This is a genomic window from Streptococcus infantis (genome assembly GCF_047465525.1).
GTDB classification, from domain to species: domain Bacteria; phylum Bacillota; class Bacilli; order Lactobacillales; family Streptococcaceae; genus Streptococcus; species Streptococcus infantis_R.
In genome coordinates, this window is the sequence record NZ_JASGZS010000007.1 from 57,672 (window position 1) to 99,556 (window position 41,885).

The 41,885-nt window shown below is 39.3% G+C and carries 44 protein-coding genes (1 of these 44 only partly in view); 4 read left to right on the forward strand and 40 right to left on the reverse strand.

What is annotated here, in order from left to right; translation table 11 throughout:
• The 10 genes from pheA to QM374_RS03805 all read right to left on the reverse strand — a co-directional run.
• Positions 1 to 155, reverse strand: the 5' end (the start) of a protein-coding gene (gene pheA, locus QM374_RS03760) for a prephenate dehydratase (protein ID WP_414310913.1). The gene continues 694 nt to the left of window position 1, outside the view; the window shows 155 of its 849 coding nt (coding positions 1-155); it begins with the start codon at positions 153 to 155; its stop codon lies beyond the left edge, outside the window.
• Complete coding sequence (locus tag QM374_RS03765) at positions 152 to 628, reverse strand: shikimate kinase (protein ID WP_414310914.1); 477 nt, start codon at positions 626 to 628, stop codon at positions 152 to 154. The genes pheA and QM374_RS03765 overlap by 4 nt, the downstream gene beginning before the upstream one ends.
• Positions 621 to 1,904 carry a 3-phosphoshikimate 1-carboxyvinyltransferase gene (gene aroA, locus QM374_RS03770; RefSeq protein WP_414310915.1) on the reverse strand — a complete coding sequence of 428 codons (1,284 nt, stop codon included), beginning with the start codon at positions 1,902 to 1,904 and terminating at the stop codon, positions 621 to 623. Before aroA ends, QM374_RS03765 begins: the two co-directional genes overlap by 8 nt.
• An 89-nt stretch (positions 1,905 to 1,993) precedes the next feature.
• Complete coding sequence (locus QM374_RS03775) at positions 1,994 to 2,332, reverse strand: YlbF/YmcA family competence regulator (RefSeq protein WP_371559788.1); 339 nt, start codon at positions 2,330 to 2,332, stop codon at positions 1,994 to 1,996.
• A gap of 11 nt (positions 2,333 to 2,343) precedes the next feature.
• Entirely contained in the window at positions 2,344 to 3,447 is a 1,104-nt protein-coding gene (locus tag QM374_RS03780; protein ID WP_414310916.1) for a prephenate dehydrogenase, read from the reverse strand.
• Positions 3,448 to 3,456: 9 nt separating this feature from the next.
• Positions 3,457 to 4,623, reverse strand: coding sequence for a chorismate synthase (gene aroC / locus QM374_RS03785; protein WP_414310917.1), 1,167 nt, complete (start codon positions 4,621 to 4,623; stop codon positions 3,457 to 3,459).
• 9 nt (positions 4,624 to 4,632) lie between these two features.
• Positions 4,633 to 5,700, reverse strand: coding sequence for a 3-dehydroquinate synthase (aroB, locus tag QM374_RS03790; RefSeq protein ID WP_414310918.1), 1,068 nt, complete (start codon positions 5,698 to 5,700; stop codon positions 4,633 to 4,635).
• Positions 5,701 to 5,716: 16 nt separating this feature from the next.
• Complete coding sequence (locus tag QM374_RS03795; protein WP_414310919.1) at positions 5,717 to 6,574, reverse strand: shikimate dehydrogenase; 858 nt, start codon at positions 6,572 to 6,574, stop codon at positions 5,717 to 5,719.
• Entirely contained in the window at positions 6,564 to 7,241 is a 678-nt protein-coding gene (gene aroD / locus QM374_RS03800; protein ID WP_301559084.1) for a type I 3-dehydroquinate dehydratase, read from the reverse strand. The genes QM374_RS03795 and aroD overlap by 11 nt, the downstream gene beginning before the upstream one ends.
• A complete protein-coding gene (locus QM374_RS03805) occupies positions 7,238 to 8,401 on the reverse strand; it encodes a class I SAM-dependent rRNA methyltransferase (protein ID WP_414310920.1) in 1,164 nt (387 codons plus the stop codon). Before QM374_RS03805 ends, aroD begins: the two co-directional genes overlap by 4 nt.
• Positions 8,402 to 8,647: 246 nt before the next feature.
• On the opposite strand from QM374_RS03805, the gene QM374_RS03810 reads away from it, so the two are divergent.
• Positions 8,648 to 10,099 (forward strand): alpha-amylase, encoded by a 1,452-nt coding sequence (locus QM374_RS03810; protein WP_414310921.1) that lies wholly within the window; start codon positions 8,648 to 8,650, stop codon positions 10,097 to 10,099.
• Between the two features lie 235 nt (positions 10,100 to 10,334).
• Here the strand turns inward: QM374_RS03810 and QM374_RS03815 are convergent, their stop codons facing one another.
• From QM374_RS03815 to cdaA, 12 genes are all read right to left on the reverse strand, one after another.
• A complete protein-coding gene (locus QM374_RS03815) occupies positions 10,335 to 11,009 on the reverse strand; it encodes a DnaD domain-containing protein (protein WP_414310922.1) in 675 nt (224 codons plus the stop codon).
• 8 nt (positions 11,010 to 11,017) lie between these two features.
• Positions 11,018 to 11,962 (reverse strand): homoserine O-acetyltransferase MetA, encoded by a 945-nt coding sequence (gene metA / locus QM374_RS03820; RefSeq protein WP_001122704.1) that lies wholly within the window; start codon positions 11,960 to 11,962, stop codon positions 11,018 to 11,020.
• A 192-nt stretch (positions 11,963 to 12,154) separates the two neighbouring features.
• Complete coding sequence (locus QM374_RS03825; RefSeq protein WP_006145170.1) at positions 12,155 to 12,667, reverse strand: adenine phosphoribosyltransferase; 513 nt, start codon at positions 12,665 to 12,667, stop codon at positions 12,155 to 12,157.
• Positions 12,668 to 12,789: 122 nt separating this feature from the next.
• Positions 12,790 to 13,074: a hypothetical protein gene (locus QM374_RS03830; RefSeq protein WP_414310923.1), complete on the reverse strand. Its 285-nt coding sequence runs from the start codon at positions 13,072 to 13,074 to the stop codon at positions 12,790 to 12,792.
• Positions 13,075 to 13,394: 320 nt separating this feature from the next.
• The gene (locus tag QM374_RS03835; RefSeq protein ID WP_414310924.1) at positions 13,395 to 15,263 is read right to left on the reverse strand and encodes an ABC-F family ATP-binding cassette domain-containing protein; all 1,869 of its coding nucleotides are present in this window, start codon (positions 15,261 to 15,263) and stop codon (positions 13,395 to 13,397) included.
• Complete coding sequence (locus QM374_RS03840; protein WP_414310925.1) at positions 15,260 to 16,459, reverse strand: CCA tRNA nucleotidyltransferase; 1,200 nt, start codon at positions 16,457 to 16,459, stop codon at positions 15,260 to 15,262. The genes QM374_RS03835 and QM374_RS03840 overlap by 4 nt, the downstream gene beginning before the upstream one ends.
• Positions 16,456 to 17,223: a 4-hydroxy-tetrahydrodipicolinate reductase gene (gene dapB / locus QM374_RS03845; RefSeq protein ID WP_414310926.1), complete on the reverse strand. Its 768-nt coding sequence runs from the start codon at positions 17,221 to 17,223 to the stop codon at positions 16,456 to 16,458. Before dapB ends, QM374_RS03840 begins: the two co-directional genes overlap by 4 nt.
• Positions 17,224 to 17,392: 169 nt before the next feature.
• Complete coding sequence (locus tag QM374_RS03850; protein WP_414310927.1) at positions 17,393 to 18,241, reverse strand: DegV family protein; 849 nt, start codon at positions 18,239 to 18,241, stop codon at positions 17,393 to 17,395.
• A 3-nt stretch (positions 18,242 to 18,244) separates the two neighbouring features.
• A complete protein-coding gene (locus tag QM374_RS03855; RefSeq protein WP_153224934.1) occupies positions 18,245 to 18,619 on the reverse strand; it encodes a DUF1149 family protein in 375 nt (124 codons plus the stop codon).
• Positions 18,620 to 18,684: 65 nt separating this feature from the next.
• Positions 18,685 to 20,034, reverse strand: coding sequence for a phosphoglucosamine mutase (gene glmM / locus QM374_RS03860; protein ID WP_414310928.1), 1,350 nt, complete (start codon positions 20,032 to 20,034; stop codon positions 18,685 to 18,687).
• Between the two features lie 25 nt (positions 20,035 to 20,059).
• Entirely contained in the window at positions 20,060 to 20,851 is a 792-nt protein-coding gene (locus tag QM374_RS03865; RefSeq protein WP_414310929.1) for a YbbR-like domain-containing protein, read from the reverse strand.
• On the reverse strand, positions 20,838 to 21,695 hold the full coding sequence (gene cdaA, locus QM374_RS03870; protein WP_414310930.1) for a diadenylate cyclase CdaA: 858 nt from the start codon (positions 21,693 to 21,695) through the stop codon (positions 20,838 to 20,840). Before cdaA ends, QM374_RS03865 begins: the two co-directional genes overlap by 14 nt.
• A 134-nt stretch (positions 21,696 to 21,829) precedes the next feature.
• On the opposite strand from cdaA, the gene QM374_RS03875 reads away from it, so the two are divergent.
• Positions 21,830 to 22,798 (forward strand): NAD(P)/FAD-dependent oxidoreductase, encoded by a 969-nt coding sequence (locus QM374_RS03875; protein ID WP_414310931.1) that lies wholly within the window; start codon positions 21,830 to 21,832, stop codon positions 22,796 to 22,798.
• A 381-nt stretch (positions 22,799 to 23,179) separates the two neighbouring features.
• Here the strand turns inward: QM374_RS03875 and QM374_RS03880 are convergent, their stop codons facing one another.
• The 18 genes from QM374_RS03880 to rlmD all read right to left on the reverse strand — a co-directional run bounded on the left by QM374_RS03880 (position 23,180) and on the right by rlmD (position 40,149).
• Positions 23,180 to 24,559 (reverse strand): sensor histidine kinase, encoded by a 1,380-nt coding sequence (locus QM374_RS03880; RefSeq protein ID WP_414310932.1) that lies wholly within the window; start codon positions 24,557 to 24,559, stop codon positions 23,180 to 23,182.
• A complete protein-coding gene (locus tag QM374_RS03885; protein WP_414310933.1) occupies positions 24,550 to 25,209 on the reverse strand; it encodes a response regulator transcription factor in 660 nt (219 codons plus the stop codon). The genes QM374_RS03880 and QM374_RS03885 overlap by 10 nt, the downstream gene beginning before the upstream one ends.
• Positions 25,210 to 25,228: 19 nt before the next feature.
• The gene (locus tag QM374_RS03890) at positions 25,229 to 25,966 is read right to left on the reverse strand and encodes a lantibiotic immunity ABC transporter MutG family permease subunit (RefSeq protein ID WP_075229882.1); all 738 of its coding nucleotides are present in this window, start codon (positions 25,964 to 25,966) and stop codon (positions 25,229 to 25,231) included.
• A complete protein-coding gene (locus QM374_RS03895; RefSeq protein ID WP_075229883.1) occupies positions 25,966 to 26,703 on the reverse strand; it encodes a lantibiotic immunity ABC transporter MutE/EpiE family permease subunit in 738 nt (245 codons plus the stop codon). The genes QM374_RS03890 and QM374_RS03895 overlap by 1 nt, the downstream gene beginning before the upstream one ends.
• A gap of 2 nt (positions 26,704 to 26,705) precedes the next feature.
• Complete coding sequence (locus QM374_RS03900) at positions 26,706 to 27,401, reverse strand: lantibiotic protection ABC transporter ATP-binding protein (RefSeq protein WP_075229884.1); 696 nt, start codon at positions 27,399 to 27,401, stop codon at positions 26,706 to 26,708.
• Between the two features lie 306 nt (positions 27,402 to 27,707).
• The gene (gene whiA, locus QM374_RS03905) at positions 27,708 to 28,619 is read right to left on the reverse strand and encodes a DNA-binding protein WhiA (RefSeq protein ID WP_075229885.1); all 912 of its coding nucleotides are present in this window, start codon (positions 28,617 to 28,619) and stop codon (positions 27,708 to 27,710) included.
• Positions 28,616 to 29,593 carry a YvcK family protein gene (locus QM374_RS03910; RefSeq protein ID WP_414310934.1) on the reverse strand — a complete coding sequence of 326 codons (978 nt, stop codon included), beginning with the start codon at positions 29,591 to 29,593 and terminating at the stop codon, positions 28,616 to 28,618. Before QM374_RS03910 ends, whiA begins: the two co-directional genes overlap by 4 nt.
• On the reverse strand, positions 29,590 to 30,480 hold the full coding sequence (gene rapZ, locus QM374_RS03915; RefSeq protein ID WP_414310935.1) for an RNase adapter RapZ: 891 nt from the start codon (positions 30,478 to 30,480) through the stop codon (positions 29,590 to 29,592). Before rapZ ends, QM374_RS03910 begins: the two co-directional genes overlap by 4 nt.
• A 51-nt stretch (positions 30,481 to 30,531) precedes the next feature.
• The gene (locus QM374_RS03920; RefSeq protein WP_049548567.1) at positions 30,532 to 30,912 is read right to left on the reverse strand and encodes a RidA family protein; all 381 of its coding nucleotides are present in this window, start codon (positions 30,910 to 30,912) and stop codon (positions 30,532 to 30,534) included.
• A gap of 9 nt (positions 30,913 to 30,921) precedes the next feature.
• Entirely contained in the window at positions 30,922 to 31,509 is a 588-nt protein-coding gene (gene yihA / locus QM374_RS03925) for a ribosome biogenesis GTP-binding protein YihA/YsxC (protein WP_049494688.1), read from the reverse strand.
• A gap of 8 nt (positions 31,510 to 31,517) precedes the next feature.
• A complete protein-coding gene (clpX, locus tag QM374_RS03930; RefSeq protein WP_223333495.1) occupies positions 31,518 to 32,750 on the reverse strand; it encodes an ATP-dependent Clp protease ATP-binding subunit ClpX in 1,233 nt (410 codons plus the stop codon).
• Positions 32,751 to 32,781: 31 nt separating this feature from the next.
• Positions 32,782 to 32,952, reverse strand: coding sequence for a hypothetical protein (locus tag QM374_RS03935; RefSeq protein WP_000442255.1), 171 nt, complete (start codon positions 32,950 to 32,952; stop codon positions 32,782 to 32,784).
• A complete protein-coding gene (locus QM374_RS03940) occupies positions 32,952 to 33,458 on the reverse strand; it encodes a dihydrofolate reductase (protein ID WP_049527536.1) in 507 nt (168 codons plus the stop codon). The genes QM374_RS03935 and QM374_RS03940 overlap by 1 nt, the downstream gene beginning before the upstream one ends.
• 127 nt (positions 33,459 to 33,585) lie before the next feature.
• The gene (locus QM374_RS03945) at positions 33,586 to 34,104 is read right to left on the reverse strand and encodes a Dps family protein (protein WP_214262271.1); all 519 of its coding nucleotides are present in this window, start codon (positions 34,102 to 34,104) and stop codon (positions 33,586 to 33,588) included.
• A gap of 149 nt (positions 34,105 to 34,253) precedes the next feature.
• Entirely contained in the window at positions 34,254 to 36,035 is a 1,782-nt protein-coding gene (locus QM374_RS03950) for an ABC transporter ATP-binding protein (RefSeq protein ID WP_414310936.1), read from the reverse strand.
• 10 nt (positions 36,036 to 36,045) lie between these two features.
• The gene (locus QM374_RS03955) at positions 36,046 to 37,782 is read right to left on the reverse strand and encodes an ABC transporter ATP-binding protein (RefSeq protein ID WP_414310937.1); all 1,737 of its coding nucleotides are present in this window, start codon (positions 37,780 to 37,782) and stop codon (positions 36,046 to 36,048) included.
• Between the two features lie 124 nt (positions 37,783 to 37,906).
• The gene (gene tpiA, locus QM374_RS03960; protein ID WP_414310938.1) at positions 37,907 to 38,665 is read right to left on the reverse strand and encodes a triose-phosphate isomerase; all 759 of its coding nucleotides are present in this window, start codon (positions 38,663 to 38,665) and stop codon (positions 37,907 to 37,909) included.
• 116 nt (positions 38,666 to 38,781) lie between these two features.
• Positions 38,782 to 40,149, reverse strand: a complete 1,368-nt coding sequence (rlmD, locus tag QM374_RS03965; protein WP_414310939.1) for a 23S rRNA (uracil(1939)-C(5))-methyltransferase RlmD — start codon at positions 40,147 to 40,149, stop codon at positions 38,782 to 38,784.
• Between the two features lie 55 nt (positions 40,150 to 40,204).
• Here rlmD and QM374_RS03970 point away from each other — a divergent pair, with 55 nt between their 5' ends.
• Both QM374_RS03970 and recX read left to right on the forward strand, forming a co-directional pair.
• Positions 40,205 to 40,978 (forward strand): aminoglycoside 3'-phosphotransferase, encoded by a 774-nt coding sequence (locus QM374_RS03970; protein WP_414310940.1) that lies wholly within the window; start codon positions 40,205 to 40,207, stop codon positions 40,976 to 40,978.
• A gap of 10 nt (positions 40,979 to 40,988) precedes the next feature.
• Positions 40,989 to 41,765 carry a recombination regulator RecX gene (recX, locus tag QM374_RS03975; protein WP_414310941.1) on the forward strand — a complete coding sequence of 259 codons (777 nt, stop codon included), beginning with the start codon at positions 40,989 to 40,991 and terminating at the stop codon, positions 41,763 to 41,765.
• Positions 41,766 to 41,885 lie beyond the last annotated feature (120 nt).

Genomic DNA, 41,885 nt, shown 5'->3' on the forward strand with positions numbered 1-41,885 from the left:
TCAACTGGCACTACTGAATAGTCTACCAGTCCCTGTTCATAGGCCTTGATAACGTCTGTAATATTTGAAAATGGCTCCAGTTCCTCATGAGGAAAAGCCGTTTGCACCACATGGTGCGAAAAAGATCCTTTGGGACCTAGATAGGCAATTTTCATATCAATTCCTCTATAATTTCTTCTGGGCTTAAGCTTGACACGTCTACAATCTGGCTAGCTACTTCTTCATACCAAGCCTGTCTTTCATCAAAAATCGCAGCTAAATCTTCCTTGCTATTGTTTAGAAATAGCGGGCGTTGATTGTCTTTATCAGCTGAAATTCGCTGGTAAAGGGTCTCAAAATCTGCTTTAAGATAGATGTTGTCTGGATTTTGCTTGAGCAAGTCACGATTTTTCTGAGAAATGACCACTCCACCACCAGTAGACACGACTTGGTCCGTTTTTAGTAGGTCAGCTAAAACTTCTGATTCCACCTGACGGAAGGCTGCTTCTCCTTTTTCTTCAAAGAATTGAGCAATCGACATCCCTAGTCGTTCTTCCAACAAGGCATCCATGTCTACGAAATCAGGATTTAATCCTCTAGCAATAGTAGATTTTCCTGCACCCATAAATCCAAGTAAAACCTTAGCCATGAATCAAAGTCTCCAAATCATCAAAGAAGCTTGGGTAACTAGTATTAATAGCTTCGGCACGATCCAATTCGACCTCTCCATCTGCCACTAAAAGAGCTGCAATGGCTGTCATCATGCCGATACGGTGGTCACCAAAGGTATTGATCCTGGCTCCATGGAGAGCAGATTTCCCTTTGATAATCATGCCGTCTGCTGTAGGAGTAATAGCTGCTCCCATGCTATTTAAAGCGTCTGCGACAACTTGAATACGGTCAGTTTCTTTAACCTTGAGTTCTTCTGCATCTTTGATGACCGTTTGCCCTTGAGCTTGGGTAGCTAGGAGAGCGATAATTGGTAATTCATCAATTAAGCGCGGAATCAAGGCTCCACCAATCTCTGTTCCCTTCAAATCTGAAGTTTCAACAGTCAAGGTTGCAGACTTAGCAATTGGATCAATATCAGTAATCTCTAATTTGCCACCCATAGCACGGATAACATCAATAATCCCTGTACGAGTTTCATTAATACCTACATTCTTAAGTACCACACGAGAATTAGGAACAATCAAACCTGCCACCAACCAAAAGGCTGCACTAGAAATATCTCCAGGTACGACAACCGTTTGTCCATTTAGTTTCTGTGGTCCCTGGACAGTGATTTTCTTACCATCGACACTCAAGTCTCCGCCAAATTGACGCAACATATCTTCTGTATGGTTACGAGTGCACTCCTTCTCAATGATGACAGACTGGCCTTGAGCCTGCAAGGCTGCAAAAATCAAGGCTGATTTAACTTGAGCAGAGGCAATGGGCAATTCATAATGAATAGGTGTTAAATTTTTTGTACCTTTTAAGTGCAATGGTGGCAAGTCTCGCTCTGTTTGACCAGAAATGCTAACTCCCATTTTTTTCAAAGGAAGGGTCACACGGTCCATAGGACGTTTGGAAAGACTATCATCTCCAAACATCTCTACTTCAAAGTCTACACCAGCAAGCACGCCCGAAATTAAACGAATTGAGGTCCCAGAATTCCCCATATCGAGAGCGTTCTTAGGGACTTTCAAACCATCCATCCCAACACCTTGAATGGTAACGACGCCGTCTTTGTCCTCTATCTCAACGCCTAGGTCACGAAAAACTTGCATAGTTGATAGGACATCTTCACCACGCAAGATATCATAAACTTTAGTCTCACCCTCAGCCAAGCTCCCAAAAATAATAGAGCGATGACTGATAGACTTATCCCCTGGTACTCGAATACTACCATTCAAATGGTTAATGTTTGTTTTTAACTTCATACTAGACCTCATACTGACAATACTTTTTCTTATTTTATCATAAAAAGTCAGAAATTTCTTAAAAATTCCTGACTTTATGAGGTAAATTCTTATTTTAAAAGTTCTGAAATTGGTTCAAAAACAATTTTTTCAATATCAGATAGATAAATAGAAAGTTGTTGCTGTTTGGCAAAGAAAGCTGATAAAAGAGAGTTGCCCTGAATCAACTTGCCAAAAGATTCCATTTTTTCTTGGAAAGAAGCGTCTGGCATTTGACCAGTTTGGGCCATGACTTGGATTTCATGCTGAAAAGCAATATAATCCGCAAAGATTTTACTAGCTTCTGCATCTGCTTGGATAGCATCTCTAGCTTCTTTAACTGCCTTATATTCTGGCAGCTCTCGTAGTCCGCGACTTAGTTCGTTTGCACTATCATAAATATTTGACATAATTGTCCTCCTTATTTAATAACGACTGTGTAATTCGTATTTTCTGTAATGACTTGCTCAGCACGTTTTAAATCCTGAGCATTCTTAAAGGAAATTTGCAGAATCCCGTGAATATCTTCACGGTTTTCCTCATTGATATGGATATTGACCAAGGAAGTTCCTCTTAGCAATTCCAAGATGCGCAAGATAACATCTTCCTCATCGGGAACGTCTACATAGAGGTCAAATGAGCTATCTACTCCTCCACGTTTATGGATTTCCATAGCTTGGCGTTGCTCCCGCGCTTGATTGAAAAAGTTCCAGATTTGGTTTTCGTCACCCTTACTAATAGCTTGTCCAACCTCGTCTAAACGTCGCTTAAAATCTTCGATACGTTCAATAATGGTCTCTCGATTGGATAAGAGGATAGAAGTCCACATGCCTGGCTCACTTTCGGAAATCCGAGTCATATCACGGAAACCACCTGCCGCAAAACGTCGTGCCATCTCATGTTCTTCAGCATAACTGGCAGTTTGTTCCATCAATCCTGATGCTAAGATATGCGGAAAATGACTGATCTGAGAAGTCACTCGGTCATGCTCTTCAGCATCGATTTCAATGAAACGAGCGTGAAGACCTGACAGTAAGTCCTTCATTTCTTCAAGCGTGTCTGGAGTCGTTAGGCTCGAAGGTGTGAAGATATAGTAGGCATTTTCAAAAAGATTAACATCGGCAGAAGCCGCTCCTGTCTTATGACTACCTGCCATAGGATGAGCCCCTACAAAGCGAACAGGCTTATCTGTAAAACAGTTCTCAGCTGTAGCCACGATAGCTGACTTGGTCGATCCAGCATCGGAAATAATGACGCCTTCTTTCAAATCCAAAGTTGCCAAATCTTGTAAAAAAGTAATGGTTTGCTTAATTGGCAGGGTAAGAATGATGACGTCTGCAAGTGGAGCAAAACTGGCAAAATCATCCGTCGCACGATCAATCATTCCTCGCTCCAAGGCAATATCTCTAGATGCCTGACTGCGATTGTATCCTAAAATTTCATAATCAGGATGATCCCGCTTGATTCCAAGTGCCATGGAAGCACCAATCAAACCCAATCCTGCGATATAGATGGTTTTCGCCATAAGAACTCCTTAATAATTCTTTGTATACTCCCGATGTTTAGCAACAGCTTCTTTTAATTCCTCCAGATTATCAGAAGAGAATTTCTCTAGAATTTCCTGGGCCAAAACTGTTGCTACAACTGCTTCCATAACAACACCTGCTGCTGGAAGAGCGGTTGGATCACTTCTCTCCACCGTTGCCTTATAAGGCTCATGGGTTTCAATATCGACACTCATTAATGGCTTATAGAGAGTCGGAATTGGTTTCATGACCCCACGAACAATAATCGGTTGACCATTGGTCATACCACCTTCGAAACCTCCAAGGTTATTTGTTCGACGAGTATAGCCATCTTCTGGTGACCAGAGGATTTCATCCATAACTTGGCTACCCTTGAGATAACCTGCTTTAAAACCAAGTCCAAACTCCACACCCTTAAAGGCATTGATGGAGACAACCGCTTGAGCTAGTCTTGCATCTAGTTTGCGATCCCATTGGACGTAGGAACCAAGACCAACCGGAACACCACCGACAACTGTTTCGACAACACCACCGATGGTATCTCCATCACGTTTGATCTGATCAATATAGTCCTTGATTTCCTGCTCACGTTCTTGATTGACGATAAAAACTTCAGACTGGGCAGCTAGTTTCTTAATCTCTGCGACTGTCAAGTTTTCTGGAACATCGATTTCCTTGCCACCAAAGACAACAACATGGTTGGCAATTTCTATATCAAGCTCAGCCAATAGACGCTTGGCAACAGCCCCAACTGCAACTCGCATAGTCGTTTCACGGGCAGATGAACGTTCCAGGGAATTTCTCAAATCATCAAAGCGGTATTTGATACCTCCTACCAAGTCAGCGTGACCTGGGCGAGGATGCGTGATTTTTCGTTTACTTTTAAGTTTGTCTTCAATATCCTCTGCAGACATGATATCAAGCCACTTTTGATGGTCTTTGTTAATGACATCCATGGTAATGGGAGCCCCTGTCGTCTTCCCGTGGCGAACACCAGAAGTAAAGACAACTTGGTCACTTTCAATCTTCATACGACCACCACGGCCGTAACCACCTTGGCGACGTTTGAGATCCTCATTAATATCTTCTGCAGTTAAAGGAAGACCTGCTGGGATTCCTTCAATAATTGCTGTCAGACGAGGACCATGTGATTCCCCTGCTGTTAAATATCTCATACATTCTCCTTATTTTACCAAGTAATCTTTCATTTCTTCAAGAAAAACTGGGTGAATGGTGGCTGAACCAAGTTCTGGCACCAAAACTAATTTCATGGTATTCCCACGCGCTTTTTTATCGTGAGTCAAAGCCTGATACAGCTTATCAACATCCCAGTTTTCATAATCCACAGGAAGTCCAAATTTCTGACACATTTCTCGGATAGACTGAGTGATTCCAGCTGGCATAAGGCCTTTTTGTTCGGCTACCTTAGAAACCTGAACCATTCCCATCGCTACTGCCTCACCATGCATAACACGTCCATAACCAGCAGTCGCTTCGATAGCATGACCAATTGTATGACCAAAATTGAGATACAGACGAATACCATTGTCCAATTCATCTTCGACTACCATCTTGCGCTTGACCTGGCAAGAATGCTCAATCAAACTCTCGGAATGTTCCAATATGCTTTCCACAGAACCATCCATTTTAGATAATAAGTCCCAGAGTTCTGGATCTTCAATTAAGCCATACTTGATGACTTCACCCATTCCTTCAATCAACTCTCTCTTACCTAAGGTTTCAAGAACGGTTGGATCAATCAAAACGCCGTCTGGTTGGGCAAAAGTTCCCACCATATTCTTGGCAAAAGGAGTATTTACTCCTGTCTTACCACCGATTGAAGAGTCCACTTGAGCAGTCAAACTGGTCGGAATTTGAACAAAGTGAATACCTCGCATATAGGTTGAGGCTACAAAGCCAGCCAAATCACCAACGACACCACCACCTAAAGCTACGATGCCGTCACTGCGAGTCAAGTCTTGCTTAACTAGAAATTCATAAGCCTTTTGAACTGTGGTTAGATTTTTTCGCTCTTCACCCTCTAGAAAGTCAAAAACTGCCACTTGAAAACCAGCATCCTCTAGGCTCAATTTAACTTTTTCTGCATAGAGAGAAGCCACATGGTTATCGGTAATGATAACGACTTTTTGCGGTTGCCAAAGTTCCCGCAACCATTTTCCTGCTTGAGACAGGCATCCTTTTTCAATCTGAATATCATAGGGATGGTGGGGAAGGTCTATTCTGATTTTCATAGCAGTTCTCCTTTTTTCATTTTTGATACTTTTGTTTTAGTAATTCCCAGATTTGAGCGGTTGGCATTTCCTTGCCTGTCCATAACTGAAAAGCTTCCGCTGCTTGGTAAAGCAACATGCCTAGGCCATTTACAGCGTGATTGCCCTGGTTTCTTGCCCACTTTAGAAATGGTGTTTCAAAGGGTTGATAAATCACATCTGCTACCAATATTTTCTCTGGTAAAACAATACTTGTTGGGATTGGCTGAGATACTCCATCCATACCCACACTGGTCGCATTTACCAGTAAATCCGAATCAGTTATCCTTGCTTGCAGTTCAGAAACATCTTCTAAAGCAAATAAATCTGCTTTAAACCCTGTTTCATTTTGCAGTTTTTCTAAGTAAGGTCTTGTTTTTTCTATTGAAGCCGAACGTACAAAGACAGAAACCTGACTGACTTCATCCAAGATTGCCTGTGCCAAAATTGCCTTGGCTGCACCGCCTGCTCCTAACAATACCATTCTTTTCCCAGATATTTTAAAAGAAGGCAAGCTCTTAAAGAATCCCTTGCCATCTGTGTTATATCCGATTAAAGTTCCTTCTCGATTCACCACTGTATTGACAGCACCAATCAAACGAGCTTCTTCACTCAATTGATCCAAATAAGGAATCACCTGCTCCTTGTAGGGCATAGAAAGATTGATTCCAAACATCTGGTAACGACGAATGTTGGCAACTGTTTCTGCCAAGTCAGTCGCTTCTACTTCCCAAGCAAGATAAACCCCATTGGTATGAGTTGTCTCAAAAGCTCTGTTGTGAATGAAAGGTGAAATGGAGTGTTTGATAGGATTGGCGACTACAGCTGCTAAACATGTGTAGCCATCAATCTTCATTTAGTATCTCCCGAATTTTTTTCATGCTAGAAAGTGAAATCTGTCCTGGAGCACTGGCTTCGTCCAGACTCGCAAAAGACCAGCTAGAACCCGTCACATCTGAAGTGATACGAGAAACCTTACCCATTTTCCCCATAGAAATCGTCACATATTCTTGTTCTGGGTTCAATGTTTTAAAGCCACGTGTAAAGTTCATAAGGTCCAATACATCCTGTTCTGTATGAGCCATAACCGATACTTTAACCACTTTGGGCGTTAGGCTGGTTAGCTCGGATAAGATTTCCATCATATTCTCTGGAGTTTCTTGGAAATTATGATAACTCAAGACTAGATTTGGAAAATCAAGCATCTCTTCAAAAACATCCTTATGGGAGAAATACTCAAAATCAATGTATTCTGGTTGGTAGAGTTGAGCTACATCTTTGATAATTTGTACATACTCCGCCGAATCCAAATCGATCTCGCCTCCCTCAGCACGAGTTCGTAGGGTAAAGAGGAGTTCGCGACCTGCAAATTTTTCAAAAATAGCTGGAGCTACCTGTAAAATAGCTTCCTTAGGTAGGAAGTCGGCACGCCACTCAATGATATCAGCATCGATATACCGCATGGCATCGATTCCTTGCGCCTCTTCTAAACTCTTTGGCATTACTGAAACGACTAATTTCATTTAGTTACCTTCATGCTAATCACCTTAAGGTAATTACTACTTTCATCTTTTTCATTGTAGACAAAGTCTGCTGGAAGTCCATATTTATTAAGAACCTGGTACTTTCTTCCTGCAAATCCTTTGTCGATTTGTTCTATAAATTTTTGACGGGAAACATTGGCAGCATTGGTGCTAGCAATGATAATACCTCCCGGATTTAAAATCTCCAAACTCTGGGAAATCAACTTGTGATAGTCCTTAGCTACAGAGAAAGTTTGCTTTTTATTACGGGCAAAGCTAGGTGGATCAAGAACGATCACATCATAAGACAAGCCCTTACGTTTAGCGTATTTAAAGTATTCAAAGACATCCATAACAATGAAACGATGACTGTCAAGACTGAGTCCATTGGCATGAAAATGAGCTTCTGACAGTTCTCTGGAACGTTTGGCTAGATCTACAGAGGTTGTTTCACTAGCGCCTCCCATTGCTGCAGCAACTGAAAAAGCTGCTGTGTAGGAAAACATATTAAGCAAGGATTTTCCCATAGCTAAACCATCAACCAAGCTACCACGCACTTCATGTTGGTCCAAGAAGATGCCTGTCATAAGACCGTCATTCATAAAGACTTGATAGAGAACTCCATTCTCAAGAACTGTAAAATTTTCTGGTGCTTCTTGACCATAGATATGGGCAGACTCATAGTCTAGACCTTTAAAACGAATCTTTTCATAGGCACCTAAGACTTCAGGGAAAACCTGAACAAAGGCCGCTAAGATCTCTTGGCGAAGTCCATAGATATAGGAGTTATACCATGAAAAAACAACATAATCTCCATAGAGATCCAAAGTCATTCCACCAAAGCCATCGCCTTCTTGATTAAACAAACGAAAGGCAGTTGTCAACTCATCTTGATAGTAAGAAGAACGTTTTTGTTTGGCTTTTTCAAACAAACTTTCAAAGAATTTTTGGTTAAAAGAAAGCTTCTGGTTCGTTACAAACCAACCAATCCCCTTATTTTGACGAGATAAATAAGCCATGCCCAAAAACTGCTTGTTTTGACTAAATAACTCAACTTCTTGATCAGTTTCAGATAGTTCTGGAAAATCAATTTCCTCCAAAAGTACTAGACCTTGGTTTAGTTTTTTTTCAACACGTCTACTGACGAATACTTTATTCATAAATACTATTATAACAAATTTTGTGACAATTCACAAAATAGAAACTATTGATTCATCCATCATCTTGCCCTATCTGAGAGAATTTTTCCTCCCATTAGTCCTATTATTTTTCTTTTATAGTATTTCAACACTTCCAGTTGAAAAATAGACATAAAATTCAAAGAGTTTAATTATCACGCAAACGTTTGCATATTCTTTAGCTTTATGCTACAATAATTCTCATCACTGTAAGTAAGAGGATCAACTATGAAAAATCAAACCCTAATGCAATATTTTGAGTGGTATCTCCCCCACGATGGAAATCACTGGACACGCCTAGCTGACGACGCTGAACACCTAACCAACTTAGGTATTAGTCACATTTGGATGCCCCCTGCTTTTAAAGCAACAAATGAAAAGGATGTTGGTTATGGCGTCTATGACTTGTTTGACCTTGGAGAATTTAATCAGAAGGGTACTGTACGTACCAAGTATGGCTTTAAAGAAGACTATCTTCATGCCATCCAAACTTTAAAATCTCATGGGATTCAACCAATGGCTGATATCGTCTTAAATCATAAGGCAGCCGCTGACCATTTAGAATCTTTCCAAGTAATAGAAGTGGATCCAGAAGATCGAACTGTGGAACTAGGAGAACCTTTTACCATCAATGGCTGGACTGGTTTTACCTTTGACGGACGACAAAACACCTACAATGACTTCCACTGGCACTGGTACCACTTTACTGGAACTGACTATGATGCTAAACGCCATAAATCTGGGATCTATCTGATACAGGGAGACAACAAAGGCTGGGCTAACGAGGAATTAGTTGATAACGAAAATGGTAACTATGACTATCTCATGTATGCAGACCTAGATTTCAAGCATCCAGAAGTCATACAAAATATCTACGATTGGGCAAATTGGTTTATCGAAACGACTGGTGTAGCTGGTTTCCGTTTGGATGCAGTTAAACACATAGACTCTTTCTTTATGCGCAACTTCATTCGCGATATCAAAGAAAAATATGGCCAAGATTTCTATGTCTTTGGAGAATTCTGGAATCCAGACAAGGAAGCAAATCTGGACTACCTTGAAAAGATTGAAGAGCGCTTTGATCTTGTCGATGTTCGCCTTCACCAAAATCTCTTTGAAGCAAGCAAATCTGGAGAAGACTATGATTTAACAAGCATCTTTGAGGATAGTCTAGTACAACTCAATCCAGACCGAGCTGTAACCTTTGTCGATAACCATGATACTCAACGTGGCCAAGCTCTTGAATCCACTGTTGAAGAATGGTTTAAACCAGCAGCCTACGCCCTCATTCTTTTGCGAGAGCAGGGACTCCCATGTGTCTTTTATGGAGACTACTACGGTATCTCTGGTCAATATGCTCAGCAAGATTTCAAAGATGTTCTTGACCGTTTGCTAGCTATTCGAAAAGAGTTGGCTTACGGAGAGCAGACTGACTACTTTGACGACCCTAATTGTATCGGTTGGGTTCGTTCAGGAGCTGGAAATCAATCACCACTTGCCATCGTAATTTCTAATGGCCAAGCAAACTCCAAAACTATGTTCGTCGGTCAAGAATGGGCTGACCAAACATTTGTTGATTTGCTTGGTAACCATCCTGACCAAGTAACCATCAATGCTGAAGGTTATGGAGATTTCCCAGTTACAGAACGCTCTCTTAGTGTATGGGGACTGGCTAACTAATCAATTAATACTCTTCGAAAATCTCTTCAAACCACGTCAGCTTCTCCTTGCCGTATATGTGTTACTGACTTCGTCAGTTCTATCCACAACCTCAAAACTGTGTTTTGAGCAACCTGCGGCTCGCTTCCTAGTTTGCTCTTTGATTTTCATTGAGTATAAAACACACAAAAAATGCCCACAAGCTAGATTTTCTTTCTAGCCTGTAGGCATTTTTTTCTATTATCAATACTTAAAATTAGTCTTTCCAAAGATCCATAGCATTTTGAAAATCTGCAGAAACTTGAACATTTTGAGGATTAGTCGCTTCTCTCTCCTGACGCTTAGCCTCTACCTGGACTACACTCTTAATGCCTTCATGATGCCAGTTTCTTAGGATAGCTTGGATATACTTCCAATTTGGTTTTCCATTCAAAACGGCCTCACGTAGGGCCTCTTTGATCAGGTCCGCACTGGTTCCGTCTTCTTTCAAACTCTTTTCTAAATCTTCGATTTCAAAAGGACTTAAGAGACGACCTAGCTCTTGTTGGAAGGTTTCCACCAAGTCTTTCAAATCATTTTTAGCGGGTAGCGCTTGGCTAGGTTCTTGCTTTTCAAAAAGTTGGTCTAAGCGCTCTAAAGCTAAAGTCGCATCAAAAATCACTTCTATCTCACCATTGAGTTCAATGGTTCGGTATTGAAGTAAGCCTTTTTCTGTCAAGCGCGAAATAGCTTGATTGACTTCAAATACTTGCTTTCCAATTTTCTCTGCGATCTGACTTGGGGACAATTCCCCTAAGGCTGTTGTATTTTGTAGATAAAAGAATTGCCAAACTAAGAAATCATCGCTTGATGAAAACAGTTGATTGTAGTTTAAGAGCAGAGCACTTGGTAGCACCAAGTTCCCTGATTTGAAAGCATCTAAATATGTCATAATTCCTCTTATAAATATCCAAAATGAGAAACATCTTCTTCTGCACTCTTCCACTCAAAAGGCGTTTCTTGGTAAACTGCATAATTTACCCAGTTACTGAAAAAGAGAGCTGCTGAGGAACTCCAACGCATACAAGGAAGTTCATGGATGTCATCATTTTTGAAATAATTTTCTGGTATATGGGGATCTAAACCAGCATCTAGATCTCTAAAATATTCCTTGGCTAACGTATCACGATCATACTCCAAATGCCCAAAGCTATAAACTTCTCTTAAATCTCGGCTTGCAAGGATAGAGATTCCCACCTCTTTTCCAGATGCTAAAATCTCTAGATTGGTTTTATTTACAATGTCTTCTTTGAGAATTTCTGTATGACGAGAATGAGGAGACACATACAAGTCATCAAAACCTCTCAGCAAAAGATGACCTTCTTTTAAAACATCCTGAGGATAAATTCCCGAAAGCTTTTGAGCCATCTGGTGTTTATCAACGCCGTAACGATAGTAGAGGCCAGCCTGTGCTCCCCAGCAAATATGCAGGGTTGAAAAGACATGTGTCTTTGACCAATCGATGACCTGAGTAAATTCCTCCCAATAGTCCACTTCTTCAAAAGGAAGATGCTCAACCGGCGCTCCTGTGATAATCAAGCCATCAAAATACTGGTCTTGAACTTCCGAGAAGGTCTTATAAAAAGTCTCCATATGCTCAGAACGAGTTGTTTTCGACTGATGACTTTCCATATATAAGAAATCAATATCTAACTGCAAAGGAGTATTAGCTAAATGTCGTAAAAGCTGAGTCTCCGTAACCATCTTCTGTGGCATCAAGTTTAAAATCAGGATTTTCAGTGGTCGAATATCCTGATGAGCCGCCCGCTGGTCATCCATGACGAAAATATTTTCCGTTCGTAAAATCTCAACTGCTGGTAATTTTTTATCAATTCGAATCGGCATGGAAATCTCCTTACTGTATCAATTCTAGGCTCAAACGAACATACAGTCGTCAAATGAAAAATCAGCTGACGAAAGTCCTTCCCTTTATTATACTGTAAGAAGATATAGTTTTCAATTATAGTTTTTCTCTAACTAGATATAGCCTTTTTTTATATCAGATGAAGAGAAAACAGCCCTAGGGACTGTTTTTCACTAATAATGCATAAGCACTTTATAATCGTAATCTCCGATAGCTTCGCGACCTTTAAGCTCATCAAGCTCAATCAAGAAGGCACAACCAGCTACGATACCACCAAGTTTTTCAATCATTTCGATAGTTGCTTTAACAGTACCACCCGTTGCCAAAAGGTCATCTACGATCAGAACACGTTGACCTGGTTTGATAGCATCTGCGTGCATAGTCAAAGTATCAACTCCATATTCTTTTTCGTAGTCAGCTGAAATAACTTCGCGCGGCAATTTCCCAGGTTTACGCACAGGAGCAAAACCAATTCCCAACTCAAAAGCAACTGGACATCCAACGATAAATCCACGCGCTTCTGGTCCTACGATCATATCGATCTTTTTGTCAGTAGCATATTGAACAATTTCACGAACAGCATAGCTGTAGGCATTGCCGTTGGCCATCAAGGGGCTAATGTCACGGAATGTAATTCCTTCTTGTGGATAATTTTCAATACTTGCAATGTAATCTTTTAAGTTCATAGCATTTCTTTCTTTTTAAGTTTTTACTCCCTATTATACCATAAATCTTAGAAAAGAGAAATAGAAAGAAACCCTGGAAACTGAGTCCAAGGCTTTTAATCTGATCTGTAACTATTGCTCGTTTAATGAACTCTTGCCTTCTTTTTGCTTTTAGAGTTTTGATTGCGTTGACGATTTTGTTCGATGCGCCACTCTCGCTCAAAGTAGGACATGGTTTCAAATACTCTGCGTGGTAAACCAACATCCAGCAAATAGATTGGGATTTTCAAAACATTTGATTGCTTTGCAGTCAAAAATTTACTTCTTAGACGATTCCATAAAGAGTTGGGTTTTATAAAATCCTTGTCATAAAAATGAACTTCAATAGTATAAAAATCCCTTGAACTTCTACCACCCTTGATTCTCATTAGAGAAAATGTTTCTACTTGCCCCCAGGAATAAAACTGCCAATCTTTTTGAGGATATGGCTTATAGGAAAAACCTTGGGCCGTACATTTCAAATACTCTTTATCTGAAAAAAGAAGTCGCAAACGTTGATACAAAATCTATCCAACAATGATGATTAAGAATAAGACAAAGAGTCTTAATGCCACTAATCCTACAGGTGCCTCCTTGGGATAGGTCATCATAAAAGATAGGATCCAAAGAAGAAAAGCTAATTCAACTAAGCAGAGAACAATAGTCCAAATGATTTTCTTACTGCTCCATTTGATAATTTTTTCTTCCATTAAGCTAACTCACTTAAATATTCATAGCGTTCATATTTTTCAAGCAAAGCTTCATTCTTCTCATCTAACTCTTTTTGAAGAGTAGCTAACTTCCCAAAGTCCGAGCCATTGGCCTGCATTTCCTCTTCAATGACAGAGATACGGTTTTCCAAGGCTTCGATGTCACTTTCAATGCTTGCCCACTCTTGCTTTTCTTGGTAGGTCATGCGTTTCTTTTCTTCACGGACTTTGACGACTTTTTCCTTCTCAGCCTTTTGAACTTGACTTGTCGCTTCTGCTTCGAAGGCTTTTTCATCTAGGTAGTCGGTGTAATGCCCAAAGAAAGGACGAATGCTACCATTCTCAAAAGCAAGAATCTTAGTCGCAACCTTATCAAGGAAATAGCGATCGTGACTAACTGTCAAAACTGGACCTGCAAAACCTTGTAAGAAATTTTCTAAAACAGTTAAGGTAGCAATGTCTAAATCATTTGTTGGCTCGTCCAATAGTAGCACATTGGGTTTTTCAAGGAGGAGTTTGAGAAGGTACAGACGTTTCTTCTCTCCACCTGACAGCTTTTCAATCAAGGTCCCATGTGTTGAACGAGGGAAAAGGAACTGTTCTAATAACTCCGCGATAGATGTCGTAGAGCCTCCGCTAGTTTTAACCTCTTCTGCCACTTCCTGCAAGTAATTGATAACCCGCTTACTTTCATCTAAACCTTCGATTTGTTGAGAGAAATAAGCGATACGAACTGTTTCACCGATGATAACTTGTCCTTCAGTTGGCTCGAGACTTCCTGCAATCAGGTTAAGAAGGGTTGACTTCCCAACACCATTATCCCCAACGATTCCGATACGGTCTTTGGCTTGAACCAAGAGATTAAAATGTTTCAGAATCGGTTTATTGTCATAGGCAAAGGAAACATCCTTAAACTCGATAACCTTTTTTCCGATACGGCTAGTTTCAAAATTCATGCTTAAGTCTGTCTCAACACTATTATCTGAAACTTCCTTCTTCAAGTCATGGAAACGATTGATACGCGCCTGTTGCTTGGTCGCACGAGCTTGAGGTTGCCGTCTCATCCAAGCTAATTCTTGCTTGTAAAGTTGTTCCTTTTTGTGAAGAAGCGCTGCATCGCGCTCATCCTGTTCAGCCTTGAGACGAACATAGTCTTGGTAATTTCCTTGATATTCTGTCAAACCAGCTCGGTCCAACTCGAAAATTCTCGTTGAAAGCGCATCTAGGAAGTAACGGTCGTGGGTGATAAAGAGAACCGTTTTCTTGGAATTTTTCAAGAAGAGGGTCAGCCACTCAATGGTGGCAATATCCAAGTGGTTGGTAGGCTCATCAAGAAGCAAAAGATCATGGTTGCCCAGAAGGACTTGCGCCAACTGAACCCGTCTTCGCAAACCACCTGATAGGGCTCCAACGGGAGTTGATAAATCCTGAATTCCCAACTTGCTGAGAACGGTCTTGACCTGACTCTCAATTTCCCAAGCTTGGAGGGAATCCATCTCTGCCATAACCCTTTCCAAACGTGCCTGCTTATCCTCACTGTAGTTGAGCATGAGCAATTCATACTCACGGATCAACTGGATTTCTTTCAAATCACTCGATAGAACAGTATCTAAGACAGTCTTGCTATCATCAAAATCTGGGTCCTGAGTCAAATAGCCAATCTTGTAATCATTTTTTGCCGAAAAAGGGCTTACGTCACCATCAAAACCAGAAACTCCTGAAAGGACATCCAAAAGAGTTGTCTTCCCTGTCCCATTGACACCGATAAGACCGATGCGATCCAAGTCATGGATAATAAAGGAAATATCCTTAAAGACAGTCTTGTCTCCAACGGATTTACTTAGTTTTTCAACAATAAAATCACTCATTTTTTCTCCCTCAAGTAAGCATGGATGGCTTCCAAGTTATTTTCCAAATCCCCATCCACGATAGCATACTCAATCTCTGCTAAAATTTCTCCCATTTCTGGTCCTGGTTGATAGCTGTATTCCTTGATCAAAATCCCACCATTGATTTGAATTTCTTTCTTATCATGGATGGTTAGGCTGTGGTAAGTCTCAGTAATGGTCTGTGGATTGACTTCTTTTCCTTGAGCCTGACGAAGATTTTCAGCCTGTATAAGCAAATCTAGATCAAAGCGGTAACAATCGCGCTTGCTTAGTTCTCCTTCTTCACGAAGTTCTAAGATTGTTAGCAAATCTTGAACTTGCTTGGCAAATTGACGCGAAGTTTTCCAATGTTTCAGAAATTGTTGAGCATCTTCCACTTCTAAAACCCATAAAAGTGCTGCCCAGGCTTGCTCAGAAGATTCAAAGGTAAAATCAGCCTCTAAGTCAAACAAAGATTGGAGTTTGTCCTGACTACCAGCCATATCTGGAAGATAATCATAAGCTTTACTTGCAATCATAGAAGACAGACCTACTCGCCAATGAGGAGCTAGTAGAAGTTTATCAAATTCAACAAAAGTACGTTCCACAGAAATTTTCTCTAAGAGTGGTGTTAAGGTCTTCATCGCTTCAAAGGTTTCTTGCTCGAGTTCAAAACCAAGACTGGCTTGAAAACGAAATCCGCGCATAATGCGTAGGGCATCTTCGTTGAAACGCTCACTAGCTACACCAACTGCTCGTAAAACTTGATTTTCTAGATCTCTCAAACCATCAAACAAATCAATGATTTCCCCTGTCTCATCTAAAGCAAAGGCATTAACTGTGAAATCACGTCGTTTGAGGTCCTCTTCTAGCGAACGAACAAAAGAAACTGAACTTGGTCTACGGTAGTCTACATAGACATCTTCTGTTCGAAAAGTAGTTACTTCGTATTCTTCATCTCCGTCTAAAACCAAAACGGTTCCATGCTCAATGCCAATGTCAGCTGTCCGTGGAAAAATCTGCTTGGTCTCTTCTGGATAAGATGACGTCGCAATATCCACATCATGGATGGGACGATTAAGTAGGGCATCCCTAACAGAGCCTCCAACAAAATAGGCTTCAAAGCCATCTTCTTTAATTTTTTCTAATACTGGTAAAGCCTTCTGAAATTCAGAAGGCATTTGTGTTAATCTCATAATAAGTGTTCTAATCCATAGACAAGCTCATGACGCTTGACAACTTCTTTGATTCCCAAATTCACCCCTGTCATGAAGGAGCTACGATCATAGGAGTCATGACGTAGGGTCAATCCTTCTCCCTGATTTCCAAATATAACTTCCTGATGAGCTACCAAACCTGGTAAACGGACTGAGTGGATTCGCATACCATCAAAATTAGCTCCACGTGCACCTGCAATGAGTTCTTCCTCATCGCTAGCACCTTGTTGGATAGACTCACGAACCTCTGCCATCAACTCAGCTGTTTTGATAGCTGTTCCACTAGGGGCATCTTTTTTCTTATCATGGTGAAGCTCAATAATCTCTACATTTGGGAAGTATTTTGCAGCTTGTGCCGCAAATTGCATGAGCAAGACAGCACCCAAGGCAAAGTTAGGAGCAATCAAGCCACCCAAGTTTTTAGAACGAGAAAATTCTTTTAGTTCTTCAATCTCTTGACTAGTGAAACCTGTTGTTCCAACGACAGGTGCAAAGCCATTTTCAAGCGCAAAACGGGTATTCTCATAGGCAACAGCTGGTGTTGTAAAGTCCACCCATACATCTGCTTCAAAGCCTTCTAAGGCAGCCTTATCATTAAATACAGGAATTCCCTGCCATTCTGTTGCAGTTTCGAAAGGATCCAATACTGCTACTAGTTCAAGTTCAGGATCAGACAAAACCATCTGACAAGCAGATTGTCCCATTCTCCCCTTAAAACCGGCAATAATTACTCGAATACTCATCTCAATCTCTACTCCTGTTTAAGATACAAAGGACCTTAGCTGCCCATGAAAAATAAGGAATGGCGCTGACTATACACGAAAGGCAAGACAGGAATCTTTTTTCAAGAGGTAGGTAGTCCGTGTTCAATTTCTAAGATACAAAGGACCTTAGCTGTCCATGAAAAATAGTCTAGATTATTGGTGTATAGCCCAGAGCAATACTTCCTTCTCCCAGGTGAGTCCCAATAACACTACCGAAGGTTGCAATTGAAACATCTGTAGCCACTCCACCATCGATTAAAAGCTGGCGCAAATCTGCTGCTTTTTGAGAAGCATTCCCGTGAATGACAGTAATCTGGTAATTCCCATTAGCTGTTGCTTCTTTAACAATTTCAACCAAGCGTTTGGTAGCCTTTTTCTCTGTACGAACTTTTTCGTAAACTTCAATCACACCTTGGTCATTGAAATAAAGGATAGGTTTAATGCTTAACAGATTACCCAAAATCGCAGCCCCATTTGAAAGGCGCCCACCTTTCACCAAGTGGTCCAAGTCATCCACCATGATAAAAGCTGAAGTTTTCTGGATTTGATTTTCCAACTGATCTAAAATGGTAGTAAACTCTTCGCCTTGCTCAACCCATCTAAAGACACTCTCAACCATATAGCCTAGGGGAGCGCTTGTAATACGGGTATCAGGAAAGGCAATGGTTAATCCTTCATATTCATCCTTCATATACTGGATATTTTGGTAAAATCCTGAAATTCCAGAAGATAGGAAAAGCCCCAAGGCATGTGTATAGCCTTTATCTTTTAATGATGATAAAATTTCATCCAACTTGGCAATACTTGGTTGGCTCGTTTTGGGCAATTCGCTTGCTGAAGCCATTTTTTCATAAAATTCTTGAGCGGTTAGATTTACACCTTCAACATACTCCTGTCCATCGATATTCACAGGAATGTCTAGCACAAATAAATCTTCTTTCCGCAAGGTTTCCGCTTGTAGAAAAGCAGATGAGTCTGTTATGACCGCTAATTTCATTTCTTAAAACTCCAAATTAATTCCCGGTATATCAAGGGCAATTTCTGTTACTTCATAAGTCAAACGATTAAGCATATCCAAACATGGACGAGCTAGTGTCTCAACTTCTTCTTGGCTGAAATCACTTGGTTGGTCGATAATACGACCTTCAACATGATTGACTTGAGAAATCGTTCCACTAATGACAAATCTATCAAAGACAATCATAAAGCTCAAAACAACTACTAAAGAGGTAACTTGATTTTCTTGATCATGCTGAAGCAACTGAAAGTTTACATCAACCTTAGTTTCAGGTGCTCCATTTTCATTTTCCCATTCAAAGTTACGCGCATCGAAGTGATACTGACTAACAAATTCTTGTTCACGTTTTAAATTCATTTTCATCTCCATTGGTACAATATAGTTGCCATTGTACCATATTTTTTTATTTTCTGCTAGATTTACTAAATACCAATCTCAGTTTTAACAACTTCAGCAATAGTGTCTACATAGTAGTCTACTTCCTCAGTGGTTGGGGCTTCAGCCATGACACGCAAGAGTGGCTCCGTTCCACTTGGGCGAACGAGGATGCGACCATTGCCTGCCATTTCTGCTTCCATCTTCTCGATAATAGCCTTGATAACTGGCACTTCCATAGCTTTTTCTTTCATGGCATTTTCCACACGGATATTGACCAATTTTTGTGGGTAAATGGTCACTTCTGAGGCCAATTGAGACAAGCTCTTACCTGTTTCTTGCATGATCTTGGTCAATTGAACTGCTGAAAGTTGACCATCACCAGTAGTATTATAGTCCATCAAGATAACGTGACCTGACTGCTCACCACCGAGATTGTAGCCAGATTTTCTCATTTCTTCAACAACATAGCGGTCTCCAACAGCAGTAACTGCCTTATTGATCCCTTCACGATCCAAGGCCTTATGGAAACCAAGGTTGGACATAACTGTTGTCACAATCGTGTTTTGAGCCAATTGACCTTTTTCAGAGAGGTATTTACCAATAATGTACATAATCTTGTCACCATCGACAATTTCGCCATTTTCATCTACAGCAATCAAACGGTCGCTATCACCATCAAAGGCTAAACCAATGGCAGACTGGCTTTCTTTCACAAGTTCTTGTAAGGCTTCTGGATGAGTTGAACCAACGTTCAAGTTGATGTTAAGGCCATCTGGAGTTTCTCCGATAACTGTTAATTGAGCACCTAGGTCTGCAAAAATTTGACGAGCACTTGTTGCAGCTGCTCCGTTAGCAGTGTCCAAGGCAACCTTCATCCCATCAAGAGGAGTTCCAGTTGAAACAAGATAGGCTTCATATTTACGCAAGCCTTCTGGATAGTCAACAACAGTACCTAATCCTTCTGCACTTGGACGTGGAAGAGTATCTTCACTGGCATCAAGCAAGGCTTCGATTTCTGCTTCTTTGTCATCGTCTAGTTTAAAGCCGTCACCACCAAAGAATTTAATTCCGTTATCAAGGGCTGGGTTATGACTTGCTGAAATCATAACACCTGCGCTTGCACCTTCAGTTTTAACAAGATAAGCTACTGCTGGTGTTGCAAGAACGCCTAGTTTATAAACGTGAATTCCGACTGAAAGGAGACCAGCAATCAAAGCAGCTTCTAGCATTTGACCTGAGATACGAGTGTCACGTCCTACAAAAACTTTTGGTGCTTCAGTCGTATGTTGACTGAGAACATAACCTCCAAAACGTCCCAATTTAAAAGCTAATTCTGGCGTAAGTTCTACGTTTGCTTCTCCACGGACTCCGTCCGTTCCAAAATATTTACCCATTTTTTTATCCTTTTCTATTGTTTTATTAATCTTTTTTTGAAGAGTCTGGCTTGGTTTCAGAACCAGTTGAAGACGAACTGCCCGAAGATGAGCTTGTCGTTGATGAGCTAGAACTACTTGCTGATCGAACTTGTTTCGTTGTTATCTTCATGGTTGTTTCATACGGTTTAATCACCGTTGGTAAAACTGTTCCATTCTTATCAATAGCTTGTAGAGGAACTGAACCCGTATAATTTCCAGTAATTTTTTCACTCGTTGGTAAGACAGCTACAATCTTATCAATCTTAGATAAGGTATCGACATCACTTGTAACTGAAACGCGTTCATCTGAAACAGTCACACTGTCAATGAGAATCCGTTCATCAACCTTACCAGAGTCAATCTGTGGAGTGACTGGTAAATTATCCCGTGTTGCCTTCTTCCCAATTTTAACGGTGATTTTCTGCGGTGTTGCTAGGGCTGTTAAACCGCTCGGAAGATTCTCAATGGTCAAGGGTACTTCAACCGTTCCTTCTGTCGCCTGTGTTAAATCTGCAGTAACCTTAAATTTACGAGTGCTTTCTTGCATCTCACTAGCCAAGGTCACTCGATTGGATCCAGTTAAAAATACCGTTACTTCTGAACTAAAACCGCTAATAAAATACTGCTCACTATCGTACTGAATATCAATCGGTACATTTACGACCGTATTGGTATAGGTTTCTGTTCGAGCCGATCTTGCATTATTATTATTTTGGTAATTAATAGAGGTAGCGTAGATAAATAAAACGCAAGCAAAGAGGAGTGAGGAGATGATATATAAACTATTTTTTTTCATTCTTCCAGCCTCCTAATATACGCTCTGTTAAGCTTGGCTCTTGTGAATTTTCCGGAATCAGTATACAACGTAGTTCTTCCTCAAATTCTTCCATCGTTAAATCATGCTTAAAGACACCATTATAGGTAATGGAAATGCCTCCAGTTTCTTCTGACACAACAAATGTTAAGGCGTCTGATACTTCAGATAAACCAATGGCTGCACGGTGTCGCGTTCCAAACTCCTTAGAAATACCAGTGTTTTCAGTAAGTGGAAGATAAGCAGATGTTACAGCTATTCGATCACCTTTTATAATGACTGCACCATCATGTAAAGGTGTGTTTGGAATGAAGATATTGATTAAGAGTTCTGCAGAAATCTTTGCATCTAAAGGAATCCCCGTGGAAATATATTCCTGCAAGGTTCTAACACGCTGAACTGATACAAGTGCTCCAATTTTCCGCGGGCTCATATATTCTACCGCTTTAACAAAGGCCTGAATCATCTGTTCTTCTGAACTCATTGGTGTACTTGAAAAGAAATCAGTCGCACGTCCCAAACGCTCTAAACCTGTCCGAATTTCTGGAGAGAAAATAACTACCGCTGCGATAACCCCGTAAGTAATCAATTGATTGATCAACCAGGAAATAGTTGTCAGGCCTAGGGTATTTGCTGCTATCTGAGCTAAGATAAAAACTAAAACACCTCGAACCAGGATCATAATCTTGGTTCCTGCAATTGATTTTGTAAATTGGTATAAGATATAGGCAACGATAAGAATATCAATCACATTTATCAGAATACTCCAAGGACTGGAAAATAAACTAGACCAGTATTGAAGATTAGATAATTGTTGAAAATTCATTCTAGGCCTCCTCTCCATAAAAAAGCTACTCTTCATTATATCATTTTATATGAAAATTTTCTTCATCCTACTTCATTTTACATTAGCAGAAAATATGATAGAATAAAATGATAGAAATGAATTAAGGAGAAACCATGTCTGAACTATATGATATTACCATTGTAGGAGGGGGACCTGTCGGTCTTTTCGCAGCCTTTTATGCTCACCTTCGTCAAGCCAAAGTACAAATCATCGATTCTCTTCCTCAACTAGGTGGTCAACCTGCCATCCTATATCCTGAAAAACAAATTCTCGATGTTCCAGGTTTTCCAAACCTCACAGGGGAAGAATTGACTAACCGCCTTTTGGAACAACTTGAAGGGTTTGAGACACCTGTTCACCTCAATGAAACTGTTCTTGAGATTGAAAAAGAGGATGGTGTTTTTAAGATTACAACTAATAAGGGAAATCATACTTCTAAAACCGTTATTATTGCTATGGGTGGTGGTGCCTTTAAACCACGTCCACTTGAATTGGAAGGTGTAGAAGGCTATGACAATATCCACTACCACGTTTCTAATATTCAACAATACGCTGGTCAGAAGGTAACCATCCTGGGTGGTGGTGACTCAGCCGTTGACTGGGCACTAGCTTTTGAAAAGATTGCTCCAACTACACTTGTGCATCGTCGCGATAACTTCCGTGCTCTTGAGCATAGCGTCCAAGCCTTGCAAGAGTCTTCTGTGACTATCAAAACACCTTTTGTGCCGAGTCAGCTTCTTGGAGATGGAAAAACTTTAGACAAGCTTGAAATCACAAAAGTTAAATCCGATGAGACTGAAAGCATTGAACTCGATCATCTCTTTGTCAACTATGGCTTCAAATCTTCTGTAGGTAATCTTAAAAAATGGGGACTTGACCTTAACCGTCACAAGATTATCGTCAATAGTAAGCAGGAGTCAAGCCAAGCTGGAATTTACGCTATCGGTGACTGCTGCTACTACGAAGGTAAGATTGACTTGATTGCGACCGGTCTAGGTGAAGCACCAACTGCCGTTAATAATGCCATCAACTATATCGACCCTCAACAAAAAGTACAACCAAAACACTCTACAAGTCTATAATGTCAAAATTACAATTTTATTAAAAAATCAAGTAAAATTTCACGATAAAACGCATAATAACAAGTATCTAAAGATCTTGCGATTATGCGTTTTTGTGATTTTAAAGACTTTTCCACTAACCTCATTTATTTGCGTTTTATAGAAAGTTTAATACTTATTGATTAATTTTTTAATATTTCCCTTATTCCGATATATTAAGACTAACAAACTCTGTGCACCGTATGAGTAATACTAGATAATATTCTATCTTAGTGTAATTTGTAGTGAAACTTCGAAGTTAACATTTACAAATTGACGTTAAATACAGTTATGAACATGTTATAAAGTTTGATGTTAGTGGCTGTTAGATTAATTATTACATAAGTTAAGTGTTAAACTGGCTCATTTATTATTCTGTATCGGTAATCTAAATTTAACTTCAGCACCACAACAATCTTCTCTATTTTTCAAGATTACTGATCCACCATGTAATTTAATTATTTGTTCAGTAATAAATAGTCCAATACCATAATTGGTTGCAGAATGCCTGCTATAATCTCCACGATAAAACTGTTCTTTTGCGTGAATTAAATCGATATCAGAAAAACCTTTTCCGTTATCTAATACTGATATTTCTAAAAATTTATCTACAGTTTTTATATTCAATTCCAATGTAACTATTCCATTATTATTTTCAATTGAATTCGCTAAGACATTTTGTAATGCTCTCTCTAAGAGTTTCAAGTCTACACTCATTATACCATCTTCAACTACTACATTAGTTTTTAGATTGTTAGAATTAATTGACATTAGTTCTTTAGAAACTGTTACCAATTGTTCTGATACAGTTTTTACTGCCAACGATTGTGGCTGGTATTCAGTAGCATTAGAATTCTTATTCATGATTAGAAGTGTTTTTATATATTCAGATATTCTATTGCTATTCCTCAGTATATAATCTATATAAATACTCTGGTCCTCTGTCATAGATGTCTTTTTAAGCAACTCAGCATTTCCTTGAACAATAGATACTGGGGTTTTCAAGTCATGTATCAAAGCAGAAATCTGTTTTTGCTTATTTTCTTCCTGTATCCACTCTTTGATTAATGACTCTTGCAAAGCATCTCTCATTTTCTCCAAACTAAATAGAACTTCATTAAATTCTTTGACTCTTGAATAATGCAGTTCAAAATCTAAAGTTTGTTCTGATATTTTTTCGGAAACAGCAAATATAGGTGAGAGCTGTTTTACAAGATACTTAGCCCATACTATTGTAACAACCAATGTATTTAGTAAACTAACTAAAATAAGAATACTGACATACACTGTATTGACATTAGGAAAATATTTTGCCATAAATTTATTTGTAAAATAGGGTTTTACTGAATATTGAATAATACAATAACCGTCATTTCGTAAAATTTCTATATAGCTATAAGATGGGGTATTATATACTTTCTCATTATTATAGTATCGAATTGCTCTATCTTCTTCATCTTTACTCATTGAACTAGAAATGATATTCCCATCCTTTGAAATTAATAGATATGAAGCATTATCTGGTATAAGATTTTTATCAAAAGTCTCTGTATTGGCTATCGCATTCTTCCTCTCATAAATCTGATTTTCTGTGTAATCGGCAGGTAAAATAAATCCTAATGAATACATGGTGGTGAACATCAGAATTACTAAACCAACTGAAAGAAACAGTACAATTCCTACACTTATTAGATATTCTAAAAATATTATTCTTAGCGATTGCCCTTTTAATTTTATTCCCATTTATATCCAATCCCCCATACAGTTACAACTGGAGATACACCGTCCTTCTGTAGTTTTGCGCGAATATTCTTAATATGTTCTGAAATAGCTGAAGAATTACCTATCCCATCATATCCAAATATCATCTCATAAATCTGTTCTCTTGAAAATACTTGCCCGCGCCTACGTGCCAGAAGTTCACAAATTCGATACTCAGATTTTGTAAAAGGAATTTTCTTATCATTTACATAAATTATATTCGCTGATAAATCAAATCTAATTTCTCCAAGATTTAAACTTAAATGTCTCTCTCGGTTTTCTCGACGTAAATGGGCATCAACTCTCGCAATTAATTCATTTACTCCAAAAGGTTTTAGAATGTAATCATCAGCTCCTGTTGATAAACCCGAAACAATGTCACTTTCCAAAGATTTTGCAGTTAAAAATAAGATGGGACAGTCTACTCTATCTCTAATAGATTTACAATAAGATATACCATCGATTTTTGGCATCATTATATCTAACAAGATTAAATCATACTCTGTTAATTTAGAAATAGGTACTTCTGTTGGATTTTGAAAAATATCTACATGGTATAATTTTTGCGTTAAAATATTTTTGATTAAGATCAAAAGATCCATTTCATCATCTATAGCCAATATTTTCACCATCTTATTACCACCTTCATTTCTATTCCATATTAGTTCTGCCGTTCCATTTATTAAACCAAATCAAACTTACAAATAAAATTACAACTATCATTGGTGTTGCAACTAAAGACCATTTAAAAAATTCATAATAAAATAAGTTTTCACCAGATATTTTATCTACAAAGTAAAGACCACAAAGTCTTGAAGACCAAGAACTTGGTATGTAATACCAAATCTTATCCCCCATACTTGTAACAGCAAGCAGAGCTATCAATGTTTCAAAGAAACCAAGACCAATAGAGGCACCACTCCCAAATCTGAGGCTAATAACCAGATGTATTAAATATAACGGAACAACTCCGATAATCATTAAGACTAATTCCAATATCAAATCATAAAATTCTTGATAATTAAAAAACATCAAAAAACTACTTTGGAGTAAAACAAGTGATAGAGATGCACACAACAATAAGGATAATAACTTACCAATATATAGACTCGTTCTTGATTGCGAACCCATTAACATTATCTGAAAGCAACCTGCTTCTGCTTCCATTTCTATTACCTTTGCAGTAATAAAACCAATAATAATCGGGAACAATGCACCTAACGTAATCAAATAATTTAATGTGACATCCTCAATTGAATACCTACTTAGGCTCGTAAATTTAAAACCAGCATATATCATAATCACAAATAGTATTGGGAGAAACAGATATAACCAGGGTAACCAAGTATGTTTTATCTTATATAGTTCAGACTTTAAAATATTTATCACTATCCCACCTCCTGTTTTGTAAACCAAATAGATGATAAGTAAGATAATAGAAGAAATAACAGAATTGAGAAGATACATGGAAGCAAAATTGATGTGTTTAACATCATATTTCCTGCATCTGCTGGTAGTCCATTTGGCATAATTTTCAGCATTGGAACCATAGCTCTTATACTCCAACTATATGGGGAAAACAACCAATAATCTCCAGCAGAAAACATAATTCCAAGTACAATACCTAGTAAACCATTTATCATAAGACTAATAGAAAAACCAAACTTTTTAGCTAATAGTAGGCAAAATGGAATTTGCCATATGCTTGATACCACTAATACTATACTCGAAACTAATAAAGTACTAAAGCTATAGCTTAAAAATATTTGTTTTCCAAAAATAAATTGCACAATTAAAACTGCTATCAAATGAACCAAACTTGTCATCAGAATCAAACAGCTTGCTACAATAATTTTTGATATCCAAATCTTTCTTAAATCAATACTTAGAGGATAAACTGCCCTATATTTTATTTTTTTATCTTCGTATCGATTCATTAAAGCAGGAATCAGTGCATAAGTAATTGGCATAATTATAGTATACCACCAATTATATGAATCTACTGTAAAATATGGTGGTGCCAGTATATAAGAAAGAATTATCAAAGATATAGGTATTATATAGATTATTTTTTTTAAAAAAGTTCTTTTATATTTTAAATAATCACTAAGGATATAATTTATCATTTTTAATTCTCCTTCTTTACTACTTCCAAAAATAAATTTTCTAAACTTTCTTGAGAGTTTTTTATATCTTGGTATTTTAATTCGCCTTCACATATTATTCCGATATAATCTGCAACTTGCTCAACTTCGGAAATATTATGGCTGGATAGAATTACTGTAATGCCTTGTTTTGGAAAGCCAAGAATCATCTCCCTTAATTCTTGAATTCCCAATGGATCTAAGCCATTGGTTGGTTCATCTAAAATTAATAATTTAGGATTATTTAACAGTGCTATTGCAATTCCTAATCGTTGTTTCATTCCCAAAGAAAATTTTCCACTTCTTTTTTTACCTGTATTTGATAGACCAACGATTTGTAGAACTTCATCAATTCTTGATTCGGGTAATCCAAGTAACATTGTTCTTACTTTTAAATTTTCTCTTGCACTTAAGTTCTCATACAATGGAGGTAACTCTATCAAGGCACCAATTTGTTCGAGATCCTTTCTACTCCATATATGATCATTAAATATAATATCTCCGGACGATTTATGGAGCATTCCTGTTATCATCTTTAGTGTAGTTGATTTCCCAGCACCATTTGGACCAAGTAATCCGTAGATACAATTCTCTTTCACTTGTAATGAAATATTATTCACTACAAGTTGATTCCCAAATTTCTTTGACAAATTCCGTGTCTCTAAAATATTTTTTTCCATTTTGATCCTCCTTAAATTTACACATCAATAATAAAATATAAATTTAAAGATTTTATAAAGAAAATACATAACTATCTATTAATTTTTTAAAAAACTATAACTACGCAATTTAATGAAGATTAAAAATAAAAATTTGAAATTTTTAGAATTCTATCTAGAACCTTAATCTCTTAAAACAACGAATCCTCTGAAAATGAAAATTCTACTGAATGAAACTTCAGTAGAATTTTTTAAATTTGAGGTTATTTTAAAAATTTTTAAACATCAATCTCGATATATCTTTTTTGAATATCAATATCTTATATTTTACAATTCCTCTGCAATTTTATTTATCTTTCTCAGTCTGTGGTTGACACCACTCTTGGTCATGGGATTACTGAGACTATCTGCTAATCGTTGGATAGAGTAATCAGGGTGCTGGATCCGCAGACGGGCGACTTCCTGCAAATCTGCTGGAAGATTATCCAAGCCAATTCTATCTTTGATTTTACTGATATTGTTGATGGTTTTCATGCTTGCTGAAACCGTCCGAGCAATATTAGCCGTCTCTGCATTATTAGCACGATTGAGATCATTACGGGTTTCACGTAAAATTTTGATGCCTTCGAAAGTATCACGCGCCTGCATGGCTCCAATAACTATGAGAAAGTCCATGATATCCTCAGCACGCTGAAGATAGGTCACTGCACCTTTTTTTCGTTCAATCACCTTGGCATCCAACAAGAAATGCTGAAGAAGCGCCGCAATCCCTTGGGCATGGTCCAGATAGACTGAGCTGATCTCAAGCTGATATTTACCAGAGTCTGGATCCCGAATACTTCCGTTTGCCAAAAAGGCTCCACAGAGATAGGCACGACCTGCTTCCTCATCTGCTAGAATTTCAGGTGCAATACCTGTCTCTATTCCAAAGAAGGAGTCTGCCAAGTGCAAATCACTCAGTAGTTCTTGAACTCGCTCATCCGTAAAAACAGTATAGACGCGATTTTTACGAAGATTACTCCTCTGATGGTGACGAATTTCTGATTTAATCTCATAGAAGTGCAAAAAAGATTCATAGAGATGACGAGCCAACTTAGCATTTTCTGTAATGACGGACAAGGTCAACCCAGAATTCGATAAACCAATACTACCAGACATCTTAATAATGGCAGATAGTTCGTGGCGACTCAGATGGTGTTGACCTAGGATTTCTTCTTTTACTGCTACTGTGAAGCTCATTTTCTCACCTGTATAATGCGCATCAATTCATCAACAATTAAATCTCCATCGTGGAAGGCACCACCATTTTCCAAACGAAGGAAATTAGACGAAATCACACGGGGAACTTGTTGATGCAGTCCCTCAAAATCATGCTCAACCTGAACTAGATACTCATCGAAACGATTGGTGTCCATATAGTCTCTTGGAACCTTTTCGATATTAACAAGTACGGTATCAATAAAGGGGCGACCAAGATGACGATGCAAGACTTCCACATGATCACTATCTGTAAAATGCTCAGTCTCACCACGTTGGGTCATGATATTGCAAACATAAGCCACCTCTGCTTTGGTTTCAAGAAGGGCTTGTCCAATCTCTTCAATGACAATATTCGGCAAAATGGAGGTAAAGAGTGAGCCAGGCCCTAAGACAATCATATCACTCTCAAGAATTGTATTGACAACTCGACGGCTAGCCTGCGGTTTCTCATCGTCTAGAGTGTTTGTCACATAGACATGGTCAATCATTCCTGGATGGTCTGCGATGTAACTTTCCCCAGCTACTTCTGAACCATCTTTAAAGACAGCATGGAGTGTCAAAGGATGGTCACTTGATGGGAAAATCTTCCCTGTAGTATGGAAGAATTTACTCAGCAATTGCATGGCATTATAGGTCGAACCCTGCATTTCAGATAATCCAGCTATGATAATGTTTCCTAATGGATGACCAGCAAAGGCACCTGCATCCTCTGAAAAACGGTATTGAAAGACCTTTTCATAGAATTTTGGCATATCTGACATGGCGACAAGGACATTACGTAAATCCCCTGGGGGTGTTAACTGTTGAATATTTTTACGAAGTTCACCTGAAGAACCCCCATCATCAGCAACAGTTACAATCGCTGCAATCTCGACATCCTTTTCCCTTAAACTTTTTAAGATAACAGGGATTCCAGTTCCCCCACCAATCACCGTAATTTTTGGTTTTCTCATGAACGGTTTACCGTTTCCTTTCTTCGATCTTTATCACGATGACTTTCATTTACTGGCCAATTTTTAGACAAATCATTTGCTAAACGCTTGGCAAAGGCAACGCTTCGGTGTTGACCACCAGTACAACCAACTGCAATGGTTAAGACAGATTTGCCCTCTTTTTTATAGCCTGGGAGAATTGGTTCAACCAAGGCTAGCAAATGGCGGTAAAAGTCTTCGGATTCCTCGTGTTTCATGACATAGTCGTAAACAGCTTGATCTTCACCTGTCTGATTTCGAAGTTCTGGTAGATAGTAGGGATTTGGGAGGAAACGGACATCAAAAACTAAGTCGGCATCAATGGGAATACCGTATTTAAAGCCAAAAGACATGACCTCAATACGGAAAGACTGAGCCTGTTCTTGATCTGAAAATTGTTCAGCAATGGTCTTACGAAGTTCACGAGGTGTTAACTCTGTCGTGTCAACTACGTTTTGACTCATGTTTTTCAAAGGAGCCAAGAGTTCGCGTTCCAACTTAATCCCATCTAAAATACGACCATCTGCTGCCAGAGGGTGACTTCTTCTGGTTTCCTTATAGCGTGCCACTAATTCCTTATCCGCCGCATCCAAAAAGAGGATTTTGAAGTCTAAATCATCTTGATTTTCCAATTCATCCAAGACAGCCTGAATCTCTGAAAAGAAGGAACGGCTACGCATATCCACTACCAAAGCTAATTTGTGGTCATCATCCTTAGTCTCAACCAACTGCAAAAACTTTGGCAATAGAGCTGGTGGCATATTATCAATGGTAAAATATCCTAAATCTTCAAAGGATTGAATGGCTACAGTTTTCCCTGCACCACTCATCCCTGTTACAATCACCAGGTGAAGTTGTTTCTTTGTCATCTTTGTCTCCTTATATCAAAAGAAGTTTGGAAGAACCAAACTTCAAATAACTCACCCAATCTCTGCGATGACTTCAATTTCTATTTTTACATCGCGAGGTAGACGAGCTACTTCTACAGCTGAACGAGCTGGAAATTCCTCTTTAAAGGCTGTTTGGTAAACCTCATTGAAGGGTACAAAATCGTTCATATCGCTTAAGAAACAGGTTGTTTTGACCACATGGTCAAAATCAGTTCCTGCTTCAGCCAAGATAGCGCCAATGTTTTTCAAAACTTGCTCTGTCTGTTCTTGGATAGTCACTCCGACGATTTCTCCAGTTTCAGGAGATAGGGGCACTTGACCGCTAGCAAACAAAAGATTGCCAACGATTTTTCCTTGAACATAAGGTCCGATTGCCTTTGGTGCCTTGTCTGTATGAATTGTTTTTGCCATATATATTCCTCACAATTTTTCTAAAATAGCATCCCAAGCTTGATCCATTCCTGCTTTTGTTACGGAGGAAAAGAGGATAAAATCATCACTTGGATCAAAGTTTAATTTCTTTTTAATTGCTGATTCGTGCTTGTTCCATTTCCCACGCGGAATCTTGTCTGCCTTGGTCGCCACAATGATGACAGGAATCTCATAATATTTAAGAAATTCGTACATCTGTACATCATCTGCTGACGGATCATGACGAAGGTCAACGAGACTGACAACTGCTCGAAGATTTTCACGAGTGGTTAAGTACTCCTCAATCATGCGTCCCCACTTTTCTCGTTCCTTTTTGGAAACACGGGCATAACCGTAGCCAGGCACGTCTACAAAACGCATCTTATCATCAATATTAAAGAAATTAAGTAGTTGTGTTTTTCCTGGTTTTCCTGAAGTACGAGCTAGATTCTTACGGTTAAGCATGGTGTTGATAAAACTTGATTTACCAACATTTGAGCGACCTGCAAGAGCAATTTCAGGAAGTTCATCTTGCGGATAGTGGGACTTATTGGCAGCACTCAGTAAAATCTCAGCATTGTGTGTATTGATTTCCATAGTCACCTCTAGGCTGTCTCTAGGATTGGCTTAGCCGTTCCGTCAACCGCTTCTTTTGTGATACGAACTGTTTTCACATTTTCTTGACTTGGAACTTCAAACATAACGTCTAGCATGGTTTCTTCGATGATTGAGCGAAGACCACGCGCACCAGTTTTACGTTCGATGGCTTTGTTCGCAATTTCCTGAAGTGCTTCATCGTCAAATTCAAGCTCAACATCGTCATATGAAAGCAAGGTCTGGTATTGTTTGACCAAGGCATTTCTTGGTTCCTTCAAGATGCGAACCAAATCATCAACAGTTAACTGTTCTAAAGCTGCAAAGACAGGCAAGCGTCCAATCAATTCAGGAATAATACCGAATTTCTGAATATCTTCTGCAATGATTTCTTGCATGTAAGAACTGTTTTCGTCAATAGCCTTGCTATTTTGTCCGAAACCGATAACTTTTTCACCAAGACGCTGTTTGACAATTTCTTCGATTCCATCAAAGGCACCACCCACGATGAAGAGGATATTCTTGGTGTCTACTTGAATCATTTCTTGTTGTGGATGTTTGCGTCCACCTTGAGGAGGAACACTTGCTACTGTACCTTCGATAATCTTAAGGAGGGCTTGTTGCACACCTTCACCAGAAACATCACGTGTGATGGAAACATTTTCGCTCTTCTTAGCAATCTTATCAATCTCATCGACGTAGATAATCCCACGTTCTGCACGTTCAATGTTAAAGTCAGCTGCCTGCAAGAGTTTGAGGAGAATGTTTTCCACGTCCTCACCTACATAACCAGCCTCAGTAAGAGCCGTTGCATCAGCAATAGCAAAAGGTACATTCAAACTTCTAGCAAGAGTCTGAGCAAGGAAGGTCTTCCCTGATCCAGTTGGGCCAATCATTAGAATGTTTGACTTTTGCAAATCCACATCTTCAGTCTCTTCACGAGTGTCATGGAAATTGATGCGTTTGTAGTGGTTATATACAGCCACTGCCAGAGCCCGTTTGGCACGATCTTGACCGATCACATAGTGGTTCAAAATGTTTAGGAGTTCGATTGGTTTTGGTACCTCAGACAAGTCCGCCAAAACTTCCTCAGCCAACTCCTCACGAATAATTTCCTGGGCCAACTCCACACATTCATTACAGATAAAGGCATTGTTCCCAGCAATTATTTTTTTAACTTCTTCTTGGCTTTTGCCACAAAATGAGCAATAAACCATCATATCATTTTTCCTATTTGTAGGCATGATTCCCTTCCGTTCTAACTATTCTTTCTATCTAAAATAAGGTCATATAAAAAGCATGAATGCTATTCACCAAGTTTGTAAAAGCATTAAGCCAAAGCAGAGTAGCAAGTCCAAAGCGCTTTTTACGAAAAGCGTGTGTTCCAGCTACTAGACAGACAGCACACAAAAGAGCTGTAAAAAATCCAAAAATACTGCGCTCCATTAGACTTCCTTTCTCTTTCTATATTCGATGGTAAAATCATAGGCATTTTTTTCATCTTTGCTATAAGATTTACTTGTAATAGTTTCAAAAGCAGTCAAGTCAAAATCTTCTGGGAAATAGGTATCCCCTTCAACTTGAGCATGAATTTGTGTCACAATAAGCTCATCTAAGAAAGGTTCAAAAAGCTGAAAAATTTGCTTGCCACCAAGGATGTATAGATTTTTATCCTGATGATGATACCAGTCTAAAACATCCTCAACATTTTGGAAGACCAGAGCACCATCGATTGTTTCTTCGGGATTACGCGTCAAAATCAAGGTTTCACGTCCTGGAAGCAATCGTCGACCCATCCCATCAAAGGTTACACGACCCATTAAAATGGCATGATTCAAGGTTGTTTCTTTAAAATGTTTTAACTCTGCTGGCAAATGCCAAGGTAAACGATCCTCTTTCCCGATTACACCCTTTTCATCTTGAGCCCAAATGGCTACGATTTTCTTTGTCATGCTTTCATCCTTTTCATTGATAGTTCTATTTTATCAAAAATCTTCAAAAAAGACTGTTTTGGAATGCCCTCCTGAATAGAAAAAATCCGTAGAAAACTTCTACGGATTTTTAGAAAAATACAGTATCTTACAAACCAGGTGCTTGTCCTAATTCTGCTGCAAGCATCCAGACTGTTTTTTCAAGGTCAGCTTTAGCACCAACGAAGATATCATTGGTTACATCATCACCTTCTTCATCTGTTACATCCAATGCTTTTTGGAAAAGAGTGATAAGGTAACGATAAATTTCAAGGACACGTTCCAAACTTTCTTCTACGTTACGGAACTCTCCAGCTCCTTCTTCGATTTCACTGTGTTGAAGGAATTCTGTCAAAGTAGAGTAAGGTTTGCCACCAAGAGTGATCAAGCGTTCGCTGATTTCATCAAGGTAACCATCAAGGCTATCCATGTATTCATCCATCTTAGGATGCCATACCATAAAACCACGTCCACGCATGTACCAGTGAACTTGATGAAGAGCGATATGCGCTACGTACAAGTCAGCCACGGCTTGATTCAAGACTTCCTTTGTTTTTACTAGCGCTTCAGGAGCTGTCTTAGATAATGTTGTTACATCTTTTAATGCATCTTTTTTCAATTCAACCATTTTTCTCACCTCATAATATTATTTTTGTAACCATATTTATTGATTACTAGCTCAGTATACTACACCTAGTAGACAAAAGCAAGAAAATTAACCCATATTAAAAAAGTTGTAATTGACTGATAATTTAAGAAAATGAGTGGCTATTTATCCTAGCTATTTTCTCCGTTTTTATTCGAAAATTGGCTTTGATAAAGGTCATAATAGAAACCTTTTGCGTTTAAAAGACTTTCATGATTTCCTTGTTCGATAATCTGCCCATCTTTAAGTACCAATATCTTATCAGCTTCTTGTATCGTAGAAAGTCGATGTGCAATGACAAAGCTTGTTCTTCCCTTCATCAAACGCTTCATAGCTTTTTGAATCAAGAGTTCTAAACGGGTGTCAACTGATGATGTCGCTTCATCAAGGATTAGAATTTTTGGATCTGCCAAGAGGGCACGCGCAATGGTTAAAAGCTGTTTCTGACCAAGAGAAATATTACTTGATTCTTGGTTCATTTCCATGTTATAACCGCCAGGAAGAGTGCGGATAAAGTGGTCTACATTGGCAGCCTTAGCTGCTTCAACGATTTCGTCATCTGTTGCCTCAAGATTTCCAAAGCGAAGATTTTCCTTGATACTGCCTTCATAGAGCCAGGCATCCTGTAGGACCATACCAAACTGTCGACGATAGTCCTGACGAGACAAGTCACGAATATCTTGGCCATCCACTAAAATGGCACCAGCTGTCACATCGTAAAAACGCATGAGAAGGTTAATCAAGGTTGTTTTCCCTGCTCCAGTAGGTCCAACGATAGCTACCATCTCTCCAGGTTCAACATCTAAATTAAAATTGCGAATCAATGGTTTGTTTTCCACATATTGGAAATCGACATTTTTGAAACTAACTTGACCTGTCAATGGTGCTAGTTCTTTCAGTTCAGCGGTTTGGACTTCTTCCTGTTCATCTAGAACTTCAAAGACACGGTCAAGCGAAGACTTAGCACTTTGCATTTGTCCTGCTAATTGAGTAATATTTTGGATTGGTTGGCTGACTTGCCACACATACTGAACAAAAGCCTGCATATTACCAATCGTCAAGCGCCCTGCAATAACCTGCAAACCACCTAAGACAGCAACAATCAGGTAGGTTAAATCAGATACGATGTGAAGGGCAGGCATCATCAATCCTGAAATAAAGCTAGCCTTGAATCCGACTTGTTGCAATTCATCCGTAATCTTTTCAAATCTCTCTTGAGAGTTTTCTTCACGTCCGAAAAGTTTTAGAACATTGAAACCTGTCAAGCTTTCCTGTACAAATCCATTCATTTGTCCCAGAATGGCTGCTTGCTGTTTAAAGTATGGTTGCGAACGATTCAGAATCGTTTTAGCCCCAAAATAAGTTATCGGAATCGACAAGATAACAATGATAGCCAACTGAAGATTTAGATAGAGCACCATTCCCATAACAAAAAGAATGGTAAAGACTGCATTGACAATCTGTAAGAAGGATTGTTGAAGGGCATTTGAAACAGTCTCTACATCACTGGTAAAACGGCCTAACAAATCTCCAAACTGGTGCTTGTCAAAGTAAGACACAGGGATGCGGTTGATTTTTTCACTCATTTCATTTCGCAAATCCTGTACCATAGACTGCACAGCATTGGTCATAAAGTAGTTTGAGTAGTAAGAACCCAACTCATAAAAAAGACCACGCAAGAGATAGATCATCAGAATCACTGCGATATAGCTGGTATTAATCCCTGCTCCTGCAACACCATTTGCCATGGCAAGGAGGTTGCTGGTTAACTCAGTGATAGCAAGTCCCAATACGAAAGGCTCGATAACACTCATAATGACGCTGACTATTTTCAAGAAGACTGCAAAGAAAACAGAGAAACGGTAGGCTTTTAAATAGCTCCATAGACGAGCTAGACTCGATTGTTGTTTCATCCTTTACCTCCTATTCTTCTGTCAGAGACGCATTTTTCAACTGCGACTCAGCAATTTCTCGATAGATGTCATTGGTCTCCATCAATTCTTCATGACGGCCACGACCAACGATTTCGCCTTTATCAAGGACAATGATCTGGTCAGCATCCATGATAGTTCCGACACGCTGTGCAACAATCAATACCGTAGCATCTTGAGTCACTTCCTTGAGACGACGGCGCAAAATAGCATCTGTACGGTAGTCCAAGGCTGAGAAGGAATCATCAAAGATGTAGATGTCTGGACCCTTGATGACTGCGCGGGCAATCGACAAGCGTTGTTTCTGACCACCTGATAGGTTGCTTCCCCCTTCAGCCAGATGAGTCGCAAAACCTTCTTCTCGACTTTCGATAAAGTCTTTGGCTTGGGCTACATCAGCTGCTTGGTGCAAGTCCTCATGACTGGCATCCTCTTTCCCATAGCGGAGATTGTCTGCGATAGTTCCAGTAAAAAGCAAGGCCTTTTGTGGAATAAATCCAATCTTCTGACGGAGAGATTTGAGGCGGTAATCTCGTACATCAACACCATCGACCTTGATTTTCCCTAACGTAACATCGTAGAAACGAGGAATCAATTGAACCAGAGTAGACTTACCTGAACCAGTTGAACCGATAAAAGCAATGGTTTCTCCCGGTTTAGCAGTAAAGGAAATATTATGCAAAACAGGGCTTTCTGTTTCCCCAGGATAGGCAAAAGTCACATTATCAAATTCTAAGTAACCATGTGTTTCTGTTTCTTGAATTCCGTCCTCATTTGGATCAATGGAAATAGGCATATCCATGATTTCCTTCAAACGTTCACTGGATACGGCCGTTCTAGGGTACATGGTAAAGAGGTTTGACAAGAAAAGGAAGGACAAGAGAGCGTGGAAACTATACTCGATAAAGGCCACCAAATCCCCAATCTGCAAACTTCCCTGTTTGAGAGGATCCAAAGCAAACCAAACGATAGCTACAATCATAGCGATAATGATTTGCACAAATAGTGGCTCCGTCAAACCAGTCAATTTGAACAAGCGATTGGAATTATCTGCATAGATTGCATTTTTCTCTTCGAAACGGTTTTCTTGGAAGTCTTCACGAGCAAAGGCACGAATCACTCGTAGACCCATCAAATTTTCACGGACATACTGGTTAATCTTATCCAGTGTTTTCTGTTGCTTTTCAGATAAGGGACGCGTTTTGACCGCCACATAAATGACTACTACAGCTAGAAAAGGAACGGAAAAAGCTACAATCCAGGCTAGTGAAGGACTCGTCAAGAAAATCATGAGAATACTTGATAGCATCATCATGGGAGTGATAACACCCAACTTAAGCGTTTGTTCCGCAAACTGCATGAGGACAAAGGCATCACTGGTAATACGAGTAACTAGTGAAGACACACCAATTTGTTCATATTCGTGATGAGAATACTCTTGCAGCTTAGCATAGACATCATTTCGCATATCCTTAACCATATTCGTGGTCAGTTTACTAGCAGCATAAGCCAGAACAACCCGTCCAAATGTTCCCAAGACGATAATAACCAACATGATTACGGCCCAAAAATAGAGTTTTTCCTGATCACCTTGGTTGATTCCCTGGTCAATCATGCGGGCTAAAACTGTTGGTAAACCTAGATTGACAATGACAAAGCAAATTGCCCCGAGAAAGTCTAACACTAACCACTTGGGATAGCGTTTGAGATAAGACCAAATATACAGCATAATTCTCCTTTCTTTTTCTTCTAAAATGCAGAAAAGAGCGTGCTTTCGCACGCCATTTTACTAAAAAGAAGACAGGCAGCCAAAACCTCGAGAGAGGGAACTGTCTGTCTCAGATATTTAAGGCTTATTTTACAAAGTCAAGCAATGCCAAGAAGCTTTCTGGGTCAAGTGATGCACCACCAACTAGAGCTCCGTCAACGTCTGGGCAAGCCATGTATGAAGCAACGTTTTCAGGTTTAACAGAACCACCGTATTGAACACGAACTTTGTCTGCAACTTCTTGACCAAAGTCAGCAGCTACAACGTCACGAACAACTTTACACATTTTTTGTGCGTCGTCTTGTGAAGCTGATTTACCAGTACCGATAGCCCAGATTGGCTCGTAAGCGATAACTGATGCAGCAACTTGTTCAGCAGTCAATCCAGCCAAAGCAGCAGATACTTGAGCACCTACGAATTCAGCAGCTTTACCAGCTTCGTAAGTTTCAAGTGACTCACCACAACAGATAATTGGAAGCATACCGTTTGCAAAGATTGCTTTTGCTTTTTTGTTGATATCTTCGTCAGTTTCATGGAAGTAGTCACGACGTTCTGAGTGACCGATAACAACGTAGTCAGTACCGATTTCTTTCAAAACTTGTGGGCTAGTTTCACCAGTGAAAGCACCTGCATTTTCAAAGTAGCAGTTTTGAGCAGCAACTTTAAGGTTTGAACCTTTAGCAGCAGCAAGAACAGCTGTCAAATCAAGAGCTGGAGCAGCGATACCTGCTTCAACAAGATCTGATGAAGGAAGTTTTGATGCAACTGCTTCAACAAATGCTTTAGCTTCTTCTGGATTTTTGTTCATTTTCCAGTTACCAGCGATAAATGGTTTACGTGACATTTCACATACCTCTTTTTTCATTTTATTTTCTATTATTTTATCATATTTATAGATAGCTTGCAAATCTTACTCTGTAACTAGAAGCCTTATTTTCAAAAACTTTCCAGTTGCCATTTTTATTTAAAAGCTGGCTTGTGCCTCGTTAATTTGACCACTGCTTCTGTTCTAGCCGTGTGTGGAAACATGTCAACGGACTGGATATAATGCAGGTCATAAACCTCTAGCAATCGGACTAAATCACGCGCCAAGGTAGACACATTGCAGGAAACATAGACCATCTTTTCAGGAGCGTATTTGACAATGGTATCCAAGAGCTTATCATCTAAACCAGTACGCGGCGGATCCACAATCAAAGCATCTGCACGATAGCCTTCCTTGTACCAACGAGGAATAATTTCTTCTGCAGTTCCTGCTTCATAGTGAGTATTGGTATAACCCATACGCTTAGCATTTTCTTTGGCATCCTCAATAGCTTCTGGGATAATATCCATCCCTCTCAAACTTTTGACTTTTTTCGCAAAGGCAAAACCAATGGTCCCAACACCACAATAAGCATCAATCAGATGGTCGTCCTCAGTCACGTCCAAGGCCTTAACCGCTTCATTGTAGAGAATTTCTGTCTGTTCAGGATTAAGCTGGTAAAAAGCTCGAGGCGAAAGAGAAAATTCATAGTCTAATACACCCTCGCCTATACTATCCTGCCCCCAAATAATCTCTGTCTTATCCCCATAAATCTCACTAGTTTTAGCAGTATTGGTATTGACTGCGACAGTCACTACTTCAGGATAATCCTTGACTAAGTCTTTCACAAATTGAGTCAGATTCAATTGACGATTGGTCACAATGATAATCTGGACTTGCCCAGTTTTCCGTGCTCGACGAACCATGATAGTCCGAACTCCAAGAATTTTCCGTTCATCCGTAATCGGAATTTGATGGTAGGTCAAGAGTTCGGCAATGCGATTGGCAATCGCTTGTGTCTCCTTGTCTTGAACAAGACAGTCCTTTAACTCGACCAAATAATGGGAATTCTGAGCATACAAACCTGCCTTGACTTGACCTTTAAACTTTCGCGTTTGGAATTGCAGTTTAGCCCGATAATACTTGGGTTTCTGCATACCAATGGTTGGTCTGATTTCAAAATTTTCATAGCCAGCAGGTGCAAATTTCTTCAGAGCTTGATGGAGGAGATCCGTCTTGAATTCTAACTGCTTGTCATAATGAAGGTGCATGATCTGACAGCCACCACACTCATTATAAATAGTACAGTCTGGAACTACTCGAAACTTAGATTTTTTATTGACCTCAAGCAGTTTAGCCTCAACGTAGTTACGCTTAACCGAAGTCACCTGACAATAGATATCTTCTCCCTTGAGGGCTCCTGGAACAAAAACGAGGGTTTTCTGGAAAAAACCAATTCCTTCCCCGTTAATCCCCATACGCTTGATTTTTAATGGAATTTTTTGTTTGACTTTTAGATTCATAAGTCTATTATACCACGTAGTTTCTCAATGATTAAGAATATGTTACAATAAAACCATGAATACAAAGATATCTTTTTCCTCATTGGATTTTCCTGAGCAATTACGAACTTATATAGAGGGGGCAAATCTATCTGATAGCTCTTCTCATTCAGGCGCAAGAGTTCTCTATCTTGATTCAGGTTACTATTTAAAAATTGATCAAAAGGGAAGATTAGAGCGAGAAGCTAGCATTGCGAGTTGGTTTGAACAAGAGGGAATAGGAACTCCAGTCATCCACTATCTATCTACAGATAAAGACTACCTCCTGACTAAAGAAGCCATTGGTCATGATGCTCTCGCTTTTTTAGACCAGCCAGAAAAAATCTGCCGAACCATGGCAGAGGCTCTTAAAAAGCTTCACAACTTAAACCCACAAAATTTTCCATCAAAAAATCATTTAAAAACCTATAAAGAAAGAGCCTTTAAAAACTATGAAAAAGGGGAGTTCTATGCCAAGGCGCTCCTACCCCAATTCCAAATTAACAGTCGCAAAGAGGCCTTCCAACTCATCCAAGAACAAGGGCACCTTTTAGAAACAGATGCCTTTATTCACGGTGATGCCTGTCTACCAAACTTTATTCTAAAAGATGCTGACCACTTCTCTTGTTTTATTGATCTTGGTTTGGCTGATTTTAGTGACCGGCATATCGATCTCTTTTGGGCAGTTTGGTCCCTCAACTACAACTTAAAAGATCCCAAATATGCTGAACTATTTCTCGACTATTACGAGAGGGAACTGGTTGATAGCAACAAACTTCGACTCGTTGCTGCATTCGAAGCATTTGGATAAGAGGTAAACCATGAAAATCACAAAACTTGAAAAGAAAAAAAGACTCTTTCTACTTGAGCTTGATAGCGACCAAACCTGCTACATTTCAGAGGATACCATTGTTCGCTTTATGTTGACTAAAGGGAAAGAGATCTCAGCTGAAGAACTAACTGAGATTAAATCCTTTGCGCAATTTTCCTACAGTAAAAATCTAGCTCTCTACCACTTATCCTTCAAGGCCCGTACTGAAAAAGAAGTTAGAGATTATCTTGCCAAACATGAAATTGATGAGAAAATCATCCCCAAAGTTATCCAGTCTTTAAAAGATGATAATTGGATCAATGATCGCCAATATGCACAAGCTATCATCAATTCCAATCAGCTTTCAGGTGATAAGGGAAGCTATATGCTGATGCAGAAGATTTCTCAAAAAGGCGTTGCCAAATCTATTATCCAAGAAGTCTTACAAGAATTTGATATGACGGAAGTCGCAGAGCGCACAGCTGAAAAACTACTGAAAAAATACCAGGGGAAATTACCTGCCCGTGCTCTACAGGATAAGATTATCCAAAGCCTAACCAATAAAGGATTTTCCTACACAGAAGCCAAAACAGCCTTTGACCAATTGGATAGCCAGGTCGAAGAAGAAACCGTTCAAGAGCTGATTTTTAAAGAGTTAGATAAGCAATACCCAAAATATTCACGAAAGTATGAAGGATACGAACTGAAACAACGTTTGACCCAAGCTTTAGCACGAAAAGGCTTTGATTTTTCGGATATAGCCAGTGCTCTCAGAGAATATCGCTAAATTCCCAAACTAAGTTCCACTGCTAATCCAAGTGGAAGTTAGTCTGATAAAAATCCTAAAAACCAGTGGAATTCCGTGTCAGGGTAAATTCCACTGGTTTTACTAATGCTTGATTTCATC

Excerpts from the sequence above, each read along its gene's own strand:
- QM374_RS03920 (WP_049548567.1), bottom strand. The coding sequence starts at position 30,912 with ATGGCAAAAACAATTCATACAGACAAGGCACCAAAGGCAATCGGACCT.
- QM374_RS03885 (WP_414310933.1), bottom strand. The coding sequence starts at position 25,209 with ATGGTGAAAATATTGGCTATAGATGATGAAATGGATCTTTTGATCTTA.
- QM374_RS03805 (WP_414310920.1), bottom strand. The coding sequence starts at position 8,401 with ATGAATAAAGTATTCGTCAGTAGACGTGTTGAAAAAAAACTAAACCAA.
- QM374_RS03840 (WP_414310925.1), bottom strand. The coding sequence starts at position 16,459 with ATGAGATTAACACAAATGCCTTCTGAATTTCAGAAGGCTTTACCAGTA.
- QM374_RS03880 (WP_414310932.1), bottom strand. The coding sequence starts at position 24,559 with ATGGGAATAAAATTAAAAGGGCAATCGCTAAGAATAATATTTTTAGAA.
- QM374_RS03810 (WP_414310921.1), top strand. The coding sequence starts at position 8,648 with ATGAAAAATCAAACCCTAATGCAATATTTTGAGTGGTATCTCCCCCAC.
- QM374_RS03895 (WP_075229883.1), bottom strand. The coding sequence starts at position 26,703 with ATGATAAATTATATCCTTAGTGATTATTTAAAATATAAAAGAACTTTT.
- recX (WP_414310941.1), top strand. The coding sequence starts at position 40,989 with ATGAAAATCACAAAACTTGAAAAGAAAAAAAGACTCTTTCTACTTGAG.
- QM374_RS03815 (WP_414310922.1), bottom strand. The coding sequence starts at position 11,009 with ATGACATATTTAGATGCTTTCAAATCAGGGAACTTGGTGCTACCAAGT.
- aroD (WP_301559084.1), bottom strand. The coding sequence starts at position 7,241 with ATGAAATTAGTCGTTTCAGTAATGCCAAAGAGTTTAGAAGAGGCGCAA.
- QM374_RS03945 (WP_214262271.1), bottom strand. The coding sequence starts at position 34,104 with ATGGTTGAATTGAAAAAAGATGCATTAAAAGATGTAACAACATTATCT.
- QM374_RS03970 (WP_414310940.1), top strand. The coding sequence starts at position 40,205 with ATGAATACAAAGATATCTTTTTCCTCATTGGATTTTCCTGAGCAATTA.
- rlmD (WP_414310939.1), bottom strand. The coding sequence starts at position 40,149 with ATGAATCTAAAAGTCAAACAAAAAATTCCATTAAAAATCAAGCGTATG.
- aroB (WP_414310918.1), bottom strand. The coding sequence starts at position 5,700 with ATGAAAATCAGAATAGACCTTCCCCACCATCCCTATGATATTCAGATT.
- aroC (WP_414310917.1), bottom strand. The coding sequence starts at position 4,623 with ATGAGATATTTAACAGCAGGGGAATCACATGGTCCTCGTCTGACAGCA.
- QM374_RS03875 (WP_414310931.1), top strand. The coding sequence starts at position 21,830 with ATGTCTGAACTATATGATATTACCATTGTAGGAGGGGGACCTGTCGGT.
- QM374_RS03955 (WP_414310937.1), bottom strand. The coding sequence starts at position 37,782 with ATGCTGTATATTTGGTCTTATCTCAAACGCTATCCCAAGTGGTTAGTG.
- metA (WP_001122704.1), bottom strand. The coding sequence starts at position 11,962 with ATGCCGATTCGAATTGATAAAAAATTACCAGCAGTTGAGATTTTACGA.
- clpX (WP_223333495.1), bottom strand. The coding sequence starts at position 32,750 with ATGCCTACAAATAGGAAAAATGATATGATGGTTTATTGCTCATTTTGT.
- QM374_RS03935 (WP_000442255.1), bottom strand. The coding sequence starts at position 32,952 with ATGGAGCGCAGTATTTTTGGATTTTTTACAGCTCTTTTGTGTGCTGTC.
- aroA (WP_414310915.1), bottom strand. The coding sequence starts at position 1,904 with ATGAAGTTAAAAACAAACATTAACCATTTGAATGGTAGTATTCGAGTA.
- tpiA (WP_414310938.1), bottom strand. The coding sequence starts at position 38,665 with ATGTCACGTAAACCATTTATCGCTGGTAACTGGAAAATGAACAAAAAT.
- QM374_RS03765 (WP_414310914.1), bottom strand. The coding sequence starts at position 628 with ATGGCTAAGGTTTTACTTGGATTTATGGGTGCAGGAAAATCTACTATT.
- QM374_RS03775 (WP_371559788.1), bottom strand. The coding sequence starts at position 2,332 with ATGTCAAATATTTATGATAGTGCAAACGAACTAAGTCGCGGACTACGA.
- QM374_RS03795 (WP_414310919.1), bottom strand. The coding sequence starts at position 6,574 with ATGAAGATTGATGGCTACACATGTTTAGCAGCTGTAGTCGCCAATCCT.
- QM374_RS03855 (WP_153224934.1), bottom strand. The coding sequence starts at position 18,619 with ATGAATTTAAAACGTGAACAAGAATTTGTTAGTCAGTATCACTTCGAT.
- QM374_RS03950 (WP_414310936.1), bottom strand. The coding sequence starts at position 36,035 with ATGAAACAACAATCGAGTCTAGCTCGTCTATGGAGCTATTTAAAAGCC.
- dapB (WP_414310926.1), bottom strand. The coding sequence starts at position 17,223 with ATGAGTATTCGAGTAATTATTGCCGGTTTTAAGGGGAGAATGGGACAA.
- QM374_RS03900 (WP_075229884.1), bottom strand. The coding sequence starts at position 27,401 with ATGGAAAAAAATATTTTAGAGACACGGAATTTGTCAAAGAAATTTGGG.
- QM374_RS03910 (WP_414310934.1), bottom strand. The coding sequence starts at position 29,593 with ATGAGAAAACCAAAAATTACGGTGATTGGTGGGGGAACTGGAATCCCT.
- rapZ (WP_414310935.1), bottom strand. The coding sequence starts at position 30,480 with ATGACAAAGAAACAACTTCACCTGGTGATTGTAACAGGGATGAGTGGT.
- QM374_RS03825 (WP_006145170.1), bottom strand. The coding sequence starts at position 12,667 with ATGAACTTAAAAGATTACATTGCAAGTATTGAAAATTATCCACAAGAA.
- QM374_RS03940 (WP_049527536.1), bottom strand. The coding sequence starts at position 33,458 with ATGACAAAGAAAATCGTAGCCATTTGGGCTCAAGATGAAAAGGGTGTA.
- yihA (WP_049494688.1), bottom strand. The coding sequence starts at position 31,509 with ATGGAAATCAATACACACAATGCTGAGATTTTACTGAGTGCTGCCAAT.
- QM374_RS03780 (WP_414310916.1), bottom strand. The coding sequence starts at position 3,447 with ATGGCGAAAACCATCTATATCGCAGGATTGGGTTTGATTGGTGCTTCC.
- whiA (WP_075229885.1), bottom strand. The coding sequence starts at position 28,619 with ATGAGCTTCACAGTAGCAGTAAAAGAAGAAATCCTAGGTCAACACCAT.
- QM374_RS03835 (WP_414310924.1), bottom strand. The coding sequence starts at position 15,263 with ATGAGTGATTTTATTGTTGAAAAACTAAGTAAATCCGTTGGAGACAAG.
- QM374_RS03850 (WP_414310927.1), bottom strand. The coding sequence starts at position 18,241 with ATGAAATTAGCGGTCATAACAGACTCATCTGCTTTTCTACAAGCGGAA.
- glmM (WP_414310928.1), bottom strand. The coding sequence starts at position 20,034 with ATGGGTAAATATTTTGGAACGGACGGAGTCCGTGGAGAAGCAAACGTA.
- cdaA (WP_414310930.1), bottom strand. The coding sequence starts at position 21,695 with ATGAATTTTCAACAATTATCTAATCTTCAATACTGGTCTAGTTTATTT.
- QM374_RS03865 (WP_414310929.1), bottom strand. The coding sequence starts at position 20,851 with ATGAAAAAAAATAGTTTATATATCATCTCCTCACTCCTCTTTGCTTGC.
- QM374_RS03830 (WP_414310923.1), bottom strand. The coding sequence starts at position 13,074 with ATGAGAATCAAGGGTGGTAGAAGTTCAAGGGATTTTTATACTATTGAA.